Origin of the sequence: Anaerococcus tetradius ATCC 35098, assembly GCF_000159095.1 — a bacterium.
GTDB classification, from domain to species: Bacteria; Bacillota; Clostridia; order Tissierellales; family Peptoniphilaceae; genus Anaerococcus; species Anaerococcus tetradius.
Genome location: NZ_GG666297.1, coordinates 143,853 through 198,497 on the forward strand (window position 1 = coordinate 143,853; position 54,645 = coordinate 198,497).

At 34.7% G+C, this 54,645-nt stretch carries 51 protein-coding genes, 1 tRNA gene and 1 pseudogene; 43 read left to right on the forward strand and 10 right to left on the reverse strand.

The annotated features are described in order from the left end of the window. Window positions 1-78: 78 nt before the first annotated feature. The 23 genes from HMPREF0077_RS05990 to HMPREF0077_RS06095 all read left to right on the forward strand — a co-directional run bounded on the left by HMPREF0077_RS05990 (window position 79) and on the right by HMPREF0077_RS06095 (window position 17,999). Window positions 79-1,482 (forward strand): DEAD/DEAH box helicase family protein, encoded by a 1,404-nt coding sequence (locus HMPREF0077_RS05990; RefSeq protein WP_248596440.1) that lies wholly within the window; start codon window positions 79-81, stop codon window positions 1,480-1,482. Between the two features lie 76 nt (window positions 1,483-1,558). Further along, entirely contained in the window at window positions 1,559-2,026 is a 468-nt protein-coding gene (locus tag HMPREF0077_RS05995) for a capsid assembly scaffolding protein Gp46 family protein (RefSeq protein ID WP_004837097.1), read from the forward strand. Between the two features lie 3 nt (window positions 2,027-2,029). Beyond that, window positions 2,030-2,920, forward strand: coding sequence for a phage major capsid family protein (locus HMPREF0077_RS06000; RefSeq protein WP_004837098.1), 891 nt, complete (start codon window positions 2,030-2,032; stop codon window positions 2,918-2,920). Window positions 2,921-2,922: 2 nt separating this feature from the next. Continuing rightward, complete coding sequence (locus tag HMPREF0077_RS06005) at window positions 2,923-3,201, forward strand: hypothetical protein (protein WP_004837099.1); 279 nt, start codon at window positions 2,923-2,925, stop codon at window positions 3,199-3,201. After that, window positions 3,202-3,606, forward strand: a complete 405-nt coding sequence (locus HMPREF0077_RS06010) for a phage Gp19/Gp15/Gp42 family protein (protein WP_004837100.1) — start codon at window positions 3,202-3,204, stop codon at window positions 3,604-3,606. Continuing rightward, entirely contained in the window at window positions 3,584-3,922 is a 339-nt protein-coding gene (locus tag HMPREF0077_RS06015; protein ID WP_004837101.1) for a hypothetical protein, read from the forward strand. Before HMPREF0077_RS06010 ends, HMPREF0077_RS06015 begins: the two co-directional genes overlap by 23 nt. Further along, a complete protein-coding gene (locus HMPREF0077_RS06020; RefSeq protein WP_004837102.1) occupies window positions 3,915-4,148 on the forward strand; it encodes a hypothetical protein in 234 nt (77 codons plus the stop codon). Before HMPREF0077_RS06015 ends, HMPREF0077_RS06020 begins: the two co-directional genes overlap by 8 nt. Beyond that, window positions 4,148-4,483: a hypothetical protein gene (locus HMPREF0077_RS06025; protein WP_004837103.1), complete on the forward strand. Its 336-nt coding sequence runs from the start codon at window positions 4,148-4,150 to the stop codon at window positions 4,481-4,483. Before HMPREF0077_RS06020 ends, HMPREF0077_RS06025 begins: the two co-directional genes overlap by 1 nt. An 8-nt stretch (window positions 4,484-4,491) precedes the next feature. Next, window positions 4,492-5,058: a phage tail tube protein gene (locus HMPREF0077_RS06030; protein ID WP_004837104.1), complete on the forward strand. Its 567-nt coding sequence runs from the start codon at window positions 4,492-4,494 to the stop codon at window positions 5,056-5,058. Then, entirely contained in the window at window positions 5,051-5,308 is a 258-nt protein-coding gene (locus HMPREF0077_RS06035) for a hypothetical protein (RefSeq protein ID WP_004837105.1), read from the forward strand. Before HMPREF0077_RS06030 ends, HMPREF0077_RS06035 begins: the two co-directional genes overlap by 8 nt. A gap of 38 nt (window positions 5,309-5,346) precedes the next feature. Continuing rightward, entirely contained in the window at window positions 5,347-5,700 is a 354-nt protein-coding gene (locus tag HMPREF0077_RS06040) for a DUF5361 domain-containing protein (protein ID WP_004837106.1), read from the forward strand. Between the two features lie 2 nt (window positions 5,701-5,702). Next, complete coding sequence (locus HMPREF0077_RS06045) at window positions 5,703-6,290, forward strand: hypothetical protein (protein ID WP_004837107.1); 588 nt, start codon at window positions 5,703-5,705, stop codon at window positions 6,288-6,290. A 79-nt stretch (window positions 6,291-6,369) separates the two neighbouring features. After that, on the forward strand, window positions 6,370-6,936 hold the full coding sequence (locus tag HMPREF0077_RS06050) for an HNH endonuclease (RefSeq protein WP_004837108.1): 567 nt from the start codon (window positions 6,370-6,372) through the stop codon (window positions 6,934-6,936). Window positions 6,937-7,132: 196 nt separating this feature from the next. Continuing rightward, on the forward strand, window positions 7,133-9,094 hold the full coding sequence (locus HMPREF0077_RS06055) for a phage tail protein (RefSeq protein WP_155811741.1): 1,962 nt from the start codon (window positions 7,133-7,135) through the stop codon (window positions 9,092-9,094). A gap of 2 nt (window positions 9,095-9,096) precedes the next feature. Continuing rightward, window positions 9,097-9,843: a distal tail protein Dit gene (locus tag HMPREF0077_RS06060; RefSeq protein ID WP_004837110.1), complete on the forward strand. Its 747-nt coding sequence runs from the start codon at window positions 9,097-9,099 to the stop codon at window positions 9,841-9,843. Next, the gene (locus HMPREF0077_RS10370) at window positions 9,840-13,199 is read left to right on the forward strand and encodes a phage tail spike protein (protein WP_004837111.1); all 3,360 of its coding nucleotides are present in this window, start codon (window positions 9,840-9,842) and stop codon (window positions 13,197-13,199) included. The genes HMPREF0077_RS06060 and HMPREF0077_RS10370 overlap by 4 nt, the downstream gene beginning before the upstream one ends. Window positions 13,200-13,207: 8 nt before the next feature. Beyond that, window positions 13,208-13,363, forward strand: coding sequence for a hypothetical protein (locus HMPREF0077_RS10660; protein WP_004837112.1), 156 nt, complete (start codon window positions 13,208-13,210; stop codon window positions 13,361-13,363). Continuing rightward, entirely contained in the window at window positions 13,364-15,016 is a 1,653-nt protein-coding gene (locus tag HMPREF0077_RS10885) for a hypothetical protein (RefSeq protein WP_004837113.1), read from the forward strand. Between the two features lie 159 nt (window positions 15,017-15,175). Beyond that, complete coding sequence (locus tag HMPREF0077_RS06075) at window positions 15,176-15,679, forward strand: hypothetical protein (protein WP_155811742.1); 504 nt, start codon at window positions 15,176-15,178, stop codon at window positions 15,677-15,679. An 86-nt stretch (window positions 15,680-15,765) separates the two neighbouring features. Continuing rightward, window positions 15,766-16,404 carry a carbohydrate-binding protein gene (locus HMPREF0077_RS06080; RefSeq protein WP_004837115.1) on the forward strand — a complete coding sequence of 213 codons (639 nt, stop codon included), beginning with the start codon at window positions 15,766-15,768 and terminating at the stop codon, window positions 16,402-16,404. 53 nt (window positions 16,405-16,457) lie between these two features. Beyond that, complete coding sequence (locus tag HMPREF0077_RS06085) at window positions 16,458-16,823, forward strand: hypothetical protein (protein ID WP_004837116.1); 366 nt, start codon at window positions 16,458-16,460, stop codon at window positions 16,821-16,823. A 46-nt stretch (window positions 16,824-16,869) separates the two neighbouring features. Further along, entirely contained in the window at window positions 16,870-17,250 is a 381-nt protein-coding gene (locus tag HMPREF0077_RS06090; protein ID WP_004837117.1) for a hypothetical protein, read from the forward strand. Next, window positions 17,250-17,999 (forward strand): endolysin-like domain-containing protein, encoded by a 750-nt coding sequence (locus HMPREF0077_RS06095; RefSeq protein WP_004837118.1) that lies wholly within the window; start codon window positions 17,250-17,252, stop codon window positions 17,997-17,999. The genes HMPREF0077_RS06090 and HMPREF0077_RS06095 overlap by 1 nt, the downstream gene beginning before the upstream one ends. 271 nt (window positions 18,000-18,270) lie before the next feature. Here HMPREF0077_RS06095 and HMPREF0077_RS06100 read toward each other — a convergent pair. The 3 genes from HMPREF0077_RS06100 to HMPREF0077_RS06110 form a co-directional block, all read right to left on the reverse strand. Next, a tRNA-Ala gene (locus tag HMPREF0077_RS06100) sits at window positions 18,271-18,346 on the reverse strand. 60 nt (window positions 18,347-18,406) lie between these two features. Further along, window positions 18,407-19,747, reverse strand: coding sequence for an MATE family efflux transporter (locus HMPREF0077_RS06105; protein ID WP_004837119.1), 1,341 nt, complete (start codon window positions 19,745-19,747; stop codon window positions 18,407-18,409). Between the two features lie 12 nt (window positions 19,748-19,759). Beyond that, window positions 19,760-20,512, reverse strand: a complete 753-nt coding sequence (locus HMPREF0077_RS06110; RefSeq protein ID WP_004837120.1) for a PfkB family carbohydrate kinase — start codon at window positions 20,510-20,512, stop codon at window positions 19,760-19,762. 102 nt (window positions 20,513-20,614) lie between these two features. Here HMPREF0077_RS06110 and cls point away from each other — a divergent pair, with 102 nt between their 5' ends. The 6 genes from cls (at window position 20,615) to HMPREF0077_RS06140 (ending at window position 25,966) form a co-directional block, all read left to right on the forward strand. Beyond that, complete coding sequence (gene cls, locus HMPREF0077_RS06115; RefSeq protein ID WP_004837121.1) at window positions 20,615-22,207, forward strand: cardiolipin synthase; 1,593 nt, start codon at window positions 20,615-20,617, stop codon at window positions 22,205-22,207. A gap of 143 nt (window positions 22,208-22,350) precedes the next feature. Further along, window positions 22,351-22,725, forward strand: a complete 375-nt coding sequence (locus HMPREF0077_RS06120) for a GntR family transcriptional regulator (RefSeq protein WP_040349514.1) — start codon at window positions 22,351-22,353, stop codon at window positions 22,723-22,725. Continuing rightward, window positions 22,715-23,584 (forward strand): ATP-binding cassette domain-containing protein, encoded by an 870-nt coding sequence (locus tag HMPREF0077_RS06125; protein ID WP_004837123.1) that lies wholly within the window; start codon window positions 22,715-22,717, stop codon window positions 23,582-23,584. The genes HMPREF0077_RS06120 and HMPREF0077_RS06125 overlap by 11 nt, the downstream gene beginning before the upstream one ends. Then, window positions 23,577-24,821, forward strand: a complete 1,245-nt coding sequence (locus HMPREF0077_RS06130; RefSeq protein WP_004837124.1) for a hypothetical protein — start codon at window positions 23,577-23,579, stop codon at window positions 24,819-24,821. Before HMPREF0077_RS06125 ends, HMPREF0077_RS06130 begins: the two co-directional genes overlap by 8 nt. A 9-nt stretch (window positions 24,822-24,830) precedes the next feature. Further along, entirely contained in the window at window positions 24,831-25,277 is a 447-nt protein-coding gene (locus HMPREF0077_RS06135) for a deoxycytidylate deaminase (RefSeq protein ID WP_004837125.1), read from the forward strand. Next, on the forward strand, window positions 25,274-25,966 hold the full coding sequence (locus HMPREF0077_RS06140) for an HAD family hydrolase (protein ID WP_004837126.1): 693 nt from the start codon (window positions 25,274-25,276) through the stop codon (window positions 25,964-25,966). The genes HMPREF0077_RS06135 and HMPREF0077_RS06140 overlap by 4 nt, the downstream gene beginning before the upstream one ends. 57 nt (window positions 25,967-26,023) lie before the next feature. Here the strand turns inward: HMPREF0077_RS06140 and HMPREF0077_RS06145 are convergent, their stop codons facing one another. The 3 genes from HMPREF0077_RS06145 to HMPREF0077_RS06155 are packed head-to-tail and all read right to left on the reverse strand — an operon-like array spanning window position 26,024 to window position 29,404. Further along, window positions 26,024-26,956 carry a 1-phosphofructokinase family hexose kinase gene (locus HMPREF0077_RS06145; RefSeq protein ID WP_004837127.1) on the reverse strand — a complete coding sequence of 311 codons (933 nt, stop codon included), beginning with the start codon at window positions 26,954-26,956 and terminating at the stop codon, window positions 26,024-26,026. A gap of 31 nt (window positions 26,957-26,987) precedes the next feature. Then, a complete protein-coding gene (locus HMPREF0077_RS06150; RefSeq protein WP_004837128.1) occupies window positions 26,988-28,370 on the reverse strand; it encodes a UDP-N-acetylmuramoyl-tripeptide--D-alanyl-D-alanine ligase in 1,383 nt (460 codons plus the stop codon). Next, the gene (locus HMPREF0077_RS06155; protein ID WP_004837129.1) at window positions 28,367-29,404 is read right to left on the reverse strand and encodes a D-alanine--D-alanine ligase family protein; all 1,038 of its coding nucleotides are present in this window, start codon (window positions 29,402-29,404) and stop codon (window positions 28,367-28,369) included. The genes HMPREF0077_RS06150 and HMPREF0077_RS06155 overlap by 4 nt, the downstream gene beginning before the upstream one ends. Window positions 29,405-29,798: 394 nt before the next feature. On the opposite strand from HMPREF0077_RS06155, the gene HMPREF0077_RS06160 reads away from it, so the two are divergent. The 10 genes from HMPREF0077_RS06160 (at window position 29,799) to HMPREF0077_RS06205 (ending at window position 39,634) form a co-directional block, all read left to right on the forward strand. Continuing rightward, window positions 29,799-30,665, forward strand: coding sequence for an aggregation-promoting factor C-terminal-like domain-containing protein (locus tag HMPREF0077_RS06160; RefSeq protein ID WP_004837130.1), 867 nt, complete (start codon window positions 29,799-29,801; stop codon window positions 30,663-30,665). Between the two features lie 226 nt (window positions 30,666-30,891). Further along, window positions 30,892-31,161, forward strand: a complete 270-nt coding sequence (locus HMPREF0077_RS06165) for an ACT domain-containing protein (RefSeq protein ID WP_004837131.1) — start codon at window positions 30,892-30,894, stop codon at window positions 31,159-31,161. 2 nt (window positions 31,162-31,163) lie between these two features. Then, window positions 31,164-32,519 (forward strand): PFL family protein, encoded by a 1,356-nt coding sequence (locus tag HMPREF0077_RS06170; RefSeq protein WP_004837132.1) that lies wholly within the window; start codon window positions 31,164-31,166, stop codon window positions 32,517-32,519. Between the two features lie 9 nt (window positions 32,520-32,528). Continuing rightward, on the forward strand, window positions 32,529-33,053 hold the full coding sequence (locus HMPREF0077_RS06175) for a peptidylprolyl isomerase (RefSeq protein WP_004837133.1): 525 nt from the start codon (window positions 32,529-32,531) through the stop codon (window positions 33,051-33,053). Window positions 33,054-33,320: 267 nt separating this feature from the next. Beyond that, window positions 33,321-35,015, forward strand: a complete 1,695-nt coding sequence (locus HMPREF0077_RS06180) for a solute:sodium symporter family transporter (RefSeq protein WP_004837134.1) — start codon at window positions 33,321-33,323, stop codon at window positions 35,013-35,015. Next, window positions 35,008-36,462: a sulfatase family protein gene (locus HMPREF0077_RS06185; RefSeq protein ID WP_004837135.1), complete on the forward strand. Its 1,455-nt coding sequence runs from the start codon at window positions 35,008-35,010 to the stop codon at window positions 36,460-36,462. Before HMPREF0077_RS06180 ends, HMPREF0077_RS06185 begins: the two co-directional genes overlap by 8 nt. A 59-nt stretch (window positions 36,463-36,521) precedes the next feature. Beyond that, window positions 36,522-37,652 carry an anaerobic sulfatase maturase gene (locus HMPREF0077_RS06190; RefSeq protein ID WP_169304254.1) on the forward strand — a complete coding sequence of 377 codons (1,131 nt, stop codon included), beginning with the start codon at window positions 36,522-36,524 and terminating at the stop codon, window positions 37,650-37,652. 93 nt (window positions 37,653-37,745) lie between these two features. Beyond that, complete coding sequence (locus HMPREF0077_RS06195; protein WP_004837137.1) at window positions 37,746-38,441, forward strand: aldose epimerase family protein; 696 nt, start codon at window positions 37,746-37,748, stop codon at window positions 38,439-38,441. An 85-nt stretch (window positions 38,442-38,526) separates the two neighbouring features. Next, the gene (locus HMPREF0077_RS06200; RefSeq protein WP_040349517.1) at window positions 38,527-39,090 is read left to right on the forward strand and encodes a chromate transporter; all 564 of its coding nucleotides are present in this window, start codon (window positions 38,527-38,529) and stop codon (window positions 39,088-39,090) included. Continuing rightward, window positions 39,080-39,634 (forward strand): chromate transporter, encoded by a 555-nt coding sequence (locus tag HMPREF0077_RS06205; RefSeq protein ID WP_004837140.1) that lies wholly within the window; start codon window positions 39,080-39,082, stop codon window positions 39,632-39,634. The genes HMPREF0077_RS06200 and HMPREF0077_RS06205 overlap by 11 nt, the downstream gene beginning before the upstream one ends. A 49-nt stretch (window positions 39,635-39,683) precedes the next feature. Here HMPREF0077_RS06205 and HMPREF0077_RS10455 read toward each other — a convergent pair. The 3 genes and pseudogenes from HMPREF0077_RS10455 to HMPREF0077_RS06215 form a co-directional block, all read right to left on the reverse strand. After that, window positions 39,684-39,905: pseudogene (locus HMPREF0077_RS10455) on the reverse strand (transposase); the annotation flags it as partial. 289 nt (window positions 39,906-40,194) lie between these two features. Then, window positions 40,195-42,096, reverse strand: a complete 1,902-nt coding sequence (locus HMPREF0077_RS06210) for a fructose-bisphosphatase class III (RefSeq protein WP_040349518.1) — start codon at window positions 42,094-42,096, stop codon at window positions 40,195-40,197. Window positions 42,097-42,164: 68 nt separating this feature from the next. Continuing rightward, window positions 42,165-42,908, reverse strand: a complete 744-nt coding sequence (locus HMPREF0077_RS06215) for a hypothetical protein (RefSeq protein WP_004837142.1) — start codon at window positions 42,906-42,908, stop codon at window positions 42,165-42,167. Between the two features lie 102 nt (window positions 42,909-43,010). Between HMPREF0077_RS06215 and HMPREF0077_RS06220 the strand changes: the two genes are divergently transcribed. The 4 genes from HMPREF0077_RS06220 to HMPREF0077_RS06235 all read left to right on the forward strand — a co-directional run bounded on the left by HMPREF0077_RS06220 (window position 43,011) and on the right by HMPREF0077_RS06235 (window position 52,737). Further along, window positions 43,011-43,520, forward strand: coding sequence for a nitroreductase family protein (locus HMPREF0077_RS06220; protein ID WP_004837143.1), 510 nt, complete (start codon window positions 43,011-43,013; stop codon window positions 43,518-43,520). Between the two features lie 195 nt (window positions 43,521-43,715). Then, window positions 43,716-47,423, forward strand: a complete 3,708-nt coding sequence (gene rpoB / locus HMPREF0077_RS06225) for a DNA-directed RNA polymerase subunit beta (protein WP_004837145.1) — start codon at window positions 43,716-43,718, stop codon at window positions 47,421-47,423. An 8-nt stretch (window positions 47,424-47,431) separates the two neighbouring features. Continuing rightward, window positions 47,432-50,992: a DNA-directed RNA polymerase subunit beta' gene (gene rpoC / locus HMPREF0077_RS06230; protein ID WP_004837147.1), complete on the forward strand. Its 3,561-nt coding sequence runs from the start codon at window positions 47,432-47,434 to the stop codon at window positions 50,990-50,992. Window positions 50,993-51,447: 455 nt separating this feature from the next. Further along, window positions 51,448-52,737, forward strand: a complete 1,290-nt coding sequence (locus HMPREF0077_RS06235; protein ID WP_004837149.1) for a ClC family H(+)/Cl(-) exchange transporter — start codon at window positions 51,448-51,450, stop codon at window positions 52,735-52,737. A 532-nt stretch (window positions 52,738-53,269) separates the two neighbouring features. Here the strand turns inward: HMPREF0077_RS06235 and HMPREF0077_RS06245 are convergent. Further along, entirely contained in the window at window positions 53,270-54,439 is a 1,170-nt protein-coding gene (locus HMPREF0077_RS06245) for a carcinine hydrolase/isopenicillin-N N-acyltransferase family protein (RefSeq protein ID WP_004837151.1), read from the reverse strand. Window positions 54,440-54,645: the final 206 nt, after the last annotated feature.

Genomic DNA, 54,645 nt, shown 5'->3' on the forward strand with positions numbered 1-54,645 from the left:
ATTTTAGATGTGCTTTTTTAGTAGAAATTTATCGACCTGAGTAAGTCGTAAAACTGCTATTTTTTATTGGAAGGAGTCATGATGGTTCGATATGGTTGTCAGACTCCCAGCCAGTCGGTGATACTTGATTATGAAAAGAGTCTTGGCCAAGAAGCTATAGATATCTATAAGAAGACTGGTTTAAGTCCTTATCCATGGCAAGAAAAGCTTATTAAAGATATTTTTGCAGTTAATGATGATGGTTTATGGACTCACTCTAAATTTGGTTACGCAGTACCACGTAGGAATGGTAAGACCGAGATAGTCTACATGGCCGAGCTTTGGTTTTTAATGGATGGTAAAAATATCATCCATACCGCTCATAGAATTTCTACGTCACACTCATCTTTTAAGAAACTTAAAAAGTATTTAGAGAAGATGGGCTTGGTTGATAAGGTTGATTTCAAATCAATAAAAGCCAAGGGACAAGAAATGATTGAGTTAATAAAAACTGGCGGTGTTATCCAATTTAGGACCAGAACAGAGACAGGAGGTCTTGGTGAAGGCTTTGATTTGCTTGTTATAGATGAGGCCCAGGAATACACCGAAGGTCAAGAATCAGCCTTAAAATATACTGTTACAGACTCTGATAATCCTATGATTCTTATGTGTGGTACTCCACCTACACTGGTATCTGGCGGTACTGTTTTTAGCAAGTATAGGGATCTTATCCTTAGTGGTGGGAAAAACCACAATGGCTGGGCAGAATGGTCTGTAAGTGAGATGACTAATCCTTATGATATTGATGCTTGGTACAAGACTAATCCATCTATGGGATATAAGTTAAGGGAAAGAGCTGTCGAGGAAGAGATTGGACCTGATGAGACAGATTTTAATATTCAAAGGCTTGGCTATTGGGTTAAGTATAATCAAAAATCAGTTATTTCAAAGCTGGATTGGGATAGACTTAAACTTACAAGGTTGCCTAGCTTGGTTGGAAAGCTCCATGTTGGTATAAAGTATGGCAATGATGGCAGGAATGTAGCTTTATCCATAGCTGTTAAGACCCTATCCAATAGGATATTTATAGAATCTATTGATTGTCAGTCAATAAGGAATGGCAATGATTGGATTGTTGATTTTTTGAAGAAAACTAAACCTATCAGTGTAGTTATTGATGGTGCTAGCAGGCAGGATATATTAGAAGAGCAGTTAAAAAGGGCAGGTATTAGACAGGTGACTTTACCAACTGTTAAAGAGATTATAAAGGCTAACTCCTTATGGGAGCAGGCTATTTATGATAAGAGCATTTGCCACTTAGACCAACCATCACTAAGTCAAGTTGTTACTAACTGTGAAAAGCGAAATATAGGCTCTGCAGGTGGTTTTGGATACAGGAGTCAGTTTGAAGATATGGATATCATCTTGATGGATTCATGTCTTTTGGCACACTGGTCATGTATAGAAATAAAAGAGAAAAATCAACAAAGAATCAGTTATTAAAGTGGGTGTAAACTATTAGTTGACACTTGCTTTTTTAATATAAAAATTACCGGACACGGGCAAATGGGAGGAGAAAATGAGCGATTTTAAAGTAATTGAAAGTCAAGAAGAATTAGACAGGATACTCAAAGACAGGCTAGAGAGAGCAGAGAAAAAAGCAAAGGAAGAAATGCAGGGCCTAATTGATAGTCTAAAATCTGAGAATGCTGGCCTAAAAGATGAAAACACCAATTATCAAAAGCAGTTAGAGGGAGTAAAGGAAAAAGATGTTACTATTTCAACCCTAGAAGGTGAGATAGAATCTTATAAAAAGGCTGAACTTAGACGTAAGGTAGCCATAAAAAATGATATTCCTTATAGCTTAGCTGATAGGATTATTGGTGATGATGAGGAGAGTATGGCAGAGGATGCTAAGAGATTGGCAGAGTTTGTCGGAAAAAAAGATCATGTGCCACCATTAAGAAACTATGAGGATAAAAATCCAGATGATATGGATGGTGCATTAAAGGATCTATTAAATAATTTAAATACAGAAGGAGAATAAAATATGGCAGTTTTAAGTAAAGGAACATTATTTCCAGAAGTTTTAGTAAGTGATTTAATTTCAAAGGTACAAGGTAGGTCATCTTTGGCTAAGTTATCAACTCAAAAGCCTATACCTTTTAATGGTCTTAAGGAATTTGTTTTTTCTATGGATAATGAAATTGATATAGTTGCAGAAAATGGCCAAAAAACTGAAGGTGGTATTAGTTTAGATGTTATTAAGGTAGTACCAATCAAGGTTGAATATGGTGCAAGGGTATCGGATGAATTTATTTATGCCTCTGAAGAGGAACAAATAAATATATTAAAAGCCTTCAATGATGGATATTCAAAGAAGCTTGCTAAGGGCATAGATATTATGGCTTTTCATGGATTTAACCCTAGAAAAAATGCTGCATCAGATATCATAGGCAATAATTGCTTTGACAAGAAGGTTACACAAACTGTGACTTTTGACGGTAGCAAACCAGACCTAGCAATCGAGAGTGCAGTTGACCTTGTAGAAGGTGCTGAAGGTGATGTAACTGGTCTAGCTATAGATACTACTTTTAGGGCTGCTCTTGCAAAAGAGACTGTTGATGGAGAAGGAAAGGGTGCAAGACTATATCCAGAACTAAGATGGGGAGGCAATCCTGGTAATCTTAATGGAGTTAATCTCGATGTAAATAGGACTGTAGCTAATGGAGGAACTACTAAGGCTTATATTGGTGATTTTGCTAGTATGTTTAAGTGGGGCTATGCAAAACAAATACCTCTTGAAGTAATTAAGTATGGTGATCCTGATAATTCTGGTAAGGACCTAAAGGGATATAACCAAGTTTACTTAAGAGCTGAAACCTATATAGGTTGGGGAATCCTAAGTCCAGAGCACTTTGCAATTATCAAAGGTGCTTAGAAATGACTAAATATTATAATACAAAGACTAGGGCTATCATTGATAGTCCTTTTCTCATTTCTGGTGCAAACTGGATAAATTATGAAGATAAGGACAATGAAGCAGAAAAATCAGTAGTAGAAACTAAGAAAGAAGATAGCGAGCTTGAAGTAACGAATCAAAGTTCGTCCAATGAGAAGTTTACTAAGGCTGATATAGAAAATGAGCTTGTAGCCCTTGGTATTGAATATGATAAAAAATCGACCAAGGATGAACTATATGCTTTATTAATGGAGCAGTAAATGACAACTTATGTAAGCGTGGATGATGTTATTAGTTTATGGAGACCTTTAAATGCAGAGGAAGTTGATAGGGTAAAGAATTTAATACCTGTTATAGAAAACACACTAAGGATTGAAGCTGATAGGGTAGGTAAGGACATAGATGTTCTTAGCGAGGATAGTGAAGCTTATAAGTCTGTGTTAAAGTCTGTAATTGTTGATGTTGTAGCAAGAACTCTTATGACATCTACTGATTCAGAGCCAATGACCCAAACAAGTGAATCGGCTTTAGGTTATACCTGGTCTGGTACTTTTCTAGTTCCTGGAGGAGGTCTTTTTATTAAGAAATCTGAGCTTGCTAGGCTTGGTCTGAGAAGACAAAGATATGGAGTGATTGATATCTATGGCGAGAATACGAGGGATTGATATTGTTCTTATTAATAAGAAAAAAGTAGGTACAGATGCCTTTCATGCTCCTATTTATGAGGATATTGAAAAAGTAGTTAATAATGTACTCGTAGCTCCAGCATCATCTGATGATATTGTTGATTCAATGAATTTGTATGGAAAAAAAGCGATTTATGTTTTGGCCATACCAAAGGGTGATGATAATATATGGGAAGGCCAAGAGGTGAAGTTCTTTGGTCAAAAGTTTAGGGTTTTTGGAAAGGAACTTGAAGGTATTGATCACTTGATTCCCTTATCATGGAATAAGAAAGTATGGGTTGAAGCATATGAGTAAAGTTAAGTTTAAATTAAATAGGAAAGGAGTTTCCGAACTACTCAAGGGTAACAAAATGCAAGATGTTCTAAAAGATGAAGCAAAAAAGGTTCTAAATAGGGCTGGAGACGGCTTTAAAATGGATGTGATAGTTGGAAAGACCAGGGCTAATGCTATGGTTAAAGCTGATAGTCCTAAGGCTTACTATAAAAATCTAAAGAATAATACTTTAGTCAAGAGTTTGTGATGATTGAAATTATTATTCTTAATTATTTAGAGAAGAGATTGGATTGCCCTGTAGTTTTAAGCTTAGAAGATGGATTTAAGGAAAGTAGATTTGTTAGATTTGAAAGAGTTGGCTCTTCTAAGACAAATCTTATTAATAGGGTTAGCTTAGCTTTTCAAAGTTATGGATCTAGCCTATTAGATGCTGCTAAGCTTAATGAAGAATTGAAAAGTGCTGTTAGTGAGCTATCAGCACTAGAAGAAATAGGTTCAGTAAAACTAGTTTCAGATTATAATTTTACTGATGATTCTACAAAGAAGTATAGATATCAAGCTATATATGAAATTTATTTTTAGGAGGTTATATGTCTAATAGTAATTTAGTTTCTTGGGCTAAGCCTAAGATTGGGGGCGGAATTAAATCGGCTCCATTGGGAACACAACTACCTACTGATGCAATGAGTCAGTTAGATCCTGCATTTAAGAATTTAGGATATATATCAGAAGATGGTCTAACAAATGCTGATGAAAGAGAGACTGACGATTTAAAGGCTTGGGGAGGAGATACAGTATTAACTCTATATACAGGTAGGAGCGATTCTTTTACCTATACACTTATAGAAAATACTAATCTTGATGTGTTGAAGGAAGTATATGGAGCTAGCAATGTAGAAGGTGATCTAAAGACTGGAATTAAGATAAAAGCAAACTCCAAGCCATTGGAAGCCCATAGCATTGTAATTGATATGATGTTAAAGAATGGAATTTTGAAAAGGATAGTTATACCTAATGCTTCTGTATCGGAAGTGGGAGAGATTGCCTACACAGATGAAGATGCAGTTGGTTATGAAACTACTTTAAAAGCTAATCCGGACACAGATGGAAATACTCATTATGAATATATTATTTCATCAGGAGAAAAGCATGATTAAGGGAAAGACAAAAAGTGGATTTACCTATGAAATTGATGAAAAGATTTTAAATGATTATAGATTTTTTGAGTTAATTTCAGATATTGACGAAAAGCCATATAGAGCACCTAAATTGGTTGAAACTTTATTAGGAAAAGAACAAAAGGATAAACTTTTAGCCCATTTAGAAAAAGATGGTCATGTTGATTCTAAAGATGTGATGAAAGAAATAGAAGATATATTTACACATACTAAAGAATTAAAAAACTAAGTATCCTTGCTAGAGTTATAAAATTTGATGAAGATTCATTGATTTGTGATTTAGCAGAAACTTATGGAATCTATGATTATAAGCAGCTGCCTTTGTATAAGGTGGCTGTTTTTTGCAAAGGTCTTAGAAATAATTCCAGAGTTAAGATGAAAATAAGCGGACAGAATTTTTCTGATGAGACTATGTTACTTGCAGGCATTTTAGATGCTAATAACTGGTTGGTTTGGTCTAAGAGTAAAGATGGCCAGAAAAACAAGAATAAGCCAAAGCCAGTCCTCAAACATATGTATTCAGATAATTCTAAACAAAATAATTGCATCAAGTTTTCTTCTGGTAAGGATTTTGAAAATGAGAGAAAGAAAGCCATTGAAGCTATTAAGAAGGGAGGGTAAGTATGGCTGATTTAGGAAAAGCTTACGTGCAGATTGTTCCTTCTGCAGAAGGAATAGCTAATAAAATCCGCTCTGTTATAATGCCAGGGATGGGTTCTGCTGGAGAAAGTGCAGGATCTAGTTTAGGATCTAAATTAGTAGGTATGGCAGTTAAAGTAATTTCTGCTGCAGGTATAGGTAAAGCTATAGCTAGTTCTGTTAAACAAGGGGCCGCCCTTGAACAAAGCATAGGCGGTATTGAGACCTTGTTTAAAAATTCAGCTTCTAAAATAAGGGCTTATGCAAGTGAAGCCTATAGGACTAGTGGAGTTAGTGCTAATGAGTATATGAGCCAAGTTACTAGCTTTTCAGCTGCTTTGATTAAGTCCTTGGGAGGAGATACATCAAAAGCTGCAGAGATTTCTAATATGGCAATGGTTGATATGAGTGATAATGCCAACAAGATGGGCACTAATATGCAGGATATACAAAATGCATATCAGGGCTTTAGTAAATCCAATTACACAATGTTAGATAACTTAAAACTCGGTAGAAAATCCATAGCCGAGTATAAACCTAGTGAAAACGGTAGAACTCTAATAAAATATTAATAGACAATACCGTGTTTTATTATTGAACCTAGTACGTGGTTAGTATATAGTGCTTATATAACCATGTGGAGGTAATAAAATGATTTGGGTAAAATTGTCAAGATTTAAAAATTATTCTATTAATGAATTAGGTCAGGTAAGAAATGATAATACTGGACATTTAAAAAAGTCATATAAAAATAAAAATAATGGGTACTTTACGGTTGATTTATGGGAAGATAATAAATCTAACAAAGTTACTATTCATAGATTACTTGCAGAAACATTTATACCAAATCCAGAAAATAAGCCTACTGTAGATCACGCAGATGGAAACAGAGAAAATAATGATTTAAAAAATCTTAGATGGGCTACTTATTCTGAACAAAATTCACGTTTTAAGACAAATGGTGTTAGGAGTGAAAAAATCCTGGTAACACAATTTGAGGAATTTAGAAAGAAGCGTGGAGGTGGTCATATAGGATGGGGAAATATAATTAATAAATTATACTTTAATAGTATTTCTGAATGTGCTGACTATTTTAATTGCTCTTTATCTAATATATCTTTGAGGTTAGAAGATAGAAATATAGGTAGACGTGGAATTACAAGAGGGTTTTTAATAGAATATTTAAATGGCAATAGAATCAAACATAATAAAATGTAACGACTATCGAAACAGATTAAGCATCCAAATAGGTGCTTTTTTAATGGAGTAGAGTACATTCAGGTGAATGGAAGCGCTAGGATGCAAATGCATAAGATATAGTCTAATCTGTATGGTGACATACAGCAGTTAATAACGGTTATGAACTAACGAATCATAATGAATATGTACTATGTATGGTGGTACGAAAAGTGAGATGGAAAGGCTTTTGGCTGATGCTCAAAAGCTAACAGGAGTTAAATATGACATAAATAATTTATCAGATGTATATGAAGCTATACATGCTATACAAACAAACCTAGATATTACTGGCACTACGGCCAAAGAAGCTTCAGAGACTGTATCAGGTTCATTTTATGCTATGAAGGCTGCAGCTTTAGATTTGTTAGGAAACCTAGCATTGGGAGAAGCAATTGGACCTAGTACACAACATTTAATTGAGACTACCAAGACTTTTTTGATTGGTAATCTGATTCCAATGGTTGTTACTGTTTTATCTTCATTACCTAGCATGATAGGAGAAGCTTTTAATAGCTTAGCTCCTGATTTTATAAAATATGGTAAGAAATTATTGGAAGCATTGGGTATTGGTCTTAGTGATACTTCACCTATACTTACGGTTTTTGATTCGATTAAAACGAACCTAGCACCAGTTTTTGATTCACTAATGCAGGCTTTTAATAAATTACCTGACCTTTTTAATAGTATTGCTCAAGCTATCTTCCCAGTAATAGAGAGTATAGCTTCAGGGCTTAGTAGGTTAAATTTTTCTGGTATATCGGTACTAATTGATGCATTGATTCCAGCTATTAAAAGTGGATTTGAAACTATGATGAATATAGTAAAGCCTGCCATTGATATAGTTATTAATTCCTTTGTAAATTTATGGAATGCTGCCCAACCTTTGATAGCGACTTTGAGCCAAGCTTTAAAGCCTGCTTTTGATATTCTTGGGGCTTTTCTAGGAGGAGTTTTTAAAGGAATACTTATAGGGATAGCATCTACTTTTGATATGGTCAAGTTAGCTATAGATTTCTTAAAGCCAGTGGTTGATTTGCTAGTTCAAGCATTTATAGCATTAAGTCCTGTTTTTACTAAAATAGCCGAGTGGGTTGGAGTGATAATTGGCCTATTTGGTAATTTCTCAACCGCTGGTACAAGTTTAAAGGACATAATGATAAGTGTATGGGAAAATATTAAGGGAGCAATTAGTGCTGCTAAATCTTTTATTACAGGTGCTATTGAAGGTATCAAGTCTATATTTTCTGCTTTGTCTTCATCAGGTAGTTCTTTAAAGAATGCACTTTCCAATGCATGGAGCTTAATAACTGGAGCTATTAGCTCTGCCAAAGCGACAATATCAGGACTAATTGATGGAATCAAGTCTTTCTTTAAGTCCATGACTAATTCTGGCGAGGCTTTGAAAGGAGCAATGAGTACTATTTGGGATGGAATAAAGCTTGTTATTTCTAATGCTAAGAATTTGATAGTAGGAGCTATTAATGGGATTGTTAATTTTTTCAAGAATTTATCTTCAGCAGGTAAAGCTTTATCGAATGCTTTATCAAATTCTTGGTCTGCTATAATTTCTGTAATAGCAGGTGCTGTTAAAAGTATTGGGGGCTTTATTAGTAACATTTTTAGTTCGTTTAATCGTTTACATCAAATTAATTTATCAGGAGCTGGTCGTGCGATTATGAATGGTTTTCTAAATGGTTTGAGAGCAGCCTGGGGAGCTGTAAAAAGTTTTGTCGGAGGAATAGGTTCATGGATAGCTGAGCATAAGGGACCTATATCATATGATAAGAAGCTTTTAATACCTGCAGGTTTAGCCATAATGAGCGGACTTAATAAAGGATTGGAAGATAATTTTGATTTAGTGAAAGGTACAGTAAAATCTATGGCTCCAGAACTAGAAAATTGTTTTGGAACTGCTGATTTGAGAGCAGGAATGGATATTGATAGCGATATTAATAATGCTAATAATTCATTGAGATATAAGGTTGATTCTCTTGATCTTGCAGAATGGAATACAAATGAAGAGAGTCCAAAGCCGGTCGAGTTAATTCTTAATTTTGGAGATAGGATATTAGAAGGATTTGTAGAAGATATTACTAGGATTCAGGATAAAAATATCGCTCTAAAGGAGAGATTTTAGTTATGATAATTGAAAAGTTAAGTAGATGTGCCCTTACCTATAATGGTAAATTGATGGATAAAATTGTAGATGACTTCATGATTACTAATGTAGAAGGTAGGGGCCTATTTACCCCTAAAAACGAATATGTAAGTATCAACGGAATAGATGGCGATGTTCTAAAAAATTCTTCTTATCCAAGTAGGGATATAAAGGTACAGTTTTACCTATATGCCAAGAATAACGAGGAATGGTTAGAGAAAATGAAAATTATTACAATGGCCTTGCAGAGTAAGGATGATGTAGAGTTTTCATTCAAAGATGAACTAGGGATAAGATTTGGAAGACTTTCTGGATTTGATGATCCTGATTATGATTCGAATTCTGCTATAGGGTATTTTACGATTCATTGCTCAGATCCATTCTTGTATTCAGATGTAATAGAAGTTAATAATAGGATTAATAACCTTAGATATGACTATTACCCTGTCAAAATCGAGTCGATTGTATTTAAGGCTAATGAATCAAGTGATAAGATTAGAATATACAATCCAAATTCAGGGGAAAAAATAATCGTAAACAAGAGCGTAAATTCAGGAGATAGAATTAGCTATGATGGTCAGAATATTTGGATTAATTCACAAAATGTATTAAGATATCTTGATTATGTTTCGAGTGACTATTTTGAATTTGAACTTTATTCAGAAGATAAAGTCTTAGCTAATGTATCAGATGATATAAAAATAAAGTATAGGTACAAGTTGTTATGAGCGGAATATTTATTTTTGATAAATCACAAAACTTATATAAAACAATTCCAGATAAAAAAATATTAGCCAATTATCAAGAGCAAGAACTTAATGGACTAATAAGTGGGACCTGTCAGGTAAAGTATTCTTCAGATTTAGAAGATGCTTTTTTTTATGGAGTAAAAGATGAAGATAAGTTTTGGTTATATAGCATAAAGAATGCTATAAAGAAAGAAAATACTATTACCTTTAAAGGGGTGCATATAATGTATGATGACCTTAAAGGTAAAGTTGTAAGAGATATTAGGCCCAATGATAAATTGGTTGGGTCTGTATGTACATCAATATTAGTGGGGACAGGATGGGAATGTATTTCTCATTGTAATGTTAGAGGAAGTGCTAATTTCTACTATCAATCTTCATTGTCAGCTCTTTATAAAATTGCTCAAAAATTTGGGGTTGACTTTATTCCTGTCATAAAGTTTTCAGATGGAAAGATTGTTGCTAAAGAAATACACATCTATTCTAAATTAGGTGAAGACTTGGGTAAGGTCTTTTCATATAAGGATAATTTGGTTCAAGTTGTTGCCGAAACATCTTCAGATGAACTTTTCACCGCCTTTATAGGTAGGGGCAAGGGAGAGATGAAAACAGACGAAAGTGGGAAGGCCACAGGTGGATATGGGAGAAAAATCAAATTTGATAGTATAAATTATAAGGATACTATCGACGGTATAACAGTTCATTCACCAATCGGTTCTGACATGATTGAAATTAAAGAAGCAACAAGAATCTATGGTTATCCTGATGGTAGCCCAAGAATTTGTACTGTTGACTTTGACGATATAGAAGATAAAAGAGAATTAGCGATAGCGACTTTCAAATATGCGATTGAACATAGTAGGCCAAGGGTACAACTCAGAGCCAAAGGTCATGCATATGAGAGAATAGGTATTGGTGAGATAGTAACTATTATCGGCCCAATGGATATTAGATTTAAAACAAGGATCTATAAGCTCAAGAAAGATTTTCTGAGTAAAAAAATATTAGATTTTGAATTTGGCGATAAGATTGTTAAATCAATGAGTGATAGGCTCAAAGATAGTCAAATTAATAGTAAGGCAGATGAGATTAATGATATAAGCTTTATGGATTCTATATTTACTATGATTGAGTCTACTTACTATAATGAAGATGGCTACCAATATGATCTAAAACCAGATAATAAATATAAGTTACCAGCAGGTCTTTATAGCTTCAATAAACCCATAGACCAGAATCCAGATAAGGTCATATATTTGGGTGCTGGAAAGCTAATGATAGCTAATTCCAAAAAAGATGATGGATCGTGGAATTTTAGAGTTGCACTTAATGGAGATTCAGTAAATGCTGATGAAATTAGAGCAGGCATTCTAAGAGGCGGAAAGGTCCGCTGGAACTTGGAAGATGGAACCTTTATTATCGGAAATAATCCTACAGATTACAACTTGTATTGGGACGGGTCGACCTTACACCTAAGGAATGTGGATATAGACCTAGAAAACAACCGCACTATCCAAGACCTTAAGAACAAACAAGGTATGACCGACAAAGAGATAGCAGCTAGGAAAGAAGAAATTGAAAGTGCCAAGAAAGACCTACAAGAAGCGAAGACATCTCTTGAGGGAAGTATATCAGAAGTCTCAAATAATGTAGGAGATTTGGATAACAGATTAGACCAGCAAGATGAAAGGAACAAGCTTGTAAGCAAAGATATATTAGATCTTAAGACTAATCTAAAGATTACAGATGGTAAAATCCAGACAAGCGTAGACTCAATAAATAAAACAGTAGAAGAGAAAATCAGAGCCAATAAAGATTATATAAATGAAAAAGACACATCCCTTAGAACATATTTGAATAATAACTATTCAAGTATAAGTCAAACTGACGAGAAAATATCTAGTGAAGTCGTAAAAATTCAGGTAGAAACTGAAGAAAAAATCCGTCTTGGAGATAATAACCTTAAAAGTTATATCACTCAAAACTACACAACAATTAATCAAACTAACGAGAAGATAGAAGCTACTGTTAAGTCCTTTAAGGATGATATGAGTAAGTATGAGTCTAGATTTACTCAGTTAAAAGATGAGATAAGCTTACAGGTAAGTAGTAGTAAGCAAAGTGGAGTGTATAAAAACTTAATAAAATATGCTTGGAAATGGGCTAGTGGTCACGGAATATATTGGTATCCTGATAAGAATGATAAAGGAGTAGCTCAAGGTGGGACATATTATATAGAAAGCAATGGAGATATAAGATTTACCTCGAATAAAAAAGCTAACACATGGACAGCGTTTAATTTCGATTTAGTAGAAATGGAAGCGGGAATAAAAGAATATACGGTTATTTGTGAACCTAGTGAAATGAAAGATACTTTACAATATCCACAATTTCAGATTAGAAATAAAGAGGGTGATAATATAACGAATTATCCTTATTTTAATAAAAAAGATAGAGTTTATAAACTAGTTATTAAGGATGATAAATTGAATGAAATACCGAATATATTTAGGATAAGCTTTAAAGATAGTCAAGCGGGAACGGATAAGGATAGAAGTATTGTTATACCTCAAGGAAAACTCGCTGTAGTCAAGGGTTGGCATCCTAACTTAACTTGGAACGATATATATACACCTAATGATCAAGGGATTGAAGAAGTTAGATCTGAGCTTAAAGTTAAAGCTAATGAAATATCAGCGAGTGTTAGTAATAAGGTAAGGGGACTGGAAAGTAAAATTAGTATTCAAGCGGATAGAATTTCGTCAAAAGTATCCAGAGGTGATATTATATCAGAAATTAATCAATCGCCTGAACAAATCAAAATTAAAGCAAGTAAGATTGACCTCACAGGGAATGTTAGTGTTAGGGGGGATTTTGCCACTTATGACGGGTCTGGTAATATTGGAGTAGAGATGTCATATAATAGGGTTCGCTGGAGTGATAATCGTTGGGAAAATAAAACTTTCGGAGAGATTAATGTAGTCAAGAATTATAGCAGTGATTATAATTATAAGTTTAACATAGGGCATTTTAAGACAGGAAGGACTACGATATCATATAATGATGGCAGTTCATGGTATCCTTATGTAACCTTTGACAGGTGGAACTATACTGGTAATGGAGGCCAAAGTCATCCAGTTTGCTTTAATGAGGGAGTAAGATTTAAGGGTGAGTGCAAATTTCAAGATATTATACACTTTGACCACATGCGACTGAGAGAATATACAAATGGAATAGCCCTTGAAAATTATGATGGAAACGGACTTTTTGTAGATAGGGATGGGAGTGTATGGATAATGAAAGGTTCGAGAAGGTATGAGGTAGATGTTAAATAGGAGGAAGAATGGATCCATTAATACAAATATATATTGATAGATTAGCTCAGTGCGATTACGATAATGCAAAACTAATTTTAGAAAATCAAAGTCTACAAAAAGAAAATGAGAAACTAAAAAAAGAATTTGCTGAACTTAAAGAAAGCAAGAAAGAAGGTGATTAGATGGATACTACTAATCTAAGGCAAGTACAGGGCGGTACTGTAATCAAGCAGGCGGATAGGTCGTCAGTCTTATCTTTTATCCTCCAAGACGCCAAGGGCAGGGAGGTAAAGCTTGATGGGCAGGCAGCACAGGTAGCCTTATATACAAATCAAGGGAGATTTTGGGAGACAACCACTAATGTAAAAGGTGCGGAAGTCTCTTTTTCTATGCCGGGTAATCTTGCGGTAGATGACTACCTCCTTGATATAAGTGTAGGGGGATATGTCTTTCCAAGCGATAGAGACCTAATTATTAGAGTTACCCAAGGATATAAGGAATTATTAAATAAAGAAAGTGCAGAAAGCACAAGAGAAACATTAGCCGGTATAAGAAAGAAAGTTGAAGAAGAGTCTGAAAAAAGGCTTAAAGGTCAGCTTGAAAAGATAGATGGGAAAAGCGAAAGCACTATCCAAGCTATAGAAAGAGACGGACAAGAGTATATAAAGCTTATCGGTACAAATAAAGAAAGTGCAGTAGCTGAGATTGAAGCAAAGAAAAAAGAAGCTTTATATATAATCGAGGAGAAAAGAAAAGAATTTAAAGGAGACAGGGGCGAACCTGGACCGAAAGGCGACCCACTAAAATATGACGACCTTACTGAAGAGCAAAAGAAAGAGCTTAAAGGAGAAAAGGGAGAACCAGGTACTAATGGTGTTAAGGGTGATGATGGTATATCACCAACTGTAAAAATTATTGAAGAAAACAACGGGAACAGAGTAACTTTTACAGATAAAACTGGAGAAAAGTCTATCTTTATAAAAAACGGTGAAGCTGGAGAAGCTGGTAAGTTTGATATTAATTCTTTGAGCGAAGAGGAAAAGAAAATCTTCAAGACTGAATTGGTAAATGATTTGACTACTGGTGGAGTGGATAAGGCTTTGTCTGCTGAACAGGGCAAGGTGCTTTTTCAGTCTGTCGATAAGGGAAAGGATTTGATTGCTAAGGCTCTTGTCGACAAGAATGTTCAAGCTAGTAAAGACGAGTCTTTCGGCGACTTAGCAAATAAGATTAAGGAGATTAGAGCTTCTGGAGGTTACGGTCTTGGGGATGTAATTGAGCCTGAAAAGATAGAGCCTATCACTAAAGATAATTATAAGTATAAATTTGATTCTAAAATTGAATATAATAAATATTTTTTTGATGGTGAAGGTAATTTGTATGTTATTCTTATTGGTAATGATAATAATAAGACTTTACTTAAATATGATAAAAATGGTGATGTCGTTATAAAAGTTAATGAGTTAAAATGTTATTTTCTTGATAAGGAAAATAATATTTTTATCTGTTCCAAACTTGAAGGGTTACGAAAATATGATAAAAATAATGAGCCTGTGAATATATTACCACGTGAACGTACACCAAATGCTAATTATATGTACTCGGATACTGAGGGTAATTTATATACGCTTGATAATCCTATGATAGTTACAAAATATAATAAGGATGGTGTTGAGATGTGGAGTATCTCAGATGTCAGTAGCTTTGTTGTTGATGGTAAGATGAATGTGTATGGTATGAACAAAGATGGCTTGGTTACAAAATATAGTAAGGATGGGGTTAAGTTATGGGCTAAGGAGTTTAATTGTCATTCAAGTTTAAGTGTGGATAAGTAAGATTATCTTTATTTTGTTGCTAAAAATAATAAAAAGTGCCAAGTTGTTAAAGTTGATGATGATGGAAATATCTTATTAGCAAGTGAGGATGATATAGCTGCTAAATTTAGTATTAATTGTAAGGGTAAGCTAATTGTGAGATTTCCCACTAAGATACTTGTGTATAATGTTGATAATTCTAAGTCATGGGAAGTTAGTGGTGCTATTAATTATATGTGTGATAAGCAAGGTAATATTTATGTGAGTAAAGATAAATATAACTTAATTAAGTATGATGGAGATGGGAAACTCTTACACGATTATAGTGTTAAACATTTAAGAAATTATAAGTTAGATGATAAAGATAATTTATATTTGATAGTAAGCAAATCATTAATAAAGTATGACACTAATAACAACAAGGAATGGGAAATTAATAATACGAAATATTATTGCTGGGATAAGGAAGGTGATATTTATTTTCTGAGAGAAACTGAACTTTATAAATACTCCAAGGGAGAGGAGCAAATGGTATGTAATCTTAAAAATATTATAAATACAACTTATAAGATTACGCTTAGAATGGATAATTATGGTAATTTGTATATTGAAAACAATGAAAAATTGTTTAAGCTTATTAGGGTAAATGATAAGATTGTTACAGGGTATAAGATAATATCTTAAATACAAAAGTCGGATAACAATACAAAAGCTAAGAAAGAGAGGACACGCTCTCTCTTTTTTATAAAAAATTTTAAGGAGGTACACATATGTACAGAATACAAAAAGCATACTACACAGGAACAGATGAAACTAAGGTAAGGTTGACTCTACAAGAGCCTTACAGAGATTTTGTCGTATCTTTCAGCGGAGATTTGACAAACGTCGAAGATGATATCTTAGAGCAAAGAGCGATTAGCAAGCTTGCAAGAGAATTTAGCCCATCAAAGGCTTTAGAAGATTTAGCAAAAAGACAAGAAGAGCAAGAGCAATCAATCAAGTCTATACTAAAGACCATCACACTTGCTAAAGACTTGTCGAAAGACCAAAAAGAAGAAATCTTATCTAGGTATGAAGAATACAAAATTGGTAAAGAGTATAAAGAAAAAGATAAATTCACCTTTGATGGAAAGGTGTATGAAGTTAAACAAGAGCATAGAAGCCAAACTACATGGATACCATCATCAACACCTAACTTATATACGGAGTTTCTTAACGTGAAAATCACAAATGGAGCTGGAGAAGTAACAGAAGTAGTAGCAGAATTTAAACAACCTACAGGGGCTCATGACGCTTATAATAAGGGAGATAAAGTTTTATTTAATGGAAAAGTATATCAATCTAAGATAGACTCAAATACCTTTAGTCCAGACCAATACGCTGATGGTTGGGAAGAAGTAACACAATAAGAAAGGGAGTGAAAACTCTCTTTTTTATATAGTAGAAAGGAAGTGGGAAAATTGTGTTTGGATTAGCAAAAGCAATTAGCGAGTATGGAATATTAATAGTAATAGCAGGTTTATTTTTATATTTCTACATTTCAGACAAAAGAACTTGGCAAAAAAATCAAGACAAGCAGTTTGAAAGAAGTAATGAGATAAACGATAAACTAACGGAAATAATTGCAAAAAACACGTCAAGGTTGGAATTGCACGAAACAAGTTTGAGTAAACATTCTTGCGATACAAGACAAAGTTTTGATGACCTAAATGCGAGAGTTGATAAGATAGATGATAAGATTGACTTATTACGTTCTACAACACAAGAATTGGCAACTAAAGCAATGGCAGAAGAAATCAAGGAAGAAGTAAGAAGTTTAAAACGTTAGGGGACTAGAGAAAATCTAGTCCTTTTAAAATCACAAGGAGATAAATATGAATGATATTTTAGTAAAAGTATTAACAAGTGTAGGAATACTAGTGTTAGCGAACCTATTTGTTTATATAGGTAATTTGAGCAAAGAAAAGATAAACTCAATAGAAAACTATAAGGTTAGAGATGCAGTAGCTAGGTTATTGGATATAATAAGCAAATGTGTTGGAGCTACTAACCAAACTTATGTAAAGGAGCTAAAGGAAAATGGGAAATTTGATAGAAATTCCCAAGAAGAAGCATGGAATGATACGAAAGCGTCCATTGAAAAGATCTTGGATAATGAATCTAAAGAAATTTTAGGCAAAGCTTATGGAGATTTAAATGACTACATTAACCAAGCCTTAGAAGATGAAGTAAAAAGACAAAAGGAGAGTAAATAATGGGGAAAGTAGAAACATATACACAAAGTGCAATAAATATAGCTAACGATAACAGGCACGGATATAGTCAATACTCTAGATGGGGAAGACCTAACACATGGTCAGACTTTGACTGTTCGTCCTTAGTTATTTCTGTTTGTGAGTGGGCGGGTATCCCAGTAAAGACTAAGGGAGCGACCTACACAGGCAATATGTACACTCCATTTATTAAATGTGGATTTAAAGATGTAACTAACAGTGTCAATTTAAGCAATGGATCAGGACTACAAAGAGGAGATATCCTCCTAAATTCCTACCATCATACTGAAATATATATTGGTGATGGTAAGACTGTTGGAGCTAAAATAGATGAATATGGAGATATAGTAGGAGCAAACACAGGCGATCAGACAGGCAGGGAGATATGCACTAGCTGGTACTACAATTATCCTTGGACATCAGTTTTAAGATTTGTGGGAGATGATAAACAAGTAAGTCAAAAAATAAGTCTCAAAAGCAAGCCTTCTGGATTGATAAAGAATGAGTCTTGGTACGGAGTAACTGAAGCGATATGCAATGTAAGGTCAGCTCCTAGTACAAAGGCTCCAGTAGTGGCTCAATACGGAAAAGGAGAAAAAATCTACTATGACTCAGTTTATGAGGGAGACGGCTACAGGTGGATATCTTATATCTCATGGAGCGGAGTTAGAAGATATGTTGCATATAGGAGGCTTTCAGGAGACACTAGTCCTTGGATAAGAATTGCCTAAAATTAAGATCTAAATTTGACCTGCCTTTTGGCAGGTCCTTTTTAGATTCTAGTTTAATAGTATGGATGAATATTAGGATATAAATAAAAAAGAGACCGTTAAATGGTCTCTATAACTTCTATTATACCGATTTGCTACTAACTACATTTTAACTACAAGCATATGTTTTTATATGTTTTTATATGCTTTTATATGCCATAAACTGAATATATATTTTTCTTATGCGTTGATATGTCGCAATATGCGTTTATATGTTTGTATAATTATTACTTGGTGGAGAATAGGGGACTTGAACCCCTGGCCTCTTGACTGCCAGTCAAGCGCTCTCCCAGCTGAGCTAATTCCCCAAGTCGATTTTATTTTAGCATATTTTTTTTAAAAAAACAAGCCATCGTAAGGTGGCTTGTTTATATTTTTTTGTCAACCCAGTCTCCTTGGTAGAATCTGTATCTTAGGCTTACAAATCTTGATGTTTGATCAGAAAGTATGCCTAGCCATATTCCTACTATTCCAAGACCTAAGATATGGACTGCTAGTAGGGTTACAGCACTTCTTATGAAGGTTACTGATACTAGGGCTACGAGGAGGGTGTATTTTACATCTCCTGCAGCTCTTAGACAGCCTCCATAGATGGTTTGAGATATTTGTAGGAGGACTATGAGGGTTAGAAATCTCGTTATTATTACTCCGTATTCGATGATTTTTTTGTCTGTAAAGAAGAGGCCGAATATATTCCTTCCAAATAATATCAAGATTATTGATACTATGACGGATAGGGCGAAGCCTATTTCCTGGCAGACCTTGCCATAGGTCTTGGCAGCTTCTTTATCTTCTGCACCGAGGGCATTTCCAGAAAGGGCTATTGCTGCAACTTGCATACCGTTACCTAGGGAGAAGTTTAGGGATAGGAGATTCATTCCTACATTGTGGGCAGCAAATATTTCTGTGCCGAGGCTTGCTGCGGTTATGGCAGTTATTAGGAAACCAATCCTAGCTGAAACATTTTCTACAAAAATATTAAAGCCTAAATTAGCTATGGATTTGCCTATATTTTTGCTGTAGGCGAATTTAACTTTAAGAAAGTGGGCAAAGTTTAGGTAGGAAGCTTTCCTTGTTAGGGAAATTATACACATAAGACTTGCCACAAAGGTTCCTAGAACTGTAGCTATGGCTGCTCCCCTTATGCCCAAAGCAGGAAATCCGAAGTTTCCATAGATAAGTAGGTAGTTGAAGGTCATATTGACAAGGGAGCTTATAAGGTTTGATATGAAGGCTATCCTGGTGTTACCGCAACCCCTGTGGCCAGCGTTTATTACCATGGCTATGGCATTAAAGATTATTCCACCCATGATTATTTGAAAGTATTGGATAGATAGGTCATGGGTTTCGCTATTTGAGCCTGCGAATTTTAGGATTGGGTCTAGAAATGGAATCATAACTAGATCAACGAGAATAACAAAGGAAATTACGATGTAGATGGCAGTAATAAGTGTTCTGTTTGCTTCATTCCTATTTCCTTCTCCCTGCCTTCTAGCTACTAGGGCAGAAACGGCAGCATTTATCGAAAAGAATATGGTTAGGGCTATAAATTTAGGTTGGGTAGTAAGACCGACTGCAGCGACTGCACTAGGCCCCATGCCCGATACCATGAAGGTATCAATTATATCTGCGATTGAAATAAAGAAAAATTCTAAGAGGGCTGGCCAGGCAATCCCTATAGATTTTTTCCAATAAGCTTTACGTTCCAAGTCTCCTTCTTTCTAATCTATTAAATCTAGGTATTTTTCTATGTTGATATTGTCTTCTTTACTTTCTTCTATTACTTTTTTGTAGATTTTAGAGATGCTTGTTACAGTTTTTCTAGTAGCTTCTTCTATAGAAAATCCCTCCAAATAATAGGCTATAAATAGGCCGTCAAAAAGATCTCCAGTTCCTGTAAGTCTGTTTGGAAGCTTCTTGAAGGCTACTTTGTAGTCATAAGTATCGTAACCTTTGACAAAATATTCGTCATTTTCTTTTACTGAGGTAATGATGAATTTCTTGCCAGATTTTTTTAACTTTTCGTAGTCTAGGTCAAGGAATTTGGCCTCGGTAGAGTTTGGGGTGATAATATCTGCTATTTCAAGTAAGGATTTGTAATTGTTTAGGATAGTTTCGTCAATGCTTGGGTATAGGCTACCATCATCGCCCATTATTGGGTCGAAGAGAATAGTTGTTTCATAGGAAAGATTCTTGATGTAATCGTAGATTATATCCCTTTGCTTAGTATTGTGGATGTAGCCGATTGAGATTAGGTCGAATTTAAAAGCTAAGTCATCCCAATTCTTCAAAGAATCTTCTAGGTATGTAGTACAATCTAGTATTGCGTTTTTTCCGTAGGAAAAATTATTTGCTATAAGGGCTGTTGGCAAGAAAAAGGTATTATGTCCCTTATAAGACAGGATATTTTCCATCATTTTACCGGCGATTTTGCCTAAGGAAACAAAATCATTTATAATAAGTATATTTTTCATATTTTTCACCTCACCTTATATCTTATGAATTATCTAGCTTATGTCAACACCAACTTTTTGAAAATATTGTAAAGATTTTAGCCTTAATGATATAATGAAGGTATGTATAAGTTCAATAAAAATATTATCAACAAAATAAATGAAAATAAATATGTGAAAAAGACAAGGAGCAGTTTGGGTAATCTAATATTTTCTCGTGCCGGACTTTTTGTCCTTCTTGTTATTTTACAAATCCTTTTTATGATATATTTTTATTACAATGCTAATATTGGTATCAGCTATCTTTTGGGAGGAGATAGCCTATCCAAGCTTCTCATAATGCTTGTAATACTTAATATGAGAAATGTATCCAACGCTAACAAGCTTTCTTGGTTTTTGTTAATAGCAATCTTTCCAACTTTTGGTATAATTGCCTTCATTATGAGCCATTACTCTTTAGGTTATAAGACTGAACAGAGGAAGGTATTAAATCTTGATGAAGAATCTAGAAAATATTTCGATAAGGATAAGGACCTCTACGAGAGAATCGAGGATAGGGAGAAGAGAATTTATCCCATAGCCAAGTACCTAGATGATGTTGGTGGTTTTCCGACTTATAGGAATACATCATCCACTTACTATAAGGTTGGAGATGATATGTTCGAGGCCATGCTTGAAGATGTTAAGAAGGCCCAAAAGTTTATATTCTTGGAATTTTTCATAGTAGATTATGGTTATATGTGGGGAAGCCTCCTTGAAGAGCTAGTAAAAAAGGCTAAGGAAGGTGTAGAAGTTAGGCTATTAATTGATGGGTCAAATCTAATCACTAGATTAAAGTCGAACTTTCCCCTAGAGATGGCAAGTCTTGGCATAGAATGTAGGGTCTTTTCCAAGATGTATCCTATAGTATCAACCTATCAGAACAATAGGGATCACAGGAAGGTCATGGTTATTGATGGCAAGGTTGGCTATACTGGAGGAATAAATCTTTCGGATGAATACATCAATGTCTTTGAAAGATTTGGCCATTGGAAGGATAGCGGGGTAAGAATTGAAGGCTCTGCTGTAAAAAGCTTTAGTATAATGTTTTTAAATATGTGGTCATCCTTGGCTAGTAAGTCAGAAGACTACAGTCCCTACCTAAAGATGTATCCAAACAAAGAAGCCTCAGGCTTCTACATTCCATTTTCCGACAATCCTTTGGATAACGAAACAATCTCCAAAAATGTCCTTCTTGATACCATAAACAAGGCCAAAAATTATGTCTACTTGATGAGTCCCTATCTAATAATTGATGAAGAGATAAGAAATTCCATCAAGCTTGCGGCTAAGTCAGGTATAGACTTTAGGATTTGCCTACCTCATATACCAGATAAGAAAATTGCTTTTGCCCTTGCCAAAGACCATTACAAGGAACTAATAGAAGCTGGAGTGAGGATTTTTGAATATACTCCAGGCTTTGTTCACTCAAAAACTTGGCTTGCTGATGATAAGGTAGCCTTTGTCGGTACGGTCAATCTTGATTATAGGGCCCTCTACCAAAACTTCGAGTGTGGCCTATATATGTACAAATCAAATAGCCTAGTTGAAATAAAAAATGACTTCGACATATTTTTCGATATTGGGACTGAAATAAATATGGAAGATGTAGAAAATATTAAAATAGTATCAAAATTATTCGCCAAAATCGCCAAGCCTTTTGCAGTGTTGATGTAGGCTTAAAACTTAACTTCTCGTGGTTAATACTTCGGGAAGTTTTTTGTTGGAAATTTTCATAAGCTCTTGCAAAAATTTTAGTAGCTGATATAATTTAATTAAGTAGCGTATGGTATATGACCAAACACCATAAAGGAGGATTCATGTTTAATATTAGTTTTTCTTCTGAAATCCCCTTGTACATGCAGATAGTCGATGAAACCAAGTCATTTATAGCTGCGGGCTATTTTAAGGATGGAGATAAGTTTCCTTCAGTAAGGGAATTATCCAAAAGCCTATCTATTAATCAGACTACAGTATCTAAGGCCTTTAAGGAACTTGATAGACTTGGCTTAATCGAAACTAGGCCTGGCATAGGGACTTTCATTAAAATTGATTCGAAGAAGCTTTCCTCATCCAAGGATGAGTTTGAAAGAGTTCTCGTGGATGATTTTAAGGAGGCGATTTTCTTAGGCTTTAGCAAGGATGAGATTATTGGAATTTTTGATAAGACAGAAAGGAATTTATATGAAGATTAGAGCAAATAATATTAGCAAATCTTTTGGGGAGAAGAAAGTTCTCGATAATATTTCCTTCGGCCTTGAAGAGGGGATGATAATAGGCCTTGTCGGCCGTAATGGTTCTGGTAAGACGACTCTACTCAAGTGCTTGTGTGGAATATATGATTGTGATGGGGGTGGATTTTTCTTAGATGATAAAAAACTTAGGGATAAACCAGACTTAATTGCAAATATCGCCTTTTTGCCTGATAGATTTGATTACTTTAATTATTACAAGATTAAAGATATAGGAGATTTTTATTCAGTGATTTATAAGAATTTCGATAGTGGATTTTTCTTTACTGAGCTTAACAAACTAAAAATCAACCCAAATCTCAACTTAAGGAGCCTATCCAAGGGGCAAAAAAATATTACAGGTCTTATTACAATCCTTGCTACTAAGGCTAAAATTCTCTTGGTTGATGAGATATTAGATGGGATGGATGTTCTTAACAAAAAGCTTATTATGTCCTATCTTTTGGATGCAAAAGACGAAGGTCGATCAGTTTTTGCCTCAAGCCATGAGCTAGACCAACTTTCAGGTTTAAGTGATTATATTTACTATCTTACAGTTGATGGTAAGTTGATTGATACAAGTGATAAGAAAATCAATAAGCTAAAGAAGGTTCAGATAGTCTTTAAGGAAGAAATCGCCAAAGACCTAAAAGAATCCCTAATCCTCGTTTCAAGCCTAGGAAGGGTAGCAACTTTTCTAGTTAATGATGATTATAGGCTAGAAAAAATGCTGGCTAGGGATGACATAGCCCAGTACGATTTGCTAAGTCCGAAGATTGAAGATTATTTTTACCTTGAAGCGGGAGGTGAAGAAAATGCGTAAGTTCAATGATTTACTTAAATTTACTTGGAAGAGATTTTCCGTTTGGATACTCCTAGTAACAATTTTTTGCACTATGGCTGTTGGAATTTTAGTTCAGAATAATATAAAGAATGATTATGAGAGATTTACCAACTGTGTTTTAGATATGAGAGAAAACTTGTATGGTGGTAAACACAATGAAGATATTGAAATTAATGAAGAAAGCATAGATAAGATAAAAATTGAGGCCTTGAAGCTAAAGGGAAAGTATAAGCTTTGCGATGATGACGATGTCTTTAGTTTGGATGTCGATGGAAAAGCCCAAGATGATTACTTCGAAAGGCTTAGCAAGAATGGTGGCTATGATGCTCATTATATTTATAATAATATCAGGAGTTTTCTTGAGAAGTTTGATGATGGAAAGTTTAATGGGTCAGGCTACTACGAGGCCCTAGTCTTTCCTATAGTAATCTTTATAGGCCTTTTTGCTCTAAGCATTACAAGTCTTGAGCAATCTTTGGCAATTTATGATTTTACAAGACTTATGCCATGGAAAAAGAAAGATGAACTAATAATGAAAATAGGGATAGTTTTTCTCTTTGGAATGGTGATTTTTGCTATAAATACCCTAGTACTCGCCTTTATCTTGAAGGCTTCAGCCTTTGGAAAAGTGGTAAGTTTTTCTTTAATAGCTGGGCAAATTTTAAGAAATATCCTTATTTTCTTGGGAGCAAGTATAATTTCTACTTCCCTAGGTTTTATAGGGGGAAATTTCCTAGGCCATTTGGGTCTTTATATAATGACATTCGCAGGCTTCGAACTTTATAGGGTTAATTTAAACATGACCTTGAATGCTTTTTCCTCTGACTTTGCTGGGAGGGTTGAAGATCTAATAAGAAGTTTTGAAGGAAGACTTAACCCTTTCTTTAAAACCCTCATGTCTCTTAGCTATATGAGAGTAGATAGTCTTATTACAATTCTTGCCTTTCTCATCGTGGCACTTGTAATATTCATCCTTGCCCTATATCTTAGCAAGAATCAAAGTAGCGAAAGAAGCGGTTATATGATAGCAAATAAAAAGCTAGGAGTATTTTGTAAGCTAATGGCAAGCCTAACCCTTGCTAATCTTATGACCAGCATACTAGCAAGCGTATTTGTTCAAAAGATTAGTCCTGTTATAGTAATAATATTTATACTCGCCTTATTGATAAGTTATAAATTCTTTGATATGCTATTTAAGATAAGACTAAAATTTTAAGGAGTAAGTATGGCTAAAGATAGATTAAGTTGGCAAGAATATTTTATGAAACTCGCAAAGACTGTCGCAAGACGTGGAACTTGCGACAGGGCCTATGTGGGTTGCGTTTTGGTAAATGAAGAAAATAGGATAGTTTCCACAGGATACAATGGATCGATAAAGGGTAACCCTCATTGTGACGAAGTAGGTCATACCATGCGTGATGGCCATTGTATAGCAACAATTCACGCTGAGATGAATGCTATTTTATACTGTGCCAAGGAGGGCATAGCAACTAAGAATACTATTTGTTATGTAACTCATTTTCCATGCCTAAATTGCACCAAATCCCTTATCCAGGCAGGAATAAAGAAGATTTATTACAATGAAGCCTACAGGATGGACGATTATGCAGTAGAACTTCTTAATAGAAATCATATAAGTTTTGAGAAAATCGAAATAAGGGATGATTTATGAAAATAATAGCCTCGGACTTTGATGGAACCCTTCTTATAAGAAACAAGCTTAGGGAAGGGGACCTTAGGTCTATTAAGTCCTTCCAGGATAGGGGCAATCTCTTTGGTATAGTTACTGGCAGGAGCTTTCATTCTTTAAATAAACTAATCGAGGGAAAGCTTAGTCCTGACTTTGTTATAGCCAATAATGGCTCTCATATCCTGATAAGAAATGAAAAAGCTATGACTGAATTGGTAAAATTTACCCTAGATAAGACTAAAGTAGCTAGGCTAATAAATTTTTATAAGCCATATTTTCCTATCAAAATCTTTACCGATAAGTCCAGGAGACTAGATAGGCTTGATGAAATCATAGATCGAGAAGAAATTCTAGCCCTTGCTATTTATAGCGATAAAAATTTGGACAATCCATTCGATGAAGATTTTTCCTTTCACAAGTCGATTGGTGTAATTGATGTTATAAACAAGCAAGTATCTAAGAAAACAGGCATTGAATTTATCAAGGACTTCTATGGCTACGATAAGGAAATTTACTCCATAGGAGATGACCTAAACGACATTTCCTTCCTAGAAGCAAGCAGGCTGTCCTTCACCCTAAATTATGTAAGCGAAGAAGAAGTCTTGAAGGTTTCTAATTATAAGGTTGAAAACATAGAAGAACTTATAGAAAATATAGAAAAATGGACATAAGTAAAGCACCAGGCTCTGTCTAGAAAAGACAGGACGAGGTGCTTTTTGTTGTGTAAATTAGTTGATTTTATCGACATTTACGAAATCAAGACTTCTTATTATTTCTTCCCTACTAGGAAGGTCAAGAACTCTTGCAGTTGCTGCAGCACTTGCGACAGAAACCCTGTAAGATTCGATTGGATCACCGTCACGAACTATTGTTCCCAAAAATCCAGCAATCATAGCATCCCTACAAGCGACTGTGTTGATGATTTTTTGTCCATCATCAATTGGGGTTGACTCATATACGTCATCACCGACAAAAAACATTGAACCATTTGCTCCATAGGAGATTATTACATACTTTGCTCCCATATTTATAAGTTTTTTTCCATAAGGGATATAGTCCATCTTATCTTCTATTCTCACATTGAAAATTTCTTCTATATCCTCGCCATTTGGCTTAACCAAGAGAGGTTTTTCCTTGACAATATCAAGTAGATATCTAGCAGGAACATCCGCAATAAAGTCTGCTCCGTTGGCAGTAGCTACAGAAACAAGTCTTGTATAGATATCATTATCTAGGCCATCTTCCATTGGTGGAACTGAACCACCAAAGATAATAGTATCTCCCTCTCTAGCCCTTGATAGGAAATAAACTAGCTCGTCAACTTCGTTAGACTTGATAGTTGGTCCTGGGAAGTTAATCATGGTTTCTTCGTTGTTTTCGAAAAGTTTGATATTAGTTCTGTTGTGGTTAGCCATCTTTACGAAATTAGTTCTTATATTTTCGCGGGTCAACCAATCAGTGATAAACTCACCTTGAAAGCCTCCTACAAAGCCTGTAGCTATGGTTGGAATCCTCAAGGAAGAAAGAATCCTTGATACATTAAGTGCCTTACCACCAGGAACAGATCTTTCTGAAAGTATGTCATTTTCCTGGCCGAGATTGAGATGCTTAAGCTCCACGAAAAGGTCGATGGATGGGTTAAGTGTTACGGTATAAATCATTATTACTCCTTACTATTATTATTCTTTTCTATTACAATTTTAGCTTACTTATACTTTCTATAATTTCTTCCATGTGCATGCCATGGCTACCCTTTACAAACAATAGGCTTGATCTAGTTATTAAGGATTTTAACTTATCAATTAAATCATTCTTGCTGGTGAAATGAAAGAGTCTATTTTTTGGGAAATTCTCCAAGGCCCCTTGGTACATATAATAGGAGAGTTCGCCAAAAAACAAACAGTAATGAACATCTTTAGGATCAATTTCTTTTCCAACTTGATAGTGGAGATCTTTTTCACTTTCTCCCAACTCAAGCATATCACCAAGGACTAGGATTTTATTATCGTAGCCTCCCAACATTTTTGTAGTATTAAGACCACTTCTTAGGGATTGGGGATTAGATTTATAGCAATCGTCCAAGACATCGAAGCCATCAAATTCTATAATTCTAGATCTGTTATTAGCGGGAGTTACTTCCAAAAGCCCTTCTTTGATTTGCTCCTTACTAAGGCCTAAAAGGCTAGAAATCAAGAGGCAGGCACCACCATTATAGACATTGTGGCTGCCCAAGAGGGGAATTTCGTAAACGTCACCGTCATGGCTAAAGCTAACCTTAGCAAGCTTTTCTCCTACATCCTTTACTACAAAGTCATTGTCATCATTTTCCCCAAAACTAATCTTTTTTTGCTTTATAGTATATAAGGAAATATCTTTTTTGATAGTTGGGTCATCACCATTATAGATAAAATATCCTTCTGGATTTAAGCCCTCAACTATTTCCATCTTAGCCTTTAGGATTCCTTCCTTAGTCTTTAACTTCTCCAAGTGACTATCCCCGATATTAGTGATAAGAGCTATATCTGGCTTAACTATACTTGTAGTTAGGGAGATGTCACCGAAACTATCAGTTCCCATTTCTACAATAGCAACTTCGCAATCTTCACGAAGACTTAGGATGGTTTTTGGAACTCCTATCTCGTTGTTGAGATTGCCGATGGTTTTTTGAACATTGAATTTTTTCTTGAGGACTTCGTAGAGGAGGTCCTTAGTAGTAGTCTTTCCATTAGAACCAGTAATGCCTATGATTTTAGTTGAAGAAAGCTCATTTCTATAGGCCTTTGCTAAAGCTTGGAGGGCCTTTAGGGTATCATCAACTCTTATATAAGGGATGGAAATGTTATTTTTAATCTTGTAATCCTTATCTATAAGGAAGGCAGCTGCCTTTTTATCTTCGCACTCCTTAATAAAAAGTCTGCCATCAAAAACTTCACCAACTAGGGGGATATAGAGATTTCCTTCTTGGATGGTCCTAGAATCAGTTGAAACGCCCTTTATCATGTGGGAGTCATAGGCCTTATCACAAAGCTCAGCCTTTAACATTCGAGAAATTTCACCAAGACTTCTTTCTATCATTTAGACCACCTTTCTAAGCCATCATCAATCAAGATATCCAAAACTTCTGAGAAGTTTTTCTTATACATCAACTCGCAAAGTCTCGCAAAGAAAGAACTAGGAGTAAAGCCTGGGAAGGTATTTATTTCATTTACATAAAAATTACCATCTTCTCCATAGAAAATATCGACCCTGGCAAAGCCTTCGCAACCACAGACTTCATAAGCCTTTCTTACAAAATCTTGGGCCTCTTTTAGCTTGTCATCGTCTAGGTCATAAGGAAGAGATTCCTTGGTAGTCTTTGAAAAGTATTTGGCATCATAATCTAGGAAAGTATGATCGGATATATAAGCACCCGGTCTTGAAACATCAGGATTCATATGGCCAACTACAGCAAATTCGATTTCTTGACCGACAATAAGCTCTTCTACTAAGACCTTTTTGTCATATTTAAGGGCCAAATATCCAGCCTCGAGGAGTTCTTCTTTGCTAGTAACCTTACTAACACCAACAGATGAACCATTAGCTGAAGGCTTAACTATAAGAGGAAGGCCAATCTCATCAATGCACTTCTGAGCGAAACTTTCACCAAAGCCTTCCCTATTAGTATAGAGGTATTTTGCTTGACGTAAATTATTCTTCTCAAAAATATCATTACTTGTAACCTTATCCATGCAAATAGCGGATGAAAGAAGACCATTACCAATATATTTAAGACCAGCTACATCAAGAAGACCTTGAATAGTTCCATCTTCTCCATAGGTTCCGTGAACTGCGGGAATAATTATGGTTTCACTCAAATCTTCCTTGCTAAGGCTATCGAGGAAATTTGCTATTGACTTAGCTTTATTTACCTTAATATCCCTAACTAGGTCGAATTCATCACTTGTATCTATCTTATCGAAGCTATCTGAATAAGCTCCTTCTTTATTAATATAAACTAGTTTAATTTTATATTTCTCTTCATTCAAATTCTTAGATATGTTTAGGGCACTTCTTAGTGAAATATCATGTTCACTTGAAGGACTTCCACATAAAATATAGACATTAATCATTACTTGCTCTCTTTCATATAAATTCTATGAAGATTATACTACTTGTAGAAAAAATGGGCTAATAATTAAAGAATTAGCCTAGGACTTACAGAATAGAAACAGGAATATATTACATTTGTAACAATTATTTTTGAGGAAATATGAAATATTTTAATAAGTAAATAAAAAAATAAGGGAGAAAAACGCTAACTCCTAAAAAAACCTAGGCAATTTAATTTGGCAAAGTGCGATATACCAACACCTACAAGACAAAATAGCCTAAATTTAAAATCTACATAATTTTCACACAATTAAAAGGTACAATAACAAATGTAAATAAGAACTGTTAATAATTTGTAACTATTGTTACAAGAAAATTTTGAAAATAATCATTGATATATAGAAAGAGGAAAAAATGAACAGATTAACAAAATATGCCCTAGCAGCAGCCCTAGTATTACCGACTGTATTCTCGATAGGATCGAAAGAAGCAAAGGCAGATAGAATTAACCTAGATACAAATAAAGCAAAAGTAGTTAACGTAAGAAATTCAGCTGAAGAAAAGAACAATGTTATAGGACAAATCAAAGACTCAAACAAGTCATACGAAGTCCTAGGCAAGTCAAATGGCTGGTATAGAATTGACTTTGAAGGAAAAGAAGCATTCGTAGGAACATCTTGGTTCAAACTAACAGCTGAAACAGAAGTTATAGCTCCAGCAAACTTTAGAGATGCTGCAAAATTATCATCAAAGGTAATCAAAGTTCTAAACGAAGGTGATATAGTAGAAGTTATAGAAGAAGCTGACAATGGCTTTGTAAAAGTTAAACATAATGGCGAAGAAGGATACATATACAATAATCTTCTTAAATCTTTCAACGAAAGAAACAAAAATGCTAAAGAAAAGAAAAAAGTAGCTAAAAAATCAAATAACAATTCACAAAATTACCAAGAACCAAGCTACACTTATACAGAAGAAGTAACTTACTATGACAATGGATCTAACAATAGCTCTCAAGATTACAGCGGAGAAGACAATTCTTCTTACCAAGGAGATTCAAACTGGGCAAAAGAATGGATAGCTCAAAGAGAATCTGGTGGATCATACACAGCTTATAATCCAAATGGTGGTTACTACGGAAGGTATCAACTTAATCCAGCTCTAGTAAGCTACGGAGCAAGTCCAGCAGAACAAGAAGCTGCTGCAGATTCATATGTATATGGAAGATATGGTTCATGGGAAAATGCTCAAGCATTCTGGGCTAATAACGGTTGGTATTAAAAATAAGCTTACAATTATTATGGAGCTTATGATAATTAGAAAAAGACTTATCCTAGGCTAAATACCTAGAAGATCTGCTTAATTAGATAATATATAGAAAATCAAAGTAGAAAGTTACTAAGTTTATCCTTAGGACTTTCTACTTTTTAATTTGCTGGATTATTTTTCTTTGCACTAATTGAGAAAAGGGTAAAATGATAATTATAAGAATATCCAGGAGGAAATAATGAAAGCCATATTAACAGTTATAGGACTTGATCAAGCAGGAATAATCTATAAAGTATCAAAAATACTTTACGAATACAATATTAACATCCTAGATTTAAGCCAAACCATAATGGTCGATCAATTTGCAGGTATGTTTAATATTGATTTATCCAAAGCTAATGCTGATTTTACAGAGATAGGCAAGGCTTTTGATAAGTTAAGCGAACAAACAGGTCTAGAAATTAGAATTCAAAACGAAAAGCTTTTTGATGCAATGCACAGGATATAAGTATGGATAGGAATAATATAATTGAAACAATCAAGATGCTTGATGAGGAAAATCTCGATATTAGAACCCTCACCATGGGGATCTCCCTTCTTGATTGTATAGATAGCGATTATAAAGTCGCTTGTGAAAAAATTTATAACAAGTTAATTAGAGAGAGTAAGGACTTTATTAAGGTATCCAAGGAAGTTTCAAAAATTTATGGGGTGCCAATAATTAATAACAGGATATCTGTTACACCAATCTCTTTGATAGCAGCTAGTACCGATCTTGACGATTATACTCCCTTTGCCCAATGCCTAGATAGGGCGGCTAAGGATATAGGAGTTGACTTTATCGGAGGATTTTCTGCCCTTGTTCAAAAGGGTATGACTAAGGCTGATGAGATTTTAATTAAGTCTATCCCAAAAGCTCTAGCAAGTACAGACTTGGTTTGCTCTAGCGTAAATGTCGGCTCTACCAAGGCAGGTATTAATATGGATGCAGTTGCTATGTGCGGAGAAGTTATTAAGGATTTAGCTCAAAGAACAGCTTCAAGTGATAGCCTAGGTTGTGCTAAGCTTGTAATCTTTTCTAATGCTGTTGAGGATAATCCCTTCATGGCTGGAGCCTTCCATGGGGTAAGTGAAGCTGAAACTGTAATTAATGTTGGGGTATCTGGTCCTGGAGTAGTTAAGTCTGCTATATCAAATAAGGATAATTTACCAATTAATGAAATTTGTGAGATAATCAAAAAGACAGCCTTCAAAATTACTAGGATGGGAGAACTTGTAGGTAGGGAAGTTTGCGAAAAACTTGGCAAAGAGTTTGGTATTCTCGATTTATCCCTTGCACCAACACCTGCCATAGGAGATTCTGTTGGAAGAATCCTAGAAGAGATAGGTATTGATAATGTAGGTGGCCATGGAACGGTAGCAGCCCTTGCTCTTCTCAATGATGCGGTTAAAAAGGGAGGACTTATGGCTAGTGCCTCAGTAGGTGGTCTTTCCGGAGCTTTCATTCCAGTTAGTGAAGATGAGGGTATGATTAAGGCAGCAGATGGGGGCTATCTAAGCTTTGATACACTAGAAGCTATGACTTGTGTATGTTCAGTCGGACTTGATATGATAGCTATACCAGGAGATACAACAGCGGCTACTATCTCTGCAATAATTGCTGATGAGGCAGCTATTGGTATGATCAATGCAAAGACAACTGCTGTTAGAGTTATTCCAGTTGTTGGCAAGAAAGTTGGAGATTACGCACAATTCGGTGGTCTTTTGGGCTATGCACCAATAATTGATATAGGAAATTCAAATTCAGAAAAAATGATAAAAAGAGGTGGCCATATACCAGCCCCTGTTCACTCATTTAAAAACTAAGGAGAAAATATGGAAAGCAAAAATCCAATAGTAACAATAGAAATGGAAAATGGCGATATAATAAAGGCAGAACTCTATCCAGATATAGCACCAAACACTGTAAATAACTTTATTTCCCTAATTAAAAAGGGCTTTTACGATGGCCTAATTTTCCATAGGGTTATAAAAAACTTTATGATCCAAGGTGGTGACCCACAAGGCACAGGTATGGGAGGCCCAGGCTATGCAATAAAGGGTGAATTTAACATGAATGGTTTTAAAAATGATTTAAAACACGAAAGAGGAGTCCTATCCATGGCAAGGAGCTTCATGCCAGATTCAGCAGGCAGCCAATTTTTCATCATGCACCAAGATAGCCCACACCTAGACGGACAATATGCAGGCTTTGGTAAGGTAATCGAAGGCATGGACGTGGTAGATAAGATAGCAGCAAGCAAAACTGACAGACAAGATAGACCAAAAGAAGACGTAAGAATCAAACAAGCAAGCGTAGAAACCTTTGGTAAGGAATATCCAGAAGTAGTTAAAATGTAAAAAAAGACCAGGAGCAATCCTGGTTTTAGTGTGGGTAATTTCTAGGAAAACGAGACGATAAATAAATATTTTGTTAAAGATTTCAAAAAATATTTGACAATGATGACATTATTTTCTATAATTAAATAAATGGTAGTTACCACTTGTGTATAGGAAATCGTTTTTAAAGTTTTTGAAATTTTTTCTAAAACTTTAAAATTGTAGTATAAGTTTTCTTGCAACAAAGTTACTGTTTAAAATACTAAATAACTATATAAGGAGGATATTATGTTACAAACAGTTATAGTATTTTTGGTTGTTACGGGGTTGGTATCGTTAATTTCTTGGATTAGAACCAAAGATGACGATCTATCAACATCAAAGGGTTATTTTTTAGCGGGAAGGGGTTTAGGTGCATTTGTAATAGCTTGCTCAATGGTATTAACCTCTTTATCAACAGAACAGATGATAGGAGTCAATGCAAATACATATGTAGGCAATTTTTCAATTATTGCTTGGACAGTACAGTCTGTAATTCCTTTATGTATATTAGCAAAGGTTTTACTACCTAAATATCTTAGGGAAGGATATACAACTATCCCAGAATTTTTTGAAAATAGGTACGCAAGATCTACTAGACTTGTAATGTCAACTTTATTTTTATTTTTCTATATATTCATTTCAATACCAGTAGCATTATATACAGGTGCGATAGCTTTCAATCAAATATTTAATTTGGAACAATTTGGATTAGATTATGCTCAAGCAATGTGGATAACTGTATGGGCTATAGGTTTAGTTGGTGCTATATATGCAATATTTGGTGGACTAAAAGCAGTTGCCGTATCTGATACTGTAAATGCTGTAATATTAGTAATTGGTGCCTTATTAGTACCTTACTTTGGATTAAAATACTTAGGAAGTGGTAATTTACTTCAAGGTATAGATGTTATAACATCATCACATATTGAAAAGTTTAATGCTATAGGAAGTGCAACTGACGCAGTGCCATGGACAGCAATATTCACAGGTATATTTATAGTTAATTTATTTTACTGGACAACTAACCAAGCTATAGTTCAGAGAACTATGGGAGCCAAAGATTTAGCTTCAGGTCAAAAGGGAATAGTTATAGCAGCATTCTTCTTGTTGTTACTACCATTAATATTGAATTTACCAGGATTAATAGCATTTCATATTTTTGGAGATGGCATTAAAAATATGGACTTATCTTACCCAACATTAGTAAATGAAGTCATGCCAAAATATTTACAAGGATTTTTTGTAGCCGGTTTATTTGGTGCTGTTTTATCAACATTTAATTCATTTCTGAATTCGGCAGCTACTATATTTTGCAACGACTTATTACCAATGGTAAGTAAGAAGAAAAGAGAGGATAAAGATTTAATAAAACTAGCTAAAAAAGTATCAGCAATAATGGCAATTATTACAATGTTTATAGCTCCTTTATTGATGTATGGATCAGATGGTGTATTCTTATTTACAAAAAGATTTGCTGGATTCTTCAATATTCCAATAGTTGCTTTATTTGTAGTCGGAATATTCAACAAAACAGTATCATCAAAAGCCGCTAACATAACTGTAGGCTTACACATATTACTATATTTTAGTTTAGTGTGGGTATTTAAAGTTAGTTTGAACTTCCAACACGTAATGGGCGGACTATTTGTATTTGATGTCATATCTATGCTACTTTTAGGTAAAATTTGGGGAAAAGATACCCCTTACGAAGCCTCAACTGATAATAAATCTGGAGTAGATTTGTGCGAATGGAAGTATATCAATTTATTAATTTCAACAGTTGTGTTAAGTTTAATTGCACTATATGCATTACTATCTCCAATTGGATTAGCATCAGAAGCTGGAAAACCATTAAATGTATTGATTGGATATATAGTTATAGAAATAGCGATAATTATATTTTTTATAAGTAAAACAAAAAGGACTGCTATTCATGAATAATATAGTATATATTTTATTGGATCAAATACGTCTGGATATGTTGGGAACATACGGACATGATATAGTTAAAACTCCAAATATTGATAAAGTGGCAAGCGAAGGTATAAAATTTACTAACGCATATACACCAGCCTCTGTTTGTGGACCGGCAAGGACATCTTTATTTACAGGTCTTATGCCATCAACTCATGGTATTATCAGAAACGGGGAAAAAGGTGGTTCTGGAGAGATAGATAAAGATAAACCAAATATAATGAATCTATTAGATGAACATTATAAGTTTATTACAGGCAAATGGCATGTGGGAACAAAATCAATCCCAAAAGATTATGATATAAAAGGACATAATTTCGATGGTTATGGATATCCGGGAAGTGGCGTATATAAAAATTTAGTTTTTGATCAGCCACCAACTCGAGTTAGCAATAGGTATAAGGAATGGTTAATTGAAAATGACTATGAAATTCCTGAGGTTTCAAAAGCTTACTTTGGAGATAATCCTCATTTGAGAGTACAGGAGTTGTGTGGATTATTATCTGGAACTAAAAATGAAACAATACCTTACTTCATAATTGATGAAGCGAAAAAATATGTAAAAGAATCTACAGAATTATCTAAACCATTTTTTGGATGGATAAATTTTTGGGGTCCACATACACCATGTATTGTTCCTGAACCATACTATTCAATGTATAATCCTGATGATATTATATTGGATGATAGTTTCTTCAAACCTTTAGTTGGCAAACCTGGTCACTATAAATCAATTTCAAAGATGTGGGGAATGTGGGAAGCAAGCGAGGCTAGATGGAAAGAAGTTATATCAAAATATTGGGGTTATATTACACTAATTGATGACGCCATTGGAGATTTCATAGATTATTTAAAAGAAAATAATTTATATGACAATACATTTTTAGTAATAACTGCAGATCATGGTGATGCCATGGGAGCTCATAGGATGATTGAAAAGGGTGAATTTATGTTTGACACAACATATAAGATTCCTATGATAGTTAAAGATGTTAATTCTAAAAATAAGTCTGCAGTTAATGATAATTTAGTATATTTACATGATTTAACTGCGACAGCATATGATATATCAGGTAAGAAAATTCCTGAAGAATTTGAATGTGAATCAATTTTACCAATCATAAGGGATAAGGCAAATAATGATAGAAAAGGTGTTTTATCTCAATTAGCAGGCCATTTTGTATATTTTGAGCAAAGAATGTGGCATAGGAAAGATTATAAATTAGTATTTAATGCATCTGATTTATGCGAGTTATATGATGTAAAGAATGATCCGGATGAGTTAAATAATTTGTTCTATAATGATGAATATAAAGACATAAAAAGAGAGCTTTTAGAAGAAATGCACGATGAAATGCTTAGAATCTCTGATCCTTTAGAAAACTGGCTATATAGAATTATCTTAGAACTTTAATAAAAAAATAATATCCCTCGGAAATTTTTTCGAGGGATATTATGATAGAAGGTGGCAAAATGTTAGATTTAAAAATGAAAAATATAAGTGTACTAATAAAACCGGCATCTTCAAACTGTAATATTAAGTGTGAGTATTGTTTTTATTATGATGAATCAGCAAATAGAGAAGTGTTTGATTATGGATTTATATCAATTTCAACTATAGATATCTTCCTTATGAAAATTTTTAACCTTGTGACAGAAAGTGTTTCATTTCTTTTTCAAGGTGGTGAACCAATGTTGATTGGGATAGAATTCTATAAGGTATTTGAAAAAATAGTCAAAAAATACAATAAAAATAAAATAAAAGTAAATTACTCTATACAAACTAACGGTATTTTACTTAACCAAGAATGGGCTGAATATTTTTATAGTTCAAACTACCTAGTTGGAGTTTCACTTGATGGAATAAAAAATACCCATGATAAATATAGGATGGATAAAAATAAGAGTGGAACATTTGAAAAGGTCTTAGATGCAATTGATTTACTTAAGAAAAATAAGGTGCAATTTAATATTTTAACCGTTGTAACAAACGAAATTGTAGATAGTGTTAGTGAGATATATAAGTTTTATAAAGATAGTGACTTTTATTACATGCAATTTACTCCATCAATTGAACCTATAAAAAAAGTGGGTCAATACCAATATATGGATACAAAACATTTTGGCCAGTTTCTAGATGAACTGTTTAATTTATGGTATGAGGATATTAAAAATAAAAATTATTATTCAATTAGATATTTTGAAAATCTGATCATGATATTAATGGGCATAACTCCAGAATCTTGCGATGCTCAAGGTAAGTGCGATATAACCCTTGTAATGGAGGCAGATGGTTCAATTTATCCTTGCGATTTTTATATTTTAGATGCTTGGCGTTTAGGAAATATTAATAATAATGCTTTAGAGGATATTATTCTTTCCAAAAAATCTAAAGAATTTATAATTAGTTCTATAAATATTCCAGAACAATGTAAGTCATGTGAATATTTATTAATATGTAGGAATGGATGTAGAAGGTATAGAAACAATGAAAATCTGAATATCTATTGTGAAAGTTATTATTACTTTTTTAAAAGGAATTATGGAAAACTCATTGAATTAAAAGATATTATTCTGAAGGAAAGAAAAGTAAAAGCGAATTAATTTAAATAATATTTTGTAATATACAATGAGTTATTTACTTTAGGTAAATATTTTATTGTTTTGTATTTTTGGATAGAGAGGTTTTATATTTTTATGAAAAAAATTATTAGAAATGATATTCTTAAAGTTGTGATAAATATAAATGGAGCTTTTATTGATGAGTTTTGTTTTGGCGAAAAAAATATCTTTTACCCTAGATTTACAGTTGATATTGATGGAATCCAGAAACCAAGGGGTGGGATGCATCCATGTTTGCCACAATTTGGAGTCAGTGAGATAAATAAATTGATGGTTCACGGTTATGGAAGAGATTTAGTTTGGGAAATCATTGAAGAAGATCAAAATAGAATTATATTGGCTTTGGATGGACATTTTGGATATGAAGGGATGAACTCATTGATAGAATATTCACTGGATAAGAATAAGTTTGATGTAAAACTGACTTTAAAAAATACATCAAATAATAATTTCTTGGTGGCACCTGGCTTCCATCCATATTTTTATTATGATAATAATTTCTTTATTGATGGAGTGGATTTAAATCATGATGATTTAAGAAAAACAATATTTGTAAAAAGTAATGAGATAAATTTTAGAACAGGTGAAATTGAAGTGAAAATATTAACAGATAATTTTAATGTTTTCACAATATGGTCTGATTTTATAGAGAATTATATATGTATAGAACCAACTTTTAATGGAAATTCATTTACAAAAGAAAAAAATGATCCATATATTTTAAATGTTAAGGAAGAATTTAAAGCACAATTTTCTATAAAGATTGATTAAAATTTTACTGTATACAAATTAGATGATTAAGCTTACATATTAAGTATAAATGTTAAAATTTTGGGGGATAGAGTGTAGAAAATCTATGGAAAAGAAAAATAAATTATGGCGAATTTTTAAATCAACCCTATACCTATCAGCCTTTACCTTTGGTGGAGGCTACGTGATATTGACCTTGATGAAAGATACATTTGTAGATAAATTAAAGTGGATAGACAAGGACCAGATGCTTGATATGACTGCTATTGCCCAGTCAGCTCCGGGAGCAGTTGCTATAAACGCGTCAATAGTTGTTGGCTATGAAACTGGGGGACTTCTTGGAATGCTTGTGGCAATTTTGGGTACGGCCATCCCACCATTGGTAATTATTTCGATAATTTCAATGTTTTACCAAGCCTTTATCGCAAATTATTATATAGCGAGATTTTTAAAGGGAATGCAGGGGGCTATTGCTGCCCTGATTTTTAAGGTTTCCTATGATATGGGCAAGGATCTTCTTAAGAGTAAGTCAAAATTTGTGCCAGTAATTATGGTACTTGCCTTCATCTTGGGATATTTTTTGAAGGTAAATATAGTTTATATAATTGCTGGTCTAATTTTACTTGGCCTTTTAAATGCCCTTACAAAAAGGAGGGGACATGTTAGTTAAATTATTTATAAGTTTTTTAAAAATCGGACTCTTCTCCTTTGGAGGAGGCTATGCAGCCCTTCCCCTCATCCAACAGGAAGTAGTTACTCAAAATGGGTGGTTGGGTGTAAGTGAATTTAACGACCTAATTACCATTAGCCAGATGACCCCAGGTCCAATCGCCCTAAATTCAGCGACCTTTGTAGGCCAAAGAGTTGCAGGTTTTCCGGGAAGTCTTGCTGCAACAATTGGTTGTATTTTGCCATCAGCCATAATAGTTGGCGCCCTTTCATATTTTTATAAAAAGTACAAGGACTTGGATTTGATGACAGAAGTCCTAAAATTTTTAAGACCTGCCATTGTTGTGATGATCCTAATAGCTGGCCTTGATATACTCAAAACTGCCCTATTTGATGTAAACTTCATATCAATAGCAAACCTTGACTTTAAAATGCTAGGCTTATTTATAGGAGCGTTTATAATCATGAATAAAAAAAACTATGACCCTATTAAGGTCATGGTTGCAAGTGGTTGTTTGTATTTGATTTTAGGTTTTGTTAGCTAGTGATAAGTCAAGTCCATAATATTGTGTAAATTTACTAGTACAATATTTGCTATTTAATTCTAATATACAATTTAGAAGATGTTATCCAATCCTGATTGATATCAATGAGGATTGCACCTATTAAGCGAATATCTGAATCTTCGTTAGGAAATATTCTAATTACTTTTTCACGTCTTCTAACTTCTTCATTTAGTCTTTCTAAGCAGTTAGTTGACCTAAGTCTACTATGAATTGTATCATTAGCTAAATATGCAAAGGCATCTCCAAATCCTTAATCTAAGGTTTTTAATGAGTTTTGAAATTTCTTTCTGTTAAATTTAGTAAGTTGAGCGAACGAAAGAGTGCAAAACAAAAAAGGGTTTGTTGCAAAACTATGAATAATCATCGTACCATCGTTAGAAGGTTCTCTTAGGAAATTTTACCTCTCCTTGCCGGTGGGCATATTAGTGCCTGCCGGCTGATGGAGGCATTTAGCCCGTCGGCAAGGTGAGACTTTCCGTGGAGGTTCTTCTAACGATAATGGTACGATTTATTCATTCTGCAACAGCCCCTTTTTTAGTTTAGTTAGTGCTATCGTACATTTCTAGAAGTTTTTCTAGAACTTTAATTTTTTCTCTAATATCTCTGCCTTCGTCCGTATCTTTCTTTAGCATCCTTGGCAAGAGGATTTCTACTTCTTTGATATTTGGTGTGTAGCTTGATACCTTATCTGTTATTGATTCGTAAGACTTATGCTCGGCGAGGGCTACATGGTGGGAGTTAAACATGAGAGTATAACCAGCGATTCCTGTTTTTGCCTGATAAGGTTTGGAGATTCCGCCATCAATCACATAGAGCTTACCATTAGCCTTGATTGGGTTATCACCCTTGTTTGCCTTTACTGGAACGTGGCCATTAATTATCCTTCTTCTTTCGTTTTTGATTTCGAATTCGTCTAGGATCATATCTACAATCTCTTCCTTATCACAAAGCTTGTAATAAGGGTTAAAGACTTCTTTTTTTAAGTCCTTGTCATCTACAAAGATATTTTCAAAATATGAGTATTGACTCTTGCCGAAAATTGGTGAATATTTACCATTTATCAGATACCACATCACATCCTTGGCAAAGAGAGAGTCGGTAAAGTAGGCGTCTCTTGCTATTTTATCGAAGGCATCCATTAATTTTCTGCCAGTATATGTCTTGCCCTTAATCTTTACTTCCTTGAATTTGCCATCTTCTGTAAGAGGTATGCAACCATGAAAGAGGAGAGATCCATTTTCTGTTTTGTACATAGATCCATTCTTGTATAAGAATCTCATATGGCGGTTAAGTCTGTTGCCCTTGGTAAAATCGCTCTTTAGGATATCTATTATAAACTTTTCTGAATCGCTAAGCTTTAGTGGGTTCTTTGGATCTATAGTTGGGAAATTTGTATCCTTCATTGGGACATTTTTGTAGGTCATCTTCTCAAAATCGACAAATTTGAGGAAGTTTCTATCATCTACATTAAATTCAGGATTTCTATTTATGAGGGCGCCGTCAAGTTTAAATCTTATGATAGAAATTGCCTTATACATTTTAGCAGCAACTTCGCCACTGACATTGTCATAAATATTTCTGTCAAAAATTTTTGGCATGAAAAGCTTACAAGGATCATTCTTGTAGGTGTGGATGGCAAATTCATAAAGGGGTCTAAGATTTATCCCATAGCCATCTTCTAGCATGTCGAAATTATTATAAGAGATGGCATTCGCAACACAAGCAGCTATCAAAGCCTCATTGCCACTAGCTGCCCCCATCCAGGCTATGTCGTGATTGCCCCATTGGATATCTACATTAGGAAAGCCAAGTAACTCGTCCATAATTATGTGTGGGGAAGGGCCCCTATCGTAAATATCTCCAACTATGTGAAGCTTATCAACTGAGACTCTTTGGATGAGTTTTGCTAGAGAGATTATAAACTCCTTGGCAGAATTGTATTTTACAATATTTGCAATAAGAGATTCATAGTATTCCTTTTTGTTGAACTCTGAATCGTTGGTATATAAAAGCTCGTCAATAATATTGGTGTAGGAGCCGGTAAACTTGCTTTTTACATAGGCTTTAGGATATTTGGTAGATACAAATCTAAAGAGATTGATTAGCCTGTGAATGGTGATTGTTAGAAAGTCCTCAGTTAATAAATCGTTTTCGGAAAACTCTTTGATAACATAGCTTGGATCATAGATAAGCTCCGCTAGTTGGTCTTGGTCCTCTTGGATTAAGGTATCCCCATAGAACTTTTTGATTTTATCTCTAATATTTCCTGAAGCAGACCTTAGGAGGTGGAGGAAGGCTTGGCTTTCTCCATGGATATCAGAGAAAAAATACTCAGTCCCCTTAGGAAGATAGAGCTTCGAGTTAAGAGAAATCAACTCATCTTTGATAGCTGATTTGCTTGGATAGATGTCTTTTAATAGTTTTAAATAATTGTTGTCCATATTTCCCCTCATTTCTTCTTACTTGCTATATACCCATTAGTAGGAAATTTCAAAGAAAAAGAATGAAATTACTCATCCTTTTTTTCTTCTTCTATAATATTTTCGTTTGAAGATTTTTCTTCTAGCTTGTTTATAGTTAAAGTGCTCTTTTCTTCTTTACTAGGATTAGAATCTTCTTTTGCATTGTCGAGCTTAGCCTCTTCTTTTTTCTCACTTGCAAAATTTAGGGAGTAAAGCTTTGGCTCATCTTCACTATTTGCAAGGGTATTTCTTTTGCTAGTAGCTTCTATTTTTCTTAGCTTAGGAGCTTTATTTATATCTATTTTTTTCTCTTTTATTTTTTCCTTATTAGCATCTTGAATCTTTTTCATTTCTTCATCAGAATTTCCACTGTGATAGGCTCCCCTAGATTTATTATAGATACCCATAATTGATGCTAAAATTATTAGGGCGTTTAGAACAAGGGGGATATAGATTAATCTTTCCCTTATGAATAGAAGAATAAGCAAATCTATTATTATAAAGAAACATGCAAAGAAAATATTGGACAAGAACTTCTCTCCAGTTTTTCCAGATTGAAAAATATTTCTTGTAACTTTAAAATTTAAGAAAAAGCCACAGATTAGGATAATTATTGCAATTGGCTTAACAAAACCTAGGGATATTGGCGAAAAGCCTACTATATCCAAAAAGCCTGCCAAAAGTTTCTTATCTACAAAGCCTGCAAAAATAGTTGCGAATAAAAATAAAATTGTAATGACAGACCTAAATAGTCCACCTATAAAAGTTAGTAGTCTTGTAGTTGTTTTCATATTGCCTCCATTTATATTATTATAGCATAAATTATCGATTTGTTTATATCTTTTATTGAAGTATAATAAGCCCAAAGATTTGTTTAAGTCAAGGAGGTTCTTATGCTATTTGATGAAGTCTTGGACAAAAGATATTCGGCAAGATCATATAAAAAAGATATGCCAACTGATGAAGAAATCGAAAAGCTCTTGGATGCTGCCTACAAGGCGCCGATTGCTAACGGAGCTTATGGAGAGTGTAGGCTAAGCGTTATTAAAGATAAATCTCTAATGGAAAGATTCGTAAAAGAGTATCAAGAAAAAACTCATAAGGACAAGAATCCCCTCTACGAGGCGCCTTTGTTTATAATATTTTCATCAAGCAAGGATACTAGTGCAGCTTATGAAGATGCGGGCTGTGTGATAGAGCATATTTGCCTAAAGGCCACCGAAATGGGTCTAGCTTCTTGCTACATTAGAGGCTCAGTAAACGCCTTGGGTAAAGAAGCCTCCTATATCAAAGACCTTGACCTTGATACTGGTTTTTATCCGATAAGCGGACTTATTGTAGGTTATGCTGATGGCGACGCACAGATTAAAAACCACCACATAAAGACTAATTACATAGTCTAATAATATATAATAAAGAAAAAATTGAGAAGAAGAAAGGAAAATCTCGACTAAGGACTTGAAGAGTTGATTATAATATGGTATAATTAACAATTGCTAGAAATCTATAAATCGAGATTTTTTTATTTTTTATGAAGTTATTTCTAGGGGCTTTCTAGACAGAGAAAAGCTTACGAAACAGACAAGGAGTAATGATTAATGGCCCAATTCCATGAACAAATGTTTGGAAGAACTAAGAGAAAAAGTTTTTCCAAGTTTCCTCAAGTATTAGATTTACCAAATTTACTAAAAGTCCAAAAAGATTCATATGAATGGTTCCTAAAAGAAGGTCTTGGAGAAATATTAGAAGATATTTCACCAATCGAAGACTACAATGGCAACCTTATTCTTGAATTTATTGGCTATGAATTCGACGATGAAACAAAATATTCTGTTAAAGAATCAAAATATAAGGATGCAACTTATGCTAGAGATCTTAAGGTTAAGGCAAGACTTATAAATAAGGAGACAGAAGAAGTTAAGGAACAAGAAGTATTCATGGGAGACTTCCCAATGATGACAGATTCTGCTACTTTTGTAATTAACGGTGCTGAAAGAGTTATAGTAAGCCAGTTAGTTAGATCTCCAGGTGTGTATTATGCTGAAGAAACTGACAAGAGCGGAGATAAGATGTACTCTTCTACTGTCATCCCTAACCGTGGTGCATGGATTGAGTTTGATACTGACGCAAGCCACACTGTCAATGTTAGACTTGATAGGACTAGAAAACTTCCAGCTACTACCCTTGTTCGTGCACTTTTGTTTGAAAGTGATGAAGAAATTATAAATGCTATCGGAGATACCGAGCATTTGAGAAATACCCTAGAGAAGGAAAATTCAGAGACAGCCGAAGAAGCTTTAATTGAAATTTACAGAAAACTAAAGCCAGGAGATCCTGCAAGCGTTGAGTCTGCAACAAACTTAATCAACAATCTCTTATTCGACGATAGAAGGTATGACCTTGCTAAGGTAGGAAGATATAAATACAATCTAAAACTTGCCCTAGCTAACAGGATAGCTGGTCTTAGAGCAAAAGACGATGTGATTGATGCTGAAACAGGAGAGCTTTTTGTATCTGCTGGAGAATTAATTACAGAAGAGATTGCTAACGCTATAGAAAATGCAGGCATAGTAACAGTTGATGTTATAAAGAAAGATGATTATTCTGAAGAAGATAAGATTTTAAGAGTTGTTGGCAATAACTTTGTCGACATTAACGCTTTTGATGAGCTAAAAGATCTTGATATTAATGTTGATGACTTTAGCGAAAAAGTTTACTTCCCAGTTATGAAAGAGATAATTGAAGAGGCTGCGAGCATTGATGAGATTAAGACTCTTATGGAAAGAAGGAAAAAGGAACTTTGCCCAAAACACATTACTAAGTCAGATATACTTGCTATTGTAAATTACCAATTCAACCTCTTTGAGGGAATAGGCCATGTAGATGATATCGACCACTTAGGCAATAGACGTGTTAGGGGAGTAGGAGAGCTATTACAAAATCAATTTAGGGTAGGACTTGCTAGGATGGAAAGAGTTGTTCGTGAAAGAATGACAACCCAAGACCCAGATCTTGCAACCCCTCAAGGCCTAATCAATATCAAGCCTGTAACAGCAGTAATCAAAGAATTCTTTGGTTCATCCCAATTATCCCAATTCATGGACCAAACTAACCCTATGAGTGAGTTGACTCACAAGAGAAGACTATCAGCCCTAGGACCAGGTGGTTTGTCAAGAGATAGGGCGGGAGTTGAGGTTCGTGACGTTCACGATTCCCACTACGGAAGAATTTGTCCGATAGAGACTCCAGAAGGACCAAACATCGGTCTTATCACATCTCTTACAACCTATGCTAGAGTTAATAAGTATGGATTTATAGAAACACCTTACAGATTAGTTAAGGAAGGTGGATATGTAACTGACGAAATCGACTATCTAACAGCAGATATCGAAGATGACTTCATCATAGCCCAAGCCAACGAACCTCTTGATAGCGACAATAGATTCGTAAATGCTAGAGTATCAGGACGTGGTATTAAGGGAGAAAATGATATATATCCAAGAGAGAAAATCCAATACATGGACGTATCTCCTCAACAGATTGTATCAGTAGGAGCAAGTCTAATACCTTTCCTTGAAAACGACGACTCTACTCGTGCCCTCATGGGTGCCAACATGCAAAGGCAAGCAGTTCCTCTTATCAAATCTGAAGCACCAATTGTAGCGACAGGTATAGAGCATAGGGCTGCAAAAGATTCTGGTGTATGTGTACTTTCTAAGTCAAAGGGTGAAGTAGTCTATGTAGGCGATGAGCACATCAAGGTAAAAAGAGATTCTGATGGCAAAATTGAAGATTATGAATTATTGAAATTTGAAAGAGCCAACCAAGGAACAACCATCAACCAAAGACCAATTGTAAAAAAAGGAGATAGGGTTGAGGCTAATGAAATCCTTGCAGATGGTCCATCAACAGAAAATGGTGAGCTTGCCCTAGGTAAGAACATCCTTATAGCCTTTACAACTTGGGAAGGTTACAACTTCGAGGATGCTATGCTCCTTAACGAGGAGCTTGTTATGGATGATGTCCTAACATCAGTTCACATAGAAGAGCATGAGTGCGAAGCTAGAGAAACAAAGCTAGGTGCAGAAGAAATCACTAAGGATATTCCAAATGTCGGAGAGGATATGAAAAAAGACCTTGACGAAAATGGAATCATAAGAATCGGTGCTGAAGTTAAGAGTGGAGATATCCTAGTAGGAAAAGTTTCCCCTAAGGGTGAAACAGAATTATCACCAGAAGAAAGACTTCTAAGGGCAATCTTTGGTGAAAAAGCTCGTGAAGTAAGAGATACATCACTCAAGGTTCCTCATGGAGAAAGCGGAATCGTAGTAGATGTTAAAGAATATAACAAAAAAGATGGAGATGAACTCGCTCCAGGTGTAAATAAAGTAATAAGAGTCTATGTCGCTGCCAAAAGAAAGATTATGGTAGGAGATAAGATGTGTGGTCGTCACGGTAACAAGGGTGTCGTTTCAAGAATCCTTCCTAGAGAAGATATGCCATTTTTACCAGATGGAACTCCACTTCAAATCTGCCTAAACCCACTTGGTATCCCAAGCCGTATGAACCTTGGACAAGTTCTTGAAGTTCACATGGGTCTTGCAGCAAGGACAATGGGTTGGAAGATTGCAACTCCAGTATTCGACGGAGCTCTCGATACAGAAATCGAAGAAGTTCTAGAAGAAGCTAAGAAGGTTGCTCCTTACGTCAATAAGACAGGTAAGATTACCCTTCGTGATGGTAGAACTGGACTTCCTTTCGAAAATCCAGTAACCGTCGGAGTAATGTACATGCTAAAACTCCACCACATGGTTGAAGAGAAGATCCACGCAAGATCTATCGGACCTTACTCACTAGTAACCCAACAACCTCTTGGTGGTAAGGCACAATTCGGTGGTCAAAGATTCGGAGAGATGGAAGTTTGGGCCCTAGAAGCCTACGGTGCAAGCCATACCCTCCAAGAAATTCTAACTGTAAAATCTGACGATGTTACAGGAAGAGTTAAGACTTACGAATCAATTGTAAAGGGTGAAAATATTCCTGAACCAGGTACACCTGAATCCTTCAAGGTTCTTGTAAAAGAACTTCAATCCCTAGCCCTAGATGTTGAGCTATTGGATAGTGAAGGTGAGGTAATCGAGCTAAAGGAAAATATAGACGAGCAAGATAGATTCTCTCAAGTTGATAAAATCGACGCATCAAAAATCAAAAGCCTAACTAGAGCTTTAAATAAGGATAATTCAAACGCTGAGAAAGCTTCTTCAGAAGAAGATACAGACGAAGCTAGCGAAATGATAGAAGAATAGGGGTATAAATGAGCGAATTAAACCAATTTGATGGGATGAGGATGAAAATCGCATCCCCTGAAAAAATCAGATCATGGTCTCATGGCGAAGTAAAAAAGCCTGAGACTATCAACTATAGAACCCTAAAACCAGAGAAGGACGGACTTTTCTGTGAAAAAATATTTGGACCAACCAAGGACTACGAGTGCTCTTGTGGGAAGTACAAGAGAATCCGCTACAAGGGTGTAGTTTGTGAAAAGTGTGGGGTAGAAGTAACTAAATCCAAAGTACGTCGTGAGAGAATGGGTCACATTGAGCTAGCAGCTCCTGTAAGCCACATTTGGTACTTCAAGGGAATTCCATCAAAGATGGGACTTCTCCTTGACATGAGTCCAAGAGTCCTAGAAAAGATTTTATACTTTGCTTCATATGTCGTAATCAACCCAGGTTCAACAGACCTTATGGAAAAGCAAGAGATATCTGAAAATGAATATCAAGACGTAATAGAAGCTTATCCAGATGATACAGAATTTAAGGCAGCTATGGGAGCAGAAGCTGTAAAAGAACTCCTCTCTAATATTGACCTAAAAAGAGAATACGAACTTCTCCTAAAAGAGCTTGATGAGTCAACTGGACAAAAGAAGGTAAGAGTTTCTAGAAGACTAGAAGTAGTTGATGCCTTTCTAACAAGTGGCAATAAACCAGAATGGATGATTCTAGATGTCCTTCCAGTAATGCCACCAGAACTAAGACCTATGGTTCAACTTGAAGGTGGAAGATTTGCAACCAGTGACCTTAACGATTTATATAGAAGAGTAATAAACAGAAATAACAGACTAAAAAGACTTCTTGATATTGGAGCACCAGAAATTATAGTTCGTAATGAGAAAAGAATGCTCCAAGAAGCTGTCGATGCCCTAATAGATAACGGAAGACGTGGACGTGCTGTAACTGGTGCATCAAATAGAAACATGAAGTCCCTATCTGACCTATTAAAGGGTAAAAGCGGAAGATTCAGACAAAACCTTCTTGGTAAGAGAGTTGACTATTCAGGTCGTTCAGTAATCGTAGTAGGACCTGACCTTAAATTCAACCAATGCGGTCTTCCTCAAGAAATGGCCCTTGAGCTTTTCAAACCATTTATTATGAACAAGGTTGTTGATTGTGGTATGGCCCACAATCTCAAGTCTGCAAAGAAAATGGTAGAGAAAAAAGACCCAAGAGTTTACGAAATCCTTGAAGAAGTAATCAAAGATCACCCAGTTTTACTAAACCGTGCCCCTACTCTTCACAGACTAGGTATCCAAGCCTTCGAACCAAAGCTTGTAGCAGGTAAGGCAATTAAGCTACATCCGCTAGCTTGTAACGCCTTCAATGCGGACTTCGATGGTGACCAAATGGCTATCCACTTGCCACTATCAAATGAGGCTCAAATCGAAGCAAGACTACTAATGATGTCAACCAACAACATCCTTGGTCTAAAAGATGGTAAGCCAATTACAACCCCTTCTCAGGATATGGTACTTGGTGCTTATTATCTAACAACCATAAAAGATGGTGCCAAGGGAGAGAATATGACCTTCGAATCAATTGATGAGATGATGAAGGCCCTAGAAGCAGGTTATGTTGAATTCCAAAGCAAGGTCAAGGTAAGAGTTAAGAAGACTAAGGAAGATCCAGGTAAGATTGTAACATCATCTGTAGGTAGATTTATTTACAATCAAGGTATTCCACAAGACTTAGGTTATGTAAATAGAAAAGAAGATCCATACTCTCTAGAAATAGACACAATTGTTGATTCAGGAACCTTAAAGGACATAGTAGATAAATGCTTTAGAAAGCATGGCAATATAAAAACTGCCGAAGTATTAGACTACATCAAACAAACAGGTTACAAATACTCAACCCTATCAGGTTTAACTGTATCCATGTCAGACGTAAATATCCCTAAAGAAAAATGGGATCTCATTGCTAAGGCTGATGCTGAAGTAGACAGATATGATAAACTCTATAGAAGAGGTCTTATAACAGATCAAGAAAGATATGAAAAAGTTATAGACATTTGGGGTAAGACTACAAACCTTGTAACTGATGCCCTTCTTACAGAACTTAAATCAGATAACAACATCAAAATCTTTGCTGATTCAGGTGCCCGTGGTTCTACAAACCAAATCAGACAGCTTGGTGGTATGCGTGGACTTATGAGTCAGGCCGATGGTAAAATCATAGAAATCCCAATCAAGGCTAACTTTAGGGAAGGACTTTCAGTACAAGAGTACTTTATTTCAACCCACGGTTCTCGTAAGGGTCTAACAGATACCGCCCTAAGAACTGCCGATTCAGGTTACCTAACAAGAAGAATGGTAGATATCTCTCAAGACGTAATAGTTACAGAAGATGATTGTCATACAGATGGTTATGTTATAGCCCACGAGTTTAAGGACGGCAATGAGCTTATAGAAAACCTACAAACAAGAATTATCGGTAGAACATCTTTCGAAGAAATCAAAGATGAAAATGGCGAAGTCATAGTTCACAAAAACGAGCTAATAGACGAAGATATGGCTGATAAGATAATTGATGCAGGAATCAAAGAAGTAAAACTACGTTCTGTACTTGAATGTAAGGCCAAACATGGTGTATGTGCAGCTTGCTATGGTAGAAACCTTGCAACAGGAAAGCATGTCAATGCTGGTGAGGCTGTAGGAATCATAGCAGCCCAATCAATCGGAGAACCTGGTACTCAGCTAACCATGAGAACCTTCCACTCCGGTGGTATAGCAGGCGTTGGAATCACCCAAGGTCTTCCAAGGGTTGAGGAGTTATTCGAAGCAAGAAAACCAAAAGGACTTGCCTACATCGCAGAAAACTCAGGTGTCGTAACTCTTATCCAAAATGAAAAGAAGACAGACGTAGAAATCCTATCAGACGATGGATTCGCTAAGAAATACAATATACCATTCGGATCAAGAATACTTGTAAAAGACGGAGATATTGTAAGAAAGGGAGATCAGCTAACAGAAGGTTCCCTTGACCCACACGATGTCTTAAATGTATTAGGAAAAGTTGGTGTTCAAGACTACATCACCAAAGAAGTACAAAAAGTATATAGACTTCAAGGTGTAGAAATAGACGATAGACACATAGAAGTCATAGCTCGTCAAATGCTCAAGAAGGTTAAAATAGATGAGGCAGGAGATACAAGATTCCTACCAGGTTCCCTTCAAGACAGACGTGAAGTTGACATAGAAAATGAAAAAATGACAGAAGAAGGCAAGAATCCAGCCACCTATAGCCAAGAGCTCCTCGGTATCACCAAGGCATCTCTTGCCACAGAAAGCTGGTTATCAGCTGCATCCTTCCAAGAAACAACAAGAGTTCTAACTGATGCTTCAATCAAGGGTAAGATAGACGACCTCAAGGGACTAAAAGAAAATATCATCATAGGTAAGCTAATCCCTGCCGGTACAGGTCTAAAAGCCTACAACGATGTAGAAATAGACTATGAAACCAAAGAAGCAGAAGATGCACAAATAGCTATGAACATGGAAGCCCTAGAAGCTGAAAATGAAGAAGCTATGGAAAACTAAAAACAAAGGCTCGCATATAATGCGGGCTTTTTCTTGTCTAAAATATTATTTAGTCCCTGATTTTTTATAACTTGTCTTAAAAAACTTTAAGCTGATAAAATTTTGATAAGAACAATGACTTAATAGAAAAAATTATTAGAGTGAGGATAAATTAAAAAACTTGGAATAAGGAAAAAACCCAGACGACCTTTTTGATAAATAAATTTATGACTAGGTAAATGAATCATTTTAGAAAAAGCTTCAGTTAAATAAAAATTGTACTTGAAGATAAGAAAAAAACAAGCCATGGTCAGATTAGCTAGCCTACATCTAAAAAGAAATATTTCATATAAAGTCCTTTCTTTCTTTCTTCTTGCTATCATAGTAACATATATTTGAACTTAATCTTATATTCAACTTAATATTTGCTTAACTGAAAGAGAAAGTTCTGATATAATTTAAGCTAAGGAGGAAATATGACAGATAAATCTAAACGCAGATATTTTTATAAGACTGGGGATTTTACAAGCATACTTGCTCTTATCTTGCAGGGAATATTGGTAGGTCTTGTGATTGGCTTATTCAAAAAATCCATCCATCTTCTATCAGATAAGATGCTTCTCTTGTTTTCCCTAGCCAGGGGAAATTTTAGCTACAAAATCTTTATTATTGTTTTATTTATACTTGTAGGAAGCCTTATTTATTATCTAGCCAAGAAAGACCCAAATATCAAAGGATCTGGTATACCGATAATCTATGGTATGCTTGATGACAAGTTTGATGTAGATTCAGAAAAAACTTTAATCAGGAAATTTCTATCAAGCGTCCTTACCATAGGAATAGGTCTTACACTCGGTAGAGAAGGTCCTTCAGTTCAAATAGGTGGACTTGTGGGCGATATAGTTCATAGAAGGACTAAATCTAGGGAAAACAAAAAATATTTCATAGGATCAGCTGCTGGAGCAGGAATTGCAGTAGCCTTTAATGCTCCCATCTCTGGAGTTTTATTTACCATAGAAGAAATTTTCAAAAAAACGGACAGGAAGGTCTTTCTATCAACAGGAATAACTATCTTTACAGCAGTAATTACAGCAGATCTTTGTTTTGGAAACAATCCAGCCTTAAAGGACATACCTGCCTTTGATGTCATGAGCCTATCAATGATTGCCTTACTAATCCTATTGGGCCTTGTAGCTGGCTTATCGGGAGTATTTTTCAATTCATGTATAATAGGTTCGAAGGGATTTTTCGCAAAAATAAAAATCAATCCCTACATAAAATATATGCTTCCTTTCGTAATTACAGCCATAGTCCTCATGATTGACATAGAATTATTCTCATCAAGCGAGCATTTTATTTTCCTTCCTATATCAGGAAATCCTAGCCTAGCTTGTCTGATATTTTTCTATTTTGCAAAAATCCTTCTCCTTGCCCTAGCCTTTGGTCTTGGAGTTCCTGGAGGAAGTCTTGTTCCCTTGTTGGTAATTGGATCTCTAGTAGGAAATATCTTTGCGACAAGCCTAGTCTGTCTCGGCTTACTAGATCCATCCTATATACTAATTTTTAGTATTCTTGGTATGTGTGGTCATTTCTCTGCCATAGTAAGAACGCCTATAACAGCAATAATTTTAGTCCTAGAAATGACAGGAGGAGCCTTCAATTACCTACTAGGAATATCCATAGTAAGCCTAGTTGCCTATAGCCTTGCAGAAATCATGAAATCTAAACCATTCTACGAGCACTTATACGAGCTATTAGTCAAATAAAAAGCACTAGTATAAGGACAAATAAAAAGGGACAGTTGCAAAAGTCCCAAGTGAACTGGCCACCAAAAGTTAGACATTGAAAACTAACTAAAGGAGGTCAGTTTTTTAATGGCAAAATATAGCACCGAATTTAAAATGAGAATTGTAAACGAATATTTGAAAGGAAATATAAGCTTTAATAATTTAGCATAAAAGTATAATATTTCTCACCATGAAATATTAAAAAGACAGTTAAATGCATACAAATGACAAGGCTATGAATGACTTAAAGTAAAGAGAGAAAATACACAATACACTTTGGAATCTAAGTTAAATGTTGTAAATTTGAATTTAACAAGAGAAATGTCCGATCAAGGCCTAGCAAATGAATTAAAGATAAACAATCTATCAATGATAACAAGATGGGTTTGTAAATGTCAACCGAAAAATGGTCCACAGTCTTAATATCAGAGCTAGTTTAGTTCTAACTCTGATATTAGGTCAACTTTATGGGGCCACCTTATTTAGTGTTTAGGACAATTTGCACATCTTTTTATTTGAATTTAAATCTATATACATAATTTTTATCACCAAAGTGCTCATTGGCAACAAGATATGATTCTAACTTGTTCATGTTATAAATAACTGAATGGGTAGTGATTGTATTTTTATCTTTATTATCCCAATTTCTTCTTCCAACTTTTGCTAATATATCCATGGCGTGATTTTCATCATCTAAAATAAAATTTTTATTTGTAAGTTCTTTATTTATGAGTTCATACCTATCAAGTCCAAATTTTGTATCATCATTATCATAGTAGTTTTTTGATACAATGAAATTAGTAACTACCTGTCCTTTTTTGTTCTTATTTTTATCGTTATATATAACGTTTAATTCTCTTTTTGAACCATCAGTATCTGTTTTATCAGACTTGCCAATGTATTCTAAAATTGCACTATTTCCACTTGCATCCGCAACCATATAATGGAAAGAGGAACCTGCAGAATCGTGCATATCATAAGACTTTGCAATTTCGATTGCTTCTTCTACAGTTTTAGCCTTATCAAGCATAAGTCTTAGAAGAATTGTAGATGTTATATCATCTTTGTCTGTATTCTGGTCAGTTGGATAATCTTCTTTTGAAGGTCCTTGGTAAGACATATAGATTCCTACAGATAAGCCTTTCTCATTAATTCCATCTAGTGGAGTGTAGGCTGCAGCTAGCATATTAAATTTACTCTTTAATGTATTTGGATTATCTTCAGCTTTGACACCCAAAAATGATAAATCTACAGTGGAAATTGATTCATACCTACCTTTTGATGGTTTAGTATGTACAAGTGCTATGTGCGTTGTTTTCATATCATAATTTCTAGCAAATATATTATCACCATCAGCAAGACTTGCTGTATAAGAAGAACAACCAATATTTGATTCTTCAATTGACAGTTTAAAAAGACCCTTAGTGATTTTTCGGGTTAAAAAATTGATTAATTCTTTATCCGATTTAACTCCACCTTGTTTAAGTAGGTCGTCAAGATAATAGTCGCCTTTGGCATCAATTGTCAATACTTTACCATCTGAGTGATTTTTATCTTCTGGCATAATTTCTTTAATGCTCATAATAGTAAAAATTTCATTTCTCCATACTAATACTATAGCTAGTATTAGAATTACAGGGATAATTAATATAAATTTTAAAATATTTTTTCCTTTTTTCATATAACCTCCAATCTAGTTTTGAAAACTAGATGATTATATTTTATCATATTATATAGAACAAACAAATATGTAATGCAATAATATATAATATAGATTATATAAAAAAAGTGGCTGTTGCAAAAATCCCAAGATATAAAAAAGACTAGGAAAGTGAATGAACTGACCCCCAAAAGTTAGACCAAAAAACTAACTAAAGGAGGTCAGTT

Excerpts from the sequence above, each read along its gene's own strand:
- HMPREF0077_RS05990 (WP_248596440.1), top strand. The coding sequence starts at position 79 with ATGATGGTTCGATATGGTTGTCAGACTCCCAGCCAGTCGGTGATACTT.
- HMPREF0077_RS05995 (WP_004837097.1), top strand. The coding sequence starts at position 1,559 with ATGAGCGATTTTAAAGTAATTGAAAGTCAAGAAGAATTAGACAGGATA.
- HMPREF0077_RS06000 (WP_004837098.1), top strand. The coding sequence starts at position 2,030 with ATGGCAGTTTTAAGTAAAGGAACATTATTTCCAGAAGTTTTAGTAAGT.
- HMPREF0077_RS06005 (WP_004837099.1), top strand. The coding sequence starts at position 2,923 with ATGACTAAATATTATAATACAAAGACTAGGGCTATCATTGATAGTCCT.
- HMPREF0077_RS06010 (WP_004837100.1), top strand. The coding sequence starts at position 3,202 with ATGACAACTTATGTAAGCGTGGATGATGTTATTAGTTTATGGAGACCT.
- HMPREF0077_RS06015 (WP_004837101.1), top strand. The coding sequence starts at position 3,584 with ATGGCGAGAATACGAGGGATTGATATTGTTCTTATTAATAAGAAAAAA.
- HMPREF0077_RS06020 (WP_004837102.1), top strand. The coding sequence starts at position 3,915 with ATGAGTAAAGTTAAGTTTAAATTAAATAGGAAAGGAGTTTCCGAACTA.
- HMPREF0077_RS06025 (WP_004837103.1), top strand. The coding sequence starts at position 4,148 with ATGATTGAAATTATTATTCTTAATTATTTAGAGAAGAGATTGGATTGC.
- HMPREF0077_RS06030 (WP_004837104.1), top strand. The coding sequence starts at position 4,492 with ATGTCTAATAGTAATTTAGTTTCTTGGGCTAAGCCTAAGATTGGGGGC.
- HMPREF0077_RS06035 (WP_004837105.1), top strand. The coding sequence starts at position 5,051 with ATGATTAAGGGAAAGACAAAAAGTGGATTTACCTATGAAATTGATGAA.
- HMPREF0077_RS06045 (WP_004837107.1), top strand. The coding sequence starts at position 5,703 with ATGGCTGATTTAGGAAAAGCTTACGTGCAGATTGTTCCTTCTGCAGAA.
- HMPREF0077_RS06050 (WP_004837108.1), top strand. The coding sequence starts at position 6,370 with ATGATTTGGGTAAAATTGTCAAGATTTAAAAATTATTCTATTAATGAA.
- HMPREF0077_RS06055 (WP_155811741.1), top strand. The coding sequence starts at position 7,133 with ATGGAAAGGCTTTTGGCTGATGCTCAAAAGCTAACAGGAGTTAAATAT.
- HMPREF0077_RS06060 (WP_004837110.1), top strand. The coding sequence starts at position 9,097 with ATGATAATTGAAAAGTTAAGTAGATGTGCCCTTACCTATAATGGTAAA.
- HMPREF0077_RS10370 (WP_004837111.1), top strand. The coding sequence starts at position 9,840 with ATGAGCGGAATATTTATTTTTGATAAATCACAAAACTTATATAAAACA.
- HMPREF0077_RS10660 (WP_004837112.1), top strand. The coding sequence starts at position 13,208 with ATGGATCCATTAATACAAATATATATTGATAGATTAGCTCAGTGCGAT.
- HMPREF0077_RS10885 (WP_004837113.1), top strand. The coding sequence starts at position 13,364 with ATGGATACTACTAATCTAAGGCAAGTACAGGGCGGTACTGTAATCAAG.
- HMPREF0077_RS06080 (WP_004837115.1), top strand. The coding sequence starts at position 15,766 with ATGTACAGAATACAAAAAGCATACTACACAGGAACAGATGAAACTAAG.
- HMPREF0077_RS06090 (WP_004837117.1), top strand. The coding sequence starts at position 16,870 with ATGAATGATATTTTAGTAAAAGTATTAACAAGTGTAGGAATACTAGTG.
- HMPREF0077_RS06095 (WP_004837118.1), top strand. The coding sequence starts at position 17,250 with ATGGGGAAAGTAGAAACATATACACAAAGTGCAATAAATATAGCTAAC.
- HMPREF0077_RS06110 (WP_004837120.1), bottom strand. The coding sequence starts at position 20,512 with ATGAAAAATATACTTATTATAAATGATTTTGTTTCCTTAGGCAAAATC.
- cls (WP_004837121.1), top strand. The coding sequence starts at position 20,615 with ATGTATAAGTTCAATAAAAATATTATCAACAAAATAAATGAAAATAAA.
- HMPREF0077_RS06120 (WP_040349514.1), top strand. The coding sequence starts at position 22,351 with ATGTTTAATATTAGTTTTTCTTCTGAAATCCCCTTGTACATGCAGATA.
- HMPREF0077_RS06125 (WP_004837123.1), top strand. The coding sequence starts at position 22,715 with ATGAAGATTAGAGCAAATAATATTAGCAAATCTTTTGGGGAGAAGAAA.
- HMPREF0077_RS06130 (WP_004837124.1), top strand. The coding sequence starts at position 23,577 with ATGCGTAAGTTCAATGATTTACTTAAATTTACTTGGAAGAGATTTTCC.
- HMPREF0077_RS06135 (WP_004837125.1), top strand. The coding sequence starts at position 24,831 with ATGGCTAAAGATAGATTAAGTTGGCAAGAATATTTTATGAAACTCGCA.
- HMPREF0077_RS06140 (WP_004837126.1), top strand. The coding sequence starts at position 25,274 with ATGAAAATAATAGCCTCGGACTTTGATGGAACCCTTCTTATAAGAAAC.
- HMPREF0077_RS06145 (WP_004837127.1), bottom strand. The coding sequence starts at position 26,956 with ATGATTTATACCGTAACACTTAACCCATCCATCGACCTTTTCGTGGAG.
- HMPREF0077_RS06150 (WP_004837128.1), bottom strand. The coding sequence starts at position 28,370 with ATGATAGAAAGAAGTCTTGGTGAAATTTCTCGAATGTTAAAGGCTGAG.
- HMPREF0077_RS06155 (WP_004837129.1), bottom strand. The coding sequence starts at position 29,404 with ATGATTAATGTCTATATTTTATGTGGAAGTCCTTCAAGTGAACATGAT.
- HMPREF0077_RS06160 (WP_004837130.1), top strand. The coding sequence starts at position 29,799 with ATGAACAGATTAACAAAATATGCCCTAGCAGCAGCCCTAGTATTACCG.
- HMPREF0077_RS06165 (WP_004837131.1), top strand. The coding sequence starts at position 30,892 with ATGAAAGCCATATTAACAGTTATAGGACTTGATCAAGCAGGAATAATC.
- HMPREF0077_RS06170 (WP_004837132.1), top strand. The coding sequence starts at position 31,164 with ATGGATAGGAATAATATAATTGAAACAATCAAGATGCTTGATGAGGAA.
- HMPREF0077_RS06175 (WP_004837133.1), top strand. The coding sequence starts at position 32,529 with ATGGAAAGCAAAAATCCAATAGTAACAATAGAAATGGAAAATGGCGAT.
- HMPREF0077_RS06180 (WP_004837134.1), top strand. The coding sequence starts at position 33,321 with ATGTTACAAACAGTTATAGTATTTTTGGTTGTTACGGGGTTGGTATCG.
- HMPREF0077_RS06185 (WP_004837135.1), top strand. The coding sequence starts at position 35,008 with ATGAATAATATAGTATATATTTTATTGGATCAAATACGTCTGGATATG.
- HMPREF0077_RS06190 (WP_169304254.1), top strand. The coding sequence starts at position 36,522 with ATGTTAGATTTAAAAATGAAAAATATAAGTGTACTAATAAAACCGGCA.
- HMPREF0077_RS06195 (WP_004837137.1), top strand. The coding sequence starts at position 37,746 with ATGAAAAAAATTATTAGAAATGATATTCTTAAAGTTGTGATAAATATA.
- HMPREF0077_RS06200 (WP_040349517.1), top strand. The coding sequence starts at position 38,527 with ATGGAAAAGAAAAATAAATTATGGCGAATTTTTAAATCAACCCTATAC.
- HMPREF0077_RS06205 (WP_004837140.1), top strand. The coding sequence starts at position 39,080 with ATGTTAGTTAAATTATTTATAAGTTTTTTAAAAATCGGACTCTTCTCC.
- HMPREF0077_RS06210 (WP_040349518.1), bottom strand. The coding sequence starts at position 42,096 with ATGGACAACAATTATTTAAAACTATTAAAAGACATCTATCCAAGCAAA.
- HMPREF0077_RS06215 (WP_004837142.1), bottom strand. The coding sequence starts at position 42,908 with ATGAAAACAACTACAAGACTACTAACTTTTATAGGTGGACTATTTAGG.
- HMPREF0077_RS06220 (WP_004837143.1), top strand. The coding sequence starts at position 43,011 with ATGCTATTTGATGAAGTCTTGGACAAAAGATATTCGGCAAGATCATAT.
- rpoB (WP_004837145.1), top strand. The coding sequence starts at position 43,716 with ATGGCCCAATTCCATGAACAAATGTTTGGAAGAACTAAGAGAAAAAGT.
- rpoC (WP_004837147.1), top strand. The coding sequence starts at position 47,432 with ATGAGCGAATTAAACCAATTTGATGGGATGAGGATGAAAATCGCATCC.
- HMPREF0077_RS06235 (WP_004837149.1), top strand. The coding sequence starts at position 51,448 with ATGACAGATAAATCTAAACGCAGATATTTTTATAAGACTGGGGATTTT.
- HMPREF0077_RS06245 (WP_004837151.1), bottom strand. The coding sequence starts at position 54,439 with ATGAAAAAAGGAAAAAATATTTTAAAATTTATATTAATTATCCCTGTA.